The organism is Bacteroidales bacterium (genome assembly GCA_035342335.1).
Classification (GTDB): domain Bacteria; phylum Bacteroidota; class Bacteroidia; order Bacteroidales; family JAGONC01; genus JAGONC01.
Genome location: DAOQWY010000026.1, coordinates 1 through 44,555, shown reverse-complemented (window position 1 = coordinate 44,555; position 44,555 = coordinate 1). Strand labels below are relative to the sequence as shown.

Genomic DNA, 44,555 nt, shown 5'->3' with positions numbered 1-44,555 from the left:
TGTGCCTTTGTGCCTTTGTGCCTTTGTGCCTTTGTGCCTTTGTGCCTCTGTGCCTCTGTGCCTCTGTGCCTTTGTGCCTCTGTGCCTCTGTGCCTCTGTGCCTTTGTGCCTTGTGCCCTTGTGCCTTTGTGCCTTTGTGCCTTTGTGCCTTTGTGCCTTTGTGCCTTTGTGCCTTTGTACAACCTTTTCCCTCCCATATTAAACCCTCCATATGATAAAATAATCCCGTCCGGACATCCCTAAACATCAATCATTTACTTTTTTTAACAAATTTTTAAGATTTTTTTTCAGAAAATTATAGGTTTGTGTTTCATTTCTGTTTAATTTTGCTGCGTAATTATTAAACAATAATTAAACAAATTAAAGCCATGACACAGATCGAATTCAACTATAAGCTCCTTGGGTTGAAGGAAAACCTGAACTATTTTGCCATTTTGTTGACCTCCAATCAGGAAGACGCAAAGGATCTCGTACAGGACACGTTCGTCAAGGCGCTCACCCACCGCGAACAGTTCCAATCCGGCACAAACCTGAAGGCGTGGGCTTACACCATCATGAAGAATACCTTCATCAATAACTACCGCAGGAATGCCAAGGCCAACACCATGGTGGATACCACGGATGATCTTTACTATCTGAACAGTTCCATGTCGTCGGAGGAAGAATCCGCTGAAAGCAGAATGCATGTGAATGATATCCTTCAGCGCATCGCACGGCTGGAGGAAAGTCACCGGCGCCCGTTTGAAATGCATACGAATGGATTCAAATACAAAGAGATCGCTGAAGCACTCGACCTTTCGATCGGAACGGTCAAAAGCCGTATCTTCTTTACACGCAAAAAGCTAATGGAAGACCTCCGGGAATTTGAGCACAGTAACTAAGCAGAGGTGCGATTAAGATTGAAAATGGCGAAGACCATCACCCCTGCACTGATCCATTGAACAGGGGAAAGGATGTTGCCATTAAAAATGTAATCGAAAAGGATCGCTGAAAGCGGAAAGAAAAGTTCACAAATGGAAGCGACGATGGCTCTGATGCGCGTTAGTCCGTAATAGTACAGGAAAATGGCGCCCGATCCGGTTGTAAAAGCGATAACAATGAATATCATCCAGTTGAAAGGAGTAGTGACCCTGATTTGATCCAACTGGCCTGCACCGATGACATAAAAAAGCATAAAGAGGGCGGCTAATCCATACCTGTAAAACGTTGCTGTCCTGAAATCAAACTTTATAAGGATCTTCTTGCTTAAAACGGTCGAACTTCCGAAGGAAGCAGCAGCCAGCAGCGCGAACAGCGCGGCATGCACCGTTTTGGAACCGGTTGAAAAGTCGGGTCTTGCCCACCCGAAGGTCAAAAAATAACCGGCGAAAATGGCCATCAAAGCCCAAACCAGAAAATCTTTACGGATGGCTTCCTTCAGCAAAAGAGCAGAAAGTGTGATGGCAAAAACCGGCTGGAATTTTTGAAGCAGGACGATGATGGTCAGGTCCTGGAAATTGACCAAAAAAAGTGCCTTTACGATGGCCAAAGTTCCGATGACGCCACCGGTCAGGGCCACCAGGCAGATATAGAAAGCATCACCGGCGGTGAACCGCTGAAGGTGGCGGTATTCGCCGAACATGAACAGATTCATGATCCCAAACGGAATCAGGTGAAGCACGAACACCACATAACCGATATTCAGATTATACAAACGTGGCGTCAGGACGATACCATCCAATCCCCAGAGAACGGCGGCCATGCTGACTGCGGCGGCGCCGATAAATGATGTACGGTGAGTTCCCACACTGGAATTTCTGAAGAAAAAAACATCAGAACGCCAAAATTAAACGTTTTTTTGATTCATCATTTCCCTGAATTCTTTCTTGAGATAAGTCAATGCTTTTTCGGCCGGACGATCTTGTGCGTTCAGCAATTCGTCAAACAATGCCGAAGCCAGTTCGTGGGAAGGTGAATCTGGTTCGGTTCGGCTGCTGGCTACATTGATCATCCTGACCATGTCTTCCTTTGCATTCTTGATCCGCCCCCAGGCTTCATCTGACAGATAGAGCTGTTGCGTGAGGTTATGATCAAATTCCTCCCTGATCGTGCGCAACAGCACGGATTGAAGCTGTTCGGCAGTCAAATCCGGTTTCGAGACACGAAGAACCAGGTTGGCAGGGGCCATCCGCTCAAGAAAAAGAAGCATCCGTTCATAGGCCTGCAAGCGCAACGGGATGATGGCCTTGTCCTGTTCTTCCTCTTTCCGGGCTTCCCTCTTCCTTTGATCGTTTTCCAGGAAAGAGCGTACCAGAAGGTAAGCCGTGAGCAGCACGATCAGTGAAGGCAGAATGTATTTACTGATGTCAAGAAAGGTTTCCATACCATCGTTATTATTTGTGCGCCAAAGATAATCATTCTGAAAGATTATTTTCCCTACCTTTGTTCACACGCTAACAATACCATAAGATCATTAATAATGCATTGGGAATGATACGATTATCCGACAGAGTGAACCAGCTGGCTGAATCTGAAACCCTTGCGATGGCAAAGCGCAGCAGGGAACTGGCCGCGCAGGGCAAACAAGTGATCAACCTGAGCATTGGTGAACCTGATTTTTATACACCCGACAGCATCAAGCAAGCAGCCGTTGAAGCCATTGATCTTAATTATACCTTTTATTCCCCCGTACCGGGTTACAAGGATCTGCGGGATGCCATCTGCCTGAAGTTCAAACGGGACAACAACCTTGACTATACGCCTGAACAGATCGTGGTCTCATCAGGTGCAAAGCATGCGATAGCCAATGCCGTGCTTTGCCTTGTCAATCCGGGCGATGAAGTCCTGCTCCCCACCCCCTACTGGGTCAGTTACCGGGAGCTGGTAAAGCTGGCGGAAGGCACTCCCGTCTTTGTTCCAGCACTGATTGAAAATGACTTTAAGGTCACACCACAGCAGATCGAACAGGCCATCACCGACCGAACCCGCCTGATGATCTTCTCCAGCCCCTGCAATCCTTCAGGGTCCGTTTACACGGAAAAAGAGCTGCAGGCCCTGGCTGAAGTCTTCTCCCGCCACGAAGAAATCTACATCATTTCGGATGAAATTTATGAACTCATCAATTTTACGGGTGGTCACGCCAGTATGGCACAGTTTGATTTCATCCGCGACAGGGTTGTCACGGTGAACGGTGTTTCCAAAGGATTTGCCATGACTGGCTGGAGGCTGGGTTACCTGGGAGCGCCCCGCCAAATCGCCGCAGCGTGTGAAAAATTACAGGGCCAGATGACCTCCGGCGCCAGCAGCATTGCTCAAAGAGCCGCCCTAAGAGCCCTGCTGATCGATCCCGGGCAAAGCAATGACCTTCAGAGGATGGTCAACGCCTTTAAAGAACGACGTGACCTGGTGATCGCTGAACTCGGTAAAATTCCCGGATTTCAAACAAATGTTCCGGAGGGAGCCTTTTATGTTTTTCCAAACGTCAAAAAACTTTTCGGTAAAAGATTCGAAAACTACCAGATCAAGACCAGTGATGACCTGTGCAACTACTTTCTCGACAAGGCATTTGTTGCCATGGTGCCGGGAACTGCCTTCGGAGATCCCACCTGCGTAAGGATCTCCTACGCCACATCCACATCAAAGCTTCAGGAAGCCATATCGCGGCTGAATGCGGCAGTATCACAACTTCATTAAGAGACCGGTCATCAGGAATCCGATCATATGCTGAGAGAAAAGGACATAAAAAAATATTTCACGGACATCACCGGGCTGAATGTGCTCATCATCGGCGATGTGATGATTGACTCCTATATCTGGGGTAAAGTGGAAAGGATCTCACCTGAAGCGCCGGTGCCGATCGTCACGGTGAACCGGCGGGCCAGCCTGCTGGGAGGTGCAGCCAATGTAGCCCTGAATGTCAAAGCAATGGGTGGAAAACCCATCCTGTGCTCGGTCATCGGCAGCGACAGCAAAGCCGATGAATTCATACAGCTGCTGGAAAAGGAAAATCTTTTCACAAAAGGGATCGTCAGAAGCAAGGAACGGATCACCACCACCAAGTTCAGAGTCATCGGAAACAATTACCAGATGCTCAGGGTGGATGAAGAAACCGACACCGAACTCAACACCAAAGAAGCGGATGAACTGATCCAATGCTTTAACTCCCTTTTAAAGACATACCCCATCCATGTCGTCATCATCCAGGATTATAACAAGGGAGTGATGAGTGCCAGGGCGATACAAAAAATCACCCATCGGGCCGGAGAGCTTCATATTCCGGTTGCCGTTGATCCCAAGAAAAAAAATTTCAATGAATACAGGAACGTAAACCTTTTCAAGCCCAACCTGAAGGAGCTCATCGAAGGATTGAAAATAGATTTCGACCCTGATGATACGGACCTTTTACGGGAGGCTGTTCAGGCTTTTCAGAAAAACCAGGGAATCGACAACATGCTGGTCACGCTTTCCGAAAAAGGCGTGTTTATCAGTTCAAGACTGGGTGAGCATTCCTATATCACCCATTCGGTCCCTGCATATGTGCGGACGATCGCCGATGTATCCGGAGCCGGTGATACGGTGATCAGCGTGGCAGCCCTCTGCCTGGCACTGAAAATGAATCCCCTGGAGATCGCAACGATCTCCAATCTTGCCGGAGGTCTGGTGTGCGAATCCATCGGGGTCGTACCGGTCGACCGGGTGAAGCTGATGGAAGAAATGATGGGATTGAATTCCTAGATTGCGGAAAATAGATACCTTTGCGGCTTTATTTAAGAAATAAATCTACTCCGGAGTCGTTTTGTAAAGGAATTCAAACTTGAATCATTGAAGGTTGTAGCACCCATATCCCTCCGATTGCTGGTCGTGTTGATGCTGTCCTCGTGGAATGGCACCACCCAGGTCAATAAAGTACCCAACCTGCAGAAATTCGACTACGCTCCATACCATTTCGGCTTCGTTCTGGCCATGAACCAGATGTTCTTTACGGTAAAACCCGTCCCGGGCATTGATACGGTCTGGTTTCCGAAATCCGCCATACCCGACCGGGAGGAGTCAGATGCTGCCCGGGTTGACTCCATTGCACATAAATATTATCCGGGATTTACCATCGGAATTGTTTCCAACCTCCGGCTCGGGGAATATTTTGACCTGAGATTGATCCCCAGCCTGGCCTTCGGCGAAAGAGACCTGATCTATTATGTGGAACGCAATAATACATATAAAGATCCAGGAGTTTTCTTTATGGACACGATCAACAAGAAAATATATTCGACGCTTGTTGAAGTCCCCCTGCATCTGAAATACAAAGCCATGCGGCTGCAGAATTCCAGGATTTATGTCCTGGGAGGTGTCATGTACACCCTTGACCTTGCCAAGGAGTCAAAACGGATGAAAGACAGCAGCACCAATAAACATGTCAAACTGAATAAGAGTGACCTGCTGGGTGAGGCAGGTGTGGGATGCGATTTTTATACGGCATACTTCAAATTTGGAATAGAGCTTAAAATGTCCTATGGACTTTTCAACATCATTGAAAGAGAGGGGAACCTGTACACCGAATCGATCGATCAATTGAGATCCAAAATGTTCCAGCTCTCATTCACTTTTGAATAGAATGACCAGGCCGGTTCTACGGATCCGGAATAATTCAGAACAGTTGAAATCATGACAGCAAAAGGAAAATACGATGAGATGTTCGACGCCCTGATCCAAAAGGGCGCCCTCAAGCAGCAGGTTTACCGAAACACGCACCAGACCTTTCAGGAATTCAAGGTGTTGATCCGCGATATGGCTGAGGATTACACGCAGAAAACCAGACGCGACAAATCCATCATCCCCTTCGAATTCACGGATAAGGGTGAATTTCAAATGGAACTGAAATTCGCCGGGGATGTCCTTCTGTTTGTCATGCATACCAATGTTTTTGAATTTTCCAGGTATCACGAGGTGATGAAGACGCCCTATGTGAAAGAGAATAAGGAACGCTCCTTCTGCGGGGTGATCCATATTTACAATTTTCTTGCAGACTCATTCAAATACAACCGCATCAACGACATTGGTTACCTCATCGGAAGAGTCTTTATCAACAAGGACATGCATTACTTCATAGAAGGGAAACGGGAGATCGGCTTTTTATTCAATAATTTCGGCAATGCGGTCATGAACAAGCAAGCAGCCCGGCAGATCATAGAGTCATCCATCCTCTATACGATCAATTTTGACCTGTTAACCCCTCCTTTCGATGCAGTCAAGGAAGTCACCGTTGATGAGATGCGCACGGCCCTCGACAGCTTGCTCATCAAGACAGGAAAGCGAGTGGGATTCCGTTTCCAGGGAGATCATGCGGAGTATGGTTCAGGTCAGCAGTAGGCAGCCGGCAGCTTGCAGCTTGCAGCTCATAATATTTTTCCATAAACATTTGCTGATTAAAAAAATATTCCTACTTTTGCACTCCCGTTTTTGAAGAATCTAACGGCCCGTTCGTCTAGGGGTTAGGACGTCAGGTTTTCATCCTGGTAACAGGGGTTCGATTCCCCTACGGGCTACAAACCGTAAAGAAAATAAAAATGGCAAATCATAAGTCTTCACTCAAAAGAATCCGGCAGACCGAGGCCAAAAGAGAGCATAATCGTTATTTTGCCAAAACGATGCGTAATGCCATCAGGGATTTCCGTGCACTGACCGATAAAAAACAGGCTGAAGAAAAGCTCTCCGGCCTGGTCAGCCTGATTGACAAAAACGCCAAGCGTTCGCTGGTTCACAAAAATAAGGCCGGCAACCTCAAATCCAGCCTTACAAAACATGTCAATACCTTGCAATAAAATGTACAGCCGGTCATAAGACCGTCGTGCCACTTTCTCCTATCCTCCTTCCTTTCTTCAATCTCCATCTACCTGCACCTCTCCTTCAACTTCGAATGTTCTGCAGCGGAATTTCTCCCCCAGGGGGTCACATTTTGCATGGTTTCCGTATTAACAGGTATAAACAGAAACCAGATGAAGCACATTCCAATCAGCCGTTGGGCGGAGGAAGACCGGCCCCGTGAAAAATTGATGCTCAAGGGCAAGCATTCACTCAGTGATGCTGAATTATTGGCAATCCTCATCGGGACAGGTTCCAGGGAGCATTCGGCCCTGGACCTGGCCAAGGAGATCCTGACCGAGATACAGAACAATCTGATCGAACTGTCGAAACTACAGGTCAATGAACTGGTAAAGTTCCAGGGCATCGGCCATGCCAAAGCCATAACGATCATTGCGGCACTGGAACTTGGGCGCCGGCGACGAGGATCCGAAGTGATACAGCGAAAAAAGATCCAGTCAAGCAGGGATGTCTTTGAACTCTTTCAGGTTGAACTGGCTGAAAAAAAATACGAGGGATTCTGGCTTCTGCTGCTCGACCGGGCAAACAAAATTGTTGGCCAGGAAAAGATCAGCGAGGGAGGAACGGCAGGAACCGTGGCTGATCCCAAGCGGATCTTCAAGGTGGCGATCGACCGTCACGCATCCTCACTCATTCTCTGCCATAACCATCCTTCGGGCAATGTTGAACCCAGCCAGGCCGACATCTCCCTGACAAAAAAGATGATCCACGCGGGAACCCTGCTGGACATTCAAATTTTGGATCATATCATTATCGGTGAGGAGAATTATTTTAGCTTTGCAGACGAGAACATGATGACATGATGCACCTCACTACCGTAATCGGGGCCAGGCCTCAGTTCATAAAAGCTGCCGCCATAAGCCGTGCGATCCGGGAAACCTTTCACGGACAGATCACCGAACGCATCATTCACACCGGCCAGCATTACGACCGGCAGATGTCACAGGTTTTTTTCGAGGAGCTGGAGATACCGGTGCCTGATGTCAACCTGGAAGTGGGATCGCACCATCACGGGAAACAAACCGCACGGATGATCAGCCTCCTGGAAGAGGAACTGCAGCGTTCGGTGACCGATGCCGTGCTGGTCTTTGGTGATACAAATTCCACGCTTGCCGGTGCGCTGGCGGCAGCCAAAATGCATATTCCCGTAATCCACGTTGAAGCCGGGATGCGATCCTTCCATAAAACGATGCCGGAAGAAATCAACAGGATCCTGTGCGATCATGCCTCAACCCTGCTGTTCACCCCCACGATGACGGGAATGAAGAATCTGGAAAAGGAAGGACTCATTCATCACCCGCAAGCCTTTCGGGATATCGACCATCCCGGAATCTATCACTGCGGGGATGTGATGTATGATAATTGTCTTTATTATCAATCCCTTGCCGAAAAACAATCCACCCTGTTGAGGAAACACGGGCTGAACGAAGGGGAATATGCTCTGGTCACAGTGCACCGGGCTCAAAATACGGAGGATCTCCGGCGCCTGGCCGACATTTTCAAGGCCATGGCATCCATTGCCCTGGAAGAAAAAATAAAGATCCTTGTTCCTCTTCATCCACGGACCGCACTCTCCCTCCAACAATCCCTGCCGGCCAACTTCACCGAAGAACTTCGGCACGACGATCGTCTCATCCTGACAGGCCCTGTTTCCTATTTTGACATGCTGATGCTGGAAAAAAACGCCAGGCTTATCCTCACCGATTCAGGGGGAGTGCAAAAGGAAGCCTATTTCTTCCGGAAACCCTGCATCATCCTGCGGGCAGAAACCGAATGGCAGGAGATCGCCGACAACCACTGCGCAATCCTGACCGATGCGAATCCTGAAAGGATAATGAAGGCTTTCCGACACTTTCAGTCCTCCCCCCCACGGTCATTTCCGCCCATCTTCGGAGATGGACACGCAGCAACCTTCATCTGCCAACAAACGCTGGAGGATCTTGGATAAAATTTCATGCCCGTTTGTAATTTAACAAATTATTTCTACCTTTGCACTCCATTTTTAAACAGCTTATCACTTAATCTAAATTATTGAAAATGATTAACCATTATGAAACCGTTTTCATTATGACTCCCGTTTTATCTGAAGAACAGATGAAGGAAACGGTACTTAAATTCAGTAGCTTCCTGAAAGAAAGGGGGGCGGAAATCGTCCACGAAAACTACTGGGGATTGCGTAAACTGGCATATCCCATTCAGAAAAAATCTTCCGGATTTTACCATCTGATCGAGTTCAAATCCGACGGTAATTTCCTCAAAGAACTTGAAACTACCTTCAAACGCGATGAACGCGTGATTCGTTATCTTCTCGTGAAACTTGACAAGCATGCGATCGTTTATAACGAAAAAAGACGCAGTAAGAAAGAAGCCAGTTTGGCCAAAACGGAAGAAAAAATTGATGCCTAACCATTAAAATTCAAAATGATGACGAATCAGGGTAATTCAGAGATCAAATACTTGACCCCCATTGCGGTTGATATCAAGAAGAAAAAATACTGCCGCTTCAAGAAAAACAGAATCCGGTACATTGACTATAAGGATGCCGACTTCCTGCTGAAGTTCGTCAACGAACAGGGTAAGATCCTGCCAAGAAGGATTACCGGCACTTCTACCAAATATCAGAAAAAAGTTGCTCAGGCTGTCAAAAGAGCCCGGCACCTTGCCTTGTTGCCCTATGTTGCTGATCTTTTAAAATAAGGAGGTTGCGATGGAAGTTATCTTAAAAAAAGACATAACCGAACTGGGTTATGAGAATGAAATCGTCCATGTTAAAGATGGTTATGGTCGTAACTATTTAATCCCAAAGGGTTTTGCAGTTCTGGCGACCGGGCCTAACAAGAAGATGGTTGCGGAGACCCAGAAACAAAAATCCTTTAAGGAGGATAAAGTCAGAAAAGAAGCCGAAGCCCTTGCTAAATCGCTCGAAAATCTTACGGTGAAAATAGGTGCCAAGGCTGCCACAACCGGAAAAATATACGGATCCGTCAATGCCATTCAAATCGCTGAAGCCATCAAGGAACAGTTCAACTTTGATGTGGACCGGAAAAAAATCAACATTGATGGTGATAGTGTGAAAGAACTTGGGACGTACGAGGCAATGATCAATCTTTATAAGGATATCAAGGTAAAAATGAACTTTGAGGTCATTGCTGAGTGATCTTTTCTTAAACCGATATGCATCCCGGCAGCATACATTGATTCAGTGCACCCTGCCGGGATTTTTTTAGTTTATCGCCGTGCTCTCCAAATCTGCCATCCAATTTGTACGGTCACTGAAAATCAGAAAATTCAGGGAGACTTACCAGGCATTCATCATCGAAGGCACCAGAAGTGTCGCCGACATCCTGCACAGTTCCCTGAAGGTCCGTTCCATTTATGCTACCAGTGCGTGGCTGAACATGCACTCCGGGCAACTGCAACCCATAGCTGACCGCTGTGTGGCGATCACCGAAAAAGAGATGGAGGCGATCAGTTCACTGACCACACCCCAGGAAGTTCTGGCTGTGGCAGAGATCCCTGAAAACACGCTGGTGCAGGCTGAACTTGCTGATGAACTCGTGATCATGCTGGATGAAATCCGTGATCCGGGTAACCTGGGCACCATAATTCGTACGGCTGACTGGTTCGGCATACGGTTTATCATTTGTTCAAAGGGTTGCGTGGATGTTTATAATCCAAAAGTTGTTCAGGCTACCATGGGTTCCATTGCAAGGGTCCGGGTGCATTATGCCGACCTGCTTGATTTCCTGCATAGTCAAAATCCTTCCCTGACCGTTTATGGCTGCATGCTCGACGGGACGGATATCCGGTCTGCGCGGTTGGAAAATAAAGGGATCATCCTGCTGGGAAACGAGTCAACCGGGATCTCCCCCCTGCTCCTGCCTTCTATCAACGTCAAACTTACCATCCCTTCCTTTCGCTCTTCCACGGGGAGCTCCTCCAGCGCCGCCGACTCGCTCAATGCCGCACAGGCTTGTGCCGTCGTCTGTTTTGCTTTCAGGAACCAGAAATGATGATTGAAAAATCTTAAAAAAAATTTAAATTTTTTAATAAAAAAAACATCTTGCTTTTAACCTTACCATTTATTATATTTGTATCCCTATTTAAGAATCCGGTTTCATCAATAACCTCCTCAATCAGTAAAAAATCATGATCATGAACCTGACCAACTTTCACATCGAAGAATTGCAGGAGTTCTCCGGTCTGTCAGAACGGACTAAGAATGTATGCATCAAAGGCTCTCTTGAAACGCTTTATAAGATTCTTCTGTATTATATGAAAAACGGTGACTTTAAAAAGATCCGCAATTGTGGTGAGAAAACCAACATCGAACTGATCACCCTGGCTAAAAAGTACATCGATGAATATCAGGTGAACGTCGAGGATCTTGAAATCACAGATGAAGATAATGTATTTGAAAAATTCAAATTTTTCTGTTATGAGAATTTTGGAATACCCTCATCCAAAACAGAAATCTACAGAACTGAGTTTCTTGAAAAACGGTTTCCCTATTTTAAATACTTTCTATTGATATTCAGGGAAATACTTAATGAAAGGGAATACTTCATCTTTGAACACAATTTTGGTTATTTTTCCGATAAATCAAAGATGACACTCCAGTCCATCGGCGATCTTTATCAGATTACCCGTGAAAGGATCAGGCAAATCTCACAACTGATCCCCTATAAAATAGAAGATGCACTCCTCAGGTTTACAAAAGAGCAGGATTACCTGAAGAACTACTTTCCCTACAAGCTCAACAACAAAAATGATTATATCCTGATTGATCAGGCATTTGCAGAGAAGATCAACGCAAAAGAAGAACTGACCCTCACACCTAAGTTCTACACCCTTGTTTTTTCAATTTTCCTCTCTAAAAGCTTCAGTACCTTCCAGGATAAAGACACAACATACGGGAACTATTACCTTGTTAAAAACGAACTTGCGCGGACATTTGATTTCAGATCTTTTTATGATGATCTGTATCAGCGCAAAAATAAACGAATTGATCAGACCTACCGGATTGAACTTGAAGGATTCATCCGGACATTCCTGAAAGAAAATGACCCCTCGCTGATCGAACGGATCCGATCCCTATGTGTTCAAATTGCGCAGGAAGAACTTCAAATCGGGATCGACGGTGAGAATCAGCTGGTACTTGTCCGGAATACCCTTGTCAAGCTTTCCGAGTATATCATCGACATACTGGAGAAAAACGGAAAACCGATGAAGTTGAAGGACATTCATCAGAAATTATCGGCCATCACTCCCAAAACGCCCAGCAACATTGAATCGCTGAGATCATCCATACTGAGTATTGACGAGATCGTTGCGATTGGCAAAACCAGTACCTACTCCCTGAAAAAATGGTCCGCAATCAAAACAGGCACCATCAAGGAACTTGTTGCCGAATATTTGGCCCAGTTCAATGAACCGCGCCATATTTCGGATATCACCAACTTTGTGGTTCAATACCGGGATACAAGCGACAAAAATATCCTGTCGAACCTCAAGCTCGACAGAACCAACACGTTCATATTCTTCAGGAAAGGGTACATCGGTCTTCGCAGCAAAAAATACAAACGCTTATCCGGTAAGTACGGTCAGCTTTCTCTCCTGTGAGGTTGCAGGCTGAGTCCCGAAAAAAAATCCCCTGATGAAATTATTGTTGATTACGATCCTTCTCGTTGCCCTTGCATTCATGGGTATTGGCATCAAGATGCTGGTGAAAAAGGGAGGACAGTTTGAGAAGCGTTGTGGCAGCGTTGATCCCAAAACCGGGAGACATCTTCCCTGCACGTGTGGCCAAAGCGAAGAAGGAGCTGAATGTCTGAACAAGAAGCAAGCAACTGAGCAATGACCCCTTCACCGGGTACCTCTTATTCGTTCTCTTCCACAAGAATCCGTTTGATCCCTTTGGTCATTTCCGTTTTTAACTCGCCGGATGATCCGGAGTAAATCAAATAGGCATCCAGTTCAGGGTGTGACGAAAGAAAAGCGAGCGATTTTTCAAGGCCCATGACCAGCAATGCGGTTGCGTATGCATCAGCCTCCCAACAGCTTTTTGCCCTGACCGAAACGCTGAGCAGCGAATTACGGGTTGGATAACCCGTTGAGGGATCGATCGCGTGGGAGTACCTGATACCGTTTTCTTCGATGAACTTCCTGTAGTTCCCTGAGGTTGCGATAGCTTCGTCCTTCAGTTCCAGGACCGCCTTCAGCTGCCGGTCATTCGATGGCCCCGCAGCCGGCTTTTCAATGCCAACCCTCCACTTCGACCCGTCTGGTTTCAATCCGCGGGCGAATACCTCACCTCCGATGTCGATCAGGAAAATATCAAGTCGCTGTGATTCCAGAAAGGAAGCAAGCAGGTCGACAGCATATCCCTGGGCGATCGCGTTAAAATCGATCCTGATGCGCGGGTCCTTTTTAATGAACCGGCCCTGGTCGATTTCCACCAGCTGATATCCTGTAAATTGAAGCAGGCTGTCCACTTTTGCCGAATCCAGCGCAATGCGGTCCTCAAAACCAAAGCCCCAGGCGCTGGCAAGGGGACCAACGGTCATATCAAACGAACCAGAGGTAATGCCGGAGATCTGTTGACTTTTATTAAAAAGATCAATGAACCACTCGTCGGGAATGACAGAGGTGTCGTTATTATTTAGCCGTGAGAGAACGGAGTTTGGATTCCACAACGATGCGCAGGCATCAAATGCCTGCAGGATTGAATCAATATCCTGCCGGAAATTCCTTCCATCGTAATCGTAATACGTTATGGCATAATAGGTTCCCTGTGTCTGGCCATTGATGGTCATCTTCTGGTAAATCCTGGAACATCCCGACAGCAGCGTGATCAGGATGAAAGCAAAAGCAATGCGATGGGTCATGGGTTAAAGGTGTTTTGCCTATCCCCCGAAATCGTCGAAAGCGATCATTTCTTTCGGTACGCCATAGTCGTCAAGCATTTTCATAACGGCACTGTTCATCAGGGGGGGGCCGCAAAGGTAGTATTCGATCTCCTCCGGTTCGGGGTGATGCGACAGGTAGTTGTCCATCAGCACCTGATGAATGAATCCGGTATATCCCTTCCAGTTATCTTCGGGTTTTGGTTCAGAGAGTGCCACATGGAAGGTGAAGTTGGGATGCTTCCTTGCAATCTGCTCAAATTCCTCCATGTAAAACAGTTCCCTTTTGGACCGGCCTCCGTACCAGAAGGTCGCTTTCCGTGATGTTTTCTGTGTTTTAAACTGATCGAAAATATGCGATCTCATGGGCGCCATGCCAGCACCTCCTCCGATGAACATCATTTCCCGCTGGGTATCCTTGATAAAGAATTCTCCGTAAGGTCCGCTGATGATCACTTTGTCGCCTGGCTTTCTGGAAAAGACATACGAAGAACAGATACCGGGATTCACTTTCATGAAGCCACCGGTCTTACGGTCGAACGGAGGTGTGGCAATGCGGATATTTAAGATGATGATATTGCCCTCGGCCGGTTCATTTGCCATGGAATACGCCCTGCACACCGGTTCGCTGTTCTTCATTTTCAGGTCCCACATCCGGAACTTATCCCAGTCTTCCCGGTATTCCTCGTCCACGTGAATATCGTTCCTGAAATCCACCTCGCAGGGAGGCACATCAATCTGGATGTAGCCACCCGACCTGAATTTAAGATGTTCACCTTCGGGAAGTTTCACTTTGAATTCCTTGATGAAGGTGGCCACATTCCGGTTGGAGATCACTTCGCATTCCCACTTTTTGATGCCAAAAATCTCGGGATTGATGCGGATCTTCATATCCTGCCTGACTTTCACCTGGCATCCCAGGCGCCAGTTGTCGTGTTGCTCCCTGCGTGTGAAAAAGCCCGTTTCTGTTGGCAAAATGGTTCCTCCACCCTCCAGAACCTGACATTTACAGGTCCCGCAGGTGCCACCTCCACCGCAGGCTGAGGGCAGGAATATTTTTTGGGCACTGAGGGTAGAAAGCAGATTGGAGCCCGGCATGGTCTGGATAGTTTTCTCCTCATTGATTGTAAGGGTGACGACTCCCTGCGGCGTCAGCTTCTTGCGGGCGTAAAGAAGAATGATCACCAGCAGAAGGATCACAACTAAAAATACAGCAATGCTGGTAAGTACAGTCTGTCCGATTCCAATTTCCAAGATCATTTTCTGTTCGTAGTTTAGTTAATCCCATTAAAGCTTGATCCCCATGAACATCATAAAGGCGATACCCATCAACCCGGTTATGATAAAAGTTATCCCAAGACCCTTCAGGGGGGGGGGTACGTTGGAATAGGCTATTTTCTCGCGGATCGCAGCAATGCCAACAATAGCCAGGAACCAGCCCACTCCCGAACCCAGCCCAAAGGCGGTGGCCTGCCCCAGGGTTTCATACTCCCTTTCCTGCATGAAAAGCGATGCGCCAAGGATGGCGCAATTCACCGCAATGAGCGGAAGAAAAATTCCCAGGGAGTTGTAAAGAGATGAAGAGAATTTTTCAATGACCATCTCAACAAGCTGAACCATCGAAGCAATCACTGCAATGAAGATGATGAAACTCAGAAAGCTAAGATCCATTCCTGCCAGGGATGGACTTATCCAGGCAAGGGCACCCGGTAATAGGACATACCTGTTCAGAAGATAGTCTACTGGTACGGTGATGCCCATGACAAAGATGACGGCGATTCCCAGACCGGCAGATGTTTTCACCGTTTTGGACACAGCCAGGTAAGAGCACATGCCCAGAAAATAGGCAAAGATCATATTGTCAATGAAGATCGACTTGATGAATATATTAACAATGTCCTGCATTTGACCGGAGATTATGGTTAACAATTATTTTTCCTCAATCAATTCCTTATTTCCGGACCGTTGAATCCAGATAAGGATGCCCACCACGATCAGAGCCATGGGTGGCAGGATCATCAAACCATTGTTCATGTATCCAAACCTGTAAAGTCCCTCAGGAAGGACTGGATAGCCCCAGATCGTACCTGATCCGAGCAGCTCCCTGAAAAAAGCAACAATGATGAGTATGATGCCATAGCCGGCGCCATTTCCAATGCCATCCAAAAACGATTGCCAGGGTTTGTTGGCCATGGCAAACGCCTCAAGACGTCCCATGATGATGCAATTGGTAATGATCAACCCGACAAATACCGATAGTTGCTTGCTGACATCATAACTGAATGCCTTAAGGATCTGGTCGACGATGATCACCAGGGAGGCGATGACCACCAGCTGTACAATGATCCGTATCCGCGGGGGAATCGTATTTCTCAGCAGGGAAATGACCAGATTCGAGATAGCAGTGACCGCGATCACCGATACTGACATGACAAATGCCGGTTCCAGTTTGACAGTAACAGCCAGGGCCGAACAAATACCCAGAACCTGTACGGTGATGGGATTGTTTTTATTCAGGGGCGTTGTTAACAGCCTTCGGTTCTTCAGCGAGAACAGAGGTTCAGCCTTTACTTTTTCGTTGCTCATCAATCTTGAATATTTTTAAAATATGAAACATAGTTTTCAAGGTTGGTCAGAAGCATGTCGGAAACTCCGTTGCTGGTGATGGTTCCTCCCGAGATGGCATCCACTCCGTGCCGGGGATCGATGTTGCTGTTGGCGACTCCTCCCTTAACCACCTTGATGCTGCTAAAATTCCCCCCCGAATCAAAAATCGATTTCCCGACAAATTGTTCCTGAAACGGAGCCAGCGCTATTTCAGCTCCCAATCCAGGGGTTTCCTTATCGTGGCCAAAATTGGCTCCTGCGATCGTATTCATGTCGGACTTCAGGGCAATGTTTCCGTAAATAGGTCCCCAGAGCCCCTTCCCCTGTACCGGGATAATGTATTCCTTTAGGGTATCCTTGCTAAAAATGAACAAGGGAAATACCGGGGGAGGATTGGAAGGATCGGCTAAGAAAGCTTCCAGTTTCTTCAACTCAATCTTAAGGTTTACCTCGAAAGCCCGCAGATTTCCAGTTTCAAAACGGTTGTCCCTGTAAACGCTTAAAACATTTCCCTCTCGGTCGATCACGATCTCCTCCCGTATATATTTTTGGTAAAGACTGTCCGCCTCAGCCCTGGAAGCCGTTATTCCGGCCGAGGCAAGGATATTCTGGATCTTTTCCGCACGGATGTTCCTGTCCTGGTAAGGTTTAAGCAAATTAGCCGCCAGGGCCAGCACAGCGGCCACGATGATCACCATCACAGAGGAATAAATGTAGATATACCTGTTACTGAACATATCCTAAAATTTAGCTAGCACAGTTAAACATTCAGTGTATTTTGCACCACTGCCCTTCCTGACCGTTTCAATCTTCGCCTGATATTGGCCGCCACCACATAATGATCAATCAGTGGAGCGAAAACATTCATAAACAATATGGCAAGCATCATCCCTTCAGGATAGGCAGGATTGAGCACACGGACCAGGATGGCCAGGAAGCCGATCAGGAAGCCATAGATGTACTTTCCATTGGTCGTTTGGGCGGCAGTGACGGGATCTGTAGCCATATACACCGCGCCGAAAGCAAATCCTCCCAAAAACAGATGCTCGTAAGCCGGGATCACACGCATATAGTCATTGGCACCCCAAAGATTGAAGATCAGCCCCATCAGATAGCCCCCCAGAAAGACAGGGATCATGATCCTCCAGCTCCCGACACCGGTGAAAAGCAGTATCAGGGCGCCAATGAGAATGGCCAGTGTGGAAGTTTCGCCGATGGAACCCGGAATGAATCCAAAAAATAAATCAGCAGCGTCAGGAATTTTTTCGAAATTACCAACAAGTGCTTCTCCAAGCGGCGTGGCACCGGAATACGCATCGGCCTTTTCTGCGATCCAGACCTTATCTCCGGATATCTCGGATGGATAGGCAAAAAACAGGAAAGCCCTGGCCAGAAGCGCCGGATTAAGAATGTTCATCCCTGTCCCGCCAAATACCTCCTTGCCGATGATTACGGCAAAAGCAGTGGATACAGCCACCATCCACAGGGGCACATCAGGCGGCATGATCAGCGGTATAAGAATTCCGGATACCAGGAAGCCCTCATTGACTTCGTGACCCCGGATCTGGGCTACAATGAATTCGATGCCCAGCCCGGTCACATACGACACGATCAGGATGGGAAGAACCTTTCCCAATCCATACCAGAAATTTGCTCCGATGGATAAGCTTTCTCCCAGCGACTGAAAATGCTGGTATCCTACGTTCCAGATACCAAATAACAGGGGAGGGATCAATGCGATCACCACTGTGGCCATCGTCCGTTTCAGATCAATGGCATCCCTGATGTGGCACCCATTTGTTGTCACTTTATCAGGAACAAATAAGAAAGTCTCAAAGGCATCGAACGTTGAACTCAACTTTTCGAACCTTCCGCCTTTCTGGAACTGTGGTTTTACCTTATCAAGAAATCTTCGGAGTGATTTCATTAGCCTTGATTTATCAATTCAACCTGATCGTTAACTCATTTCCTGCCGGATGTAATCCAGGCCTTTTCTGACAATGGCCTGAATCTCCATCTTCGATGTATCGACGAATTCACAAAGTGCAAAATCTTCCTCGTCAACCTCATAGATGCCCAGTGCCTCCATTTGGTCAATGTCGTCAGCCAGAATGGCCTTGATCAGATGATTCGGGTAAATGTCCATCGGGAAAACCCGCTCAAACTGACCGGCCATCACCATTGCCCTTTCTGCCCCGTGCATGTTTGTGTCCAATCGAAACTTCTTACCCGGAGTCAACCAGGAGAAAAATGTCCGGCTTGTGCTGTATTTATGAAAGCCGGGCAATCCCCAACCTAGGAATTCGTGATACTTTCCTTCAGGGATCATGGTGATCTGGTGATCATAAAAACCAAGAAAACCATGCCTGTCAACGCTTTTACCGGTGAGTACATTGCCGGAAATGATGCGGGCATTGTCGGTCTGATCATCATCAGCAATGATCTCCTGAACGGAACTTCCCCTGACAATCCTGCAGTAGCAAGGATGAGTCACCATGGATCCGGTCAGGGCAATGATCCTTGTAGCGTCATATCGTCCGGTCTGAAATAATTGGCCTATGGTGACAAGATCCTGTGGATTCAGATACCATACGATTTCTCCCTTGTTGATCGGATCAACGTGGCAGATCTGAACCCCCACGTTACCGGATGGATGAGGCCCCGTAAAATAGTTGACCTCTATTCGGGAATTCCCTGACTGGTCGAACGCAAGCTTTGAATCAGGCCTCAAACCCAGGTAAATCTTGCCATCGGTTAACTTGGCCAGTGCAGCCAGTCCGGTTTGACATTCTCCCAGCCTGTCCTTCAGAATGAACCCATAATCTGGTGCCAGGGGCGCTGAGTCAAAACAGGAAATAAATATCGATTTTGGTGTCTGAAGAGGATTGGCAACGATGGAGAATGGCCTCTGGCGAATGACAGGCCAGATCCCGCTTCTGACCATTTTATCCTTTACTTCGTCCCTCGACAGGGTATTGGGATCAGCACTTCCGAAATTCTCATATTCCATCTCCCGGCTCCTCCGGATGCAGATCTCCTGGATCACCCGCCTTGCGCCACGTTTGATCTGTGTGACCTCGCCACTCACCGGGGAAGTAAATACGATTCGTTCATTGTTCTTATCGTGAAAAAGAACTGAACCTGCCTTTACCTGGTCTCCCTCCTGGACAGACAATTTTGGAATCACTCCATGAAAATCAGCTGGCTTCAGGGCAAAAAAATTGGATGTTTTCTCCGTGATCGTCTGGGAAGCCTCTCCCATCAATTTGATATCCAAACCCTTTCGGATCTTTATCGTTTTTGGCATACGAAAATGATTAAAAAAAACAAGCCGGTTTATCGTAAATCAAACGACGAAATTAAAGAATGTGCCAATAAATAAAGCAGATTGTTCATATATTTTTAAAAACTTCTGATCCCATTTTTTATTCAATCCGATCCACCCATTTTTCTAAATTTGCACGGTTATTGGTGACCGGATGCTCCATTATGACCCATTGCCTGCACTTCTGCCTGTGTTTCTCCTGGCTGATCCTTTCATTCATTTTCGGACAGCCTGTCCGTGCCCAGTTCCTCTCGGGCCCTGATTACTACAGCGAGTCTTATTTCCGTTTTGAAGACTATGTCTATCAGCCCTTCATCAGAACCGTACAGTTGTACAGGGCCGGATTTGAACTTTCCCCTGCCCTGATTCGGCTGAATTCCGGCGAAAAGCTTACCTGCACCTTCGATGACCTGGAGGGGGATGTTAAAGATTACCGCTACACCGTCATTCACTGCGGGGCAAACTGGCAGGCCAGCAATCTGGTCTATACCCAGTATATCTCCGGATATGAAGAAAATCCTGTAACTGACTTTCATTCATCTTATAATACGGTACAACCCTATACGAATTATCGTTTTATACTTCCCTCTGGCGATATGGAATTCCTGATCTCCGGCAATTATCTGTTAAAAGTGTTCCTCGCCGGGAGCAGCGAACCGGTTTTTACGCGCAGGTTCATGGTGATGGATCCGAAAGTCGGCATCGAGGCCAGGATCAGGCGCCCTGTGATCGTGGAAGACAGGGACACCCGGCAGAAAATCGATTTTTCCATTCTGGCAGAAAGGATTTCCATTGAGGATCCCTACCGCAGCCTTCACGTCATTTTGATGCAAAACAACCGCTGGGACAATGCTATTCGGGATCTGAAGCCACGGATGGTCATTGATGGCAAGCTCGATTATAACTACGAAGGAGAAAATGTATTTGATGGCGGAAATGAGTACCGCGACTTCGACATTAAAAGCCTCACCTACCGTTCGCCGAGAATACGATCAATAACGTTCGCAAACGACACGCATCGCATCGTCCTGTGGGAAGATGAGCCGAGGGTGCACCGTGTGTATCATACGGAGACGGATATTAACGGGCGGGTATACATCGGTTGTGAGGATGCCCGCGATGTGGATACGGAATGCGACTATGTCAAGGTCAGCTTCTTTCTGCACTATCCCTCGCCCTTAGAGAATGGAAGCCTGTATGTTTTTGGATCCCTGACGAGCAACCAATTTACCAAAGATGGCCTGTTGGTCTATGATCCTGTTAAAAAAGGCTATCGGACCGAAATGTACCTGAAACAGGGATTTTACAACTATCAGTACCTGTTCCTTGAAAACAAAAGTTTCCTTGGAGACGCTACATTTGTAGAGGGGAATCATTTTGAAACGATGAATGAGTACGTCATCCTGGTCTATTACCGTCAACCCGGATCCCTTTACGATGAGCTGATCGGCGTAACTATTCTCAATTCACCTTTCTGACCATTTACTCATACCTGAGCGATTGAATCGGATCCAGCCGGGCGGCTTTATTGGCGGGTACAAAACCGGAGAGCAGGGCAACGGCAAAACACAACAAAACACCCATCAGTATCCACGCCCAGGGGATAAAGAAATTGGAGCCAATCTGAGAGGCGATCACGTTACCGATGATGACTCCCAGAAGGATTCCCAAAATACCTCCAAGCTGGGCTATTACGATCGATTCAAGGAGGAACTGGGATCTGATCATATGCTTTTTTGCTCCGATAGCCTTCCGGATGCCGATTTCCTGGGTACGGTCCGTCACCGAGACGAGCATGATGTTCATCAGGCCTATGGCGGCGCCGAAAAGGGTGATGATCCCGATGATGGTGGCTGCCAGGCGCAGGTATTTGATATTATCGAAGAGCATTTCCGCAAGGCTGTCACTTTTGGTGATTTCAAAATTTGCTTCTTCCTGTACATTCAATCCTCTGATGATCCGGAATAAACCGGTTGCCTCGCCTTCGATCGTTTCCAGTGTGAGATTGCTGGCAGCCATCACATTGATGTTGAATGACCGGTTGGGCCTGGGGAAGCGCTGCCGAACGTTGTTAAGGGGAATCACGCAAATATTTTCACTGCTGAATCCAATGCTGGATCCTTTGGATTTGATAACACCAATCACCTTGTATTTCCCCGGGCCGATCGAAATTTCCTTTCCAATCGGATCTTCCTTGTTCTTAAATAGCTTGCTGACGATCCCCTGGCCTATGATCGCCACACTCGCACCATAAAACACATCATGTGCCGAAAGGTTTCGTCCTATTTCCACTTCATTTCCCGTCGTGATCAGGTAATTCTCATCTCCACCCACCACGTCAATGTTCGGATTTGTTTTGTTCGATTTGTACTTCACCGTGGCAACTCCTGTTGCCCATGCATACACCGAAACATGGGAGGGAATTTCAAACCTGTCCTGGAAAGCGATGGCTTCATCGTACGTAATCCGGGGATAAAACTTTTGTTTACCCCCGCCATGGAAAAACATCGACCGGTTTCGGATGGAGATTGTGTTGGCGCCCATGGCCGTAAAATTATCTTCAAGCCAGAATTTGATTGCGTCAATGGAAGTGAGAATGCCGACCAGTGCCATAATTCCAAAGGCGATGATCAGGATGGTCAATACCGAACGGACCATGTTGCTCTGAATGGATTTCAGTGAAATCCGCACATTTTCAACGATATTTGTTTTCATGGCCTGACTGTTAATCTCCTTTTTTTCCGAAGGCAAGGTCGCCTGCATCTCCAAGCCCGGGAACAAGATAAGCCTGTGCCGTCATCTCTTCATCAATGGCTCCGGTCCATAAGGTTATCTGCCCGGTAGCCAGGTTCTTTTTTAAGTGATTGATCCCCTCTGTGCTGGAGAGAACCGTGACAAGATGTGTATGATCCGGTTGTCCATAGGTTAGCAATTCCCTGTAACACAGTTCCATGGAATATCCGGTGGCCAACAGTGCATCCGACAGGATCAGTATTTCTCCGTCGAGGTTCGGGCTGGATGTATAATCAATGTGGATCTTAAAGTGTCCGTCTTTGTAAACTTTTCGGTAAACAGATATGAAAGCGCTGCCTGCCATGTCAAAAAAGTTCAGCAATCCTCCGTGCAGGGGTAAGCCTGCCCTGAGGATCGTTGCCAGGACAGGAGGATTTTTAAGGACCGGGATCTCTGCTGTTCCAAGCGGAGTCTCAACTTCCTTGGTGGCATAGTCGAGTGTTTTGCTGATTTCATAGGCAAAAACCTGCCCCATTCGCTCCAGGTTACGCCTGAACCGAAGTGAGTCGCGCTGGATTTCGGCATCCCTGATTTCGGCGATGAACTGGTTCATGATCGAACCTGAACTTCCGAGATTGTTTATTTTCATGGCATTAAAAATTGCAGGATCGGGATCCTGTGGATGAAATTCAACCGGACAATGATCTTCCGCTGTTACTGATGATCCTTGATCACATCAATGAGTTCCGGCAGGTCCATGCCAATTTTTCTCAGATGCTCAAGGGTTGGAACTCCGTTTTTGTTCCATCCTCTTCGCACATAAACAGCATCGAGTAACTTCTCATAGCGGTCTTCCCTGTACGATCTTAGAATGGCCAGCTTTTCCTCAGTCGACTTTCCATCCGGCTCGGTACCGATCAGTGTCTTGAGGTGCTTGTCGTAGCGCTCCGCACGTGATTCATATTCTTCCACCGTCACTGGTCCGGCAGCCCTGTAAGGCTGGGCATCATATTTCCTGGTGCCAAATCCTCTCCTGAGATTGAAGATCCGCTGAAAGTTATAGACCCGTTCCGACTGCCGGATAAGTTCTTGCTTATCAAAGGGTTTACCCGTAACAGCTTTATAAATGGTAACGTAATTGTCGACATGCTCGGGAACCTTGGCAGGTTCATCCGTTTCTGCGTTAGTGACCGGTTCTACATCATTCCAGGGCAACTTGCAAAGGCCGACCAGCCCGAACCAGGTCCGGAACATCGGGAAATAATGGAGTGCTTCGGCTTTATCTTCAAACGTGGGGATCTGATTGTTCACCATATCCATAAAGATCAGCCATGCCTCATCGTGCTGAGGTCCCTTGTTGGTCATGGCAAAACCTCCCTGTTGTGCGAGGGATTCCTTGGAAACATACTCCGAATACTCCAATCCTTTGTTCTCCATGCCAATATCCTGAAGAAATCCGGGATCACCCCACCCTTTTTCGATGAAAAGCTGCTTCATTTTTCTCACACCCATTCCCACGATCAGTCCGAAACCCTCACCGCGTGCCAGCTGGTGCATGGCTTCCAGCGACGCTTCTGCATTCCCGAAATTCAGTTCCAGCCCCCCTGTCCGCTCCTTGTTCAGGACACCGTTTTCGTAACATTCCATGGTAAAAGCCATCACGGTGCCCCAGGTGATGGTACAGATCCCGTAGGTATCGCAATAGAAATTGGCTTCAATGATATAATCCGGATCAAAGATGCCGCAATTTGATCCCAGCCCTCCTGCATTCTCATATTCAGGTCCATCCACCAGAACTTTCTGCCCCTTGTACGGTCCCGTTTTCAGGGTAAATTCATCCACCCCCTTGGAACAAGCCATATTGCATCCTATCCAGCAACCATCCGGGATACCCTGGGTGAATTTGGCCTTCCAAATATCGCCATGAATCCGGAACGCTTCAGAATGGCTTCCGAATTTGTAATTATGGACCGGCAACAGGTCGTAATCATTCATTATGTTCACCAGGTGAGCCGTTCCCTTTGTCCTCATTTCAGCCTGGCTGTCATCCAAATCCCGCATTTCTTTGTTGAAACGCAATCCCCGTTCGATGATCGCATTCAGATCCACCACATTGTTCAGATTGCCTTTCACACCGGGTATCTTTACGACCAGTGCCTTGATCCTCTTGTTACGGAAGACAGTTCCTATGCCTCCCCGGCCTGCCTGCTTAAGCCTTACCTTACCCCTTCGGGGATCATAAAAGCTGAAATTGAGCATCCCGATCAGGGAATGCCCCGCGGCAGCCCCGGTGGAAACCACACCGATGTTCCGCTTGTCCTTTTCATCATCAGCATACATCTCTGTAAGCTGCTCCGCAAGCAGATGACTGTCGATGGCTTCCAGCGGCGCTTCATTGATCTCAACATGATGATGAATGCCGTCGATAAAGATGATGACATCATTCTTTGCTTTCCCCTGAATTTCCAGTGCATCGAATCCTGAAAATTTTAAAAAGGGACCGAAAAATCCGCCCACATTGCTATCCATCACCGAATCGGTCTGGGGAGAAATGGAAACCACCAGTGATTTTCCGGTTCCGGAGTACTGGGTGATGCCACCAAGTGGTCCCGATGAGATAACGATCTCGTTTTCGGGATCATCCCATTTCGTATCCGGGCTCGTCGCATCCCAGAGCAACCGCAGTCCATACCCCTTGCCACCAATGAATTTTTCCTTCATCGGCGGAGGAACGTCCTTGGACAGGATCTCATTCCGGGATAGATTGACATACAGGATCTTGTCTGTATACCCCCTGTCGAGTGGTTTCCACTGATAATTCCAATCTTTCAACACTTTATGAGCTGATTTGATCGCAGAAAGTTCCATATAAGTTGATTTTTTTCGAATATGCGTTGTAAGACCTTGGATCGCAAAGGTAATAAATTAAAGCTGACTGGAAGGGAGATCGGGGGAATTATTGTTTGCTGATTCGGATTTGAAGTGTTGGTCATTCATGGCTATTCGTGGTTATTGTTGGTTATTGTTGGTTTATTGCGAAGGGATGGATGCATCTGCGATGGCAGAATAGTGTTATTTTTGCAGGAAACTCAATGAAGCGATGCCTTTGGATATGGCTGACCGATTGAAATCATCCACCGTAGGGATAGCAGGTTGCGGAGGACTGGGATCCAACTGTGCGGTTGCCCTGGCACGGGTTGGTGTCGGCCATCTGATCCTTGCGGATTTTGATGTGGTCGAACAAAGTAATCTCAACCGGCAGTATTACTTTTTGGATCAGGTCGGACAGTTAAAGGTGCTTGCTTTGAAAAATAACATCCTCCGTATCAATCCGCGCATCAGGACAGATACCTTTCCCGAGCGGCTCACTCCGGACCGGATTGTCGTCATTTTCGGGCAGTGCAATGTCCTGGTTGAGGCCTTTGACCTGAAAGAAATGAAGCTAATGATCGCTGAGACAGTGATGGAGCGGATACCAGGTATCCCTTTGGTGCTGGGCTCCGGTGTGGCAGGATGGGGTAAAAACGAGCTGCTGGCAACGCATCGTTCGGATAACCTGTACATTTGCGGGGATGAAACGACCGAAACCTCGGAAGAGGTTCCGCCCCTGGCCCCACGCGTAGGGATCGTGGCCAACATGCAGGCGAACGTCGTACTGGAGCTATTGCTTGGTACTGAATGGTAAATGGTAAATGGTCAATGGTCAATGGTCAACAGTCAACAGTCAACAGTCAATAAATGAGGATCACTTTAAACACTATCCCTGAAGAAATTGATGCGGAAGCATTAACGATTCGTGAATTGCTGGCCTATAAAAATTTCACGTTCCGGTTGCTTGTCATCAAGGTCAACGGAAAACTTGTGCGAAGGGAGGATTATGATACCGTAACGGTAAGAGACAGGGATCAGGTCACCGTGATGCACCTGGTCAGCGGGGGCTGAGAACCTCCGCCACAATAAAGGTGCTGCCCCCGACAAAGATGATATCGTGCTGATGTGCCCTCAGGCGTGCACTGGCAAGGGCTTTTCTTACCGACGAATATGCTTTCCCCTGAAGCCCCGCCCGGCGAGCCTCTTCAGCAAGCTGATGCGCATCCAGGGCGCGGGGAATGTCTGCTCTGCAGAAATAATACATTGCATCCCGTGGCAACAAGGATAGAACCTGCTGAATTTCCTTATCTGCAACCACCCCGAATACAAAATGCAACCGGTGGTGATCCAATGAAGCCAATTGATTGATCGTGTATTGAATCCCTTCGGGATTATGTCCCACATCGCAGATGATCAGGGGATTGCGGCCGATGATCTGCCATCTTCCCCTAAGGCCCGTATTCTGCAGGACGTTCCGGATCCCACGCTCCATGCAGCGCTTCGGAATAGTGAAGCCTGCTTCCTGCAGGATCTCGACCGACTGGATCACCGTAACCAGGTTCCTGACCTGATAGTATCCCTTGAGCGGGCTTTCAAGTGTCAGACCGTAGGGCAGGCCGTCCCGTAAAACATCAAAGCCATCCAGAATGGTTCCGGAGACATTGTCACGAGAGTTTACCAGTGAAAAATGCTGATCGGCAAACGTAATGGGTGCATTCCGTTCACTGGATACACGCAGAAATACACCGGTTGTTTCATTCTGGGTTTCTCCGATGACGACCGGAACATTCGCTTTAATGATCCCGGCTTTCTCTGCTGCAATTTTTTTCAGGGAATCCCCCAGAAAAGCCTGATGATCGTGGCCGATGTTGGTAATCACACTTAAAACCGGTGTCACCACATTGGTTGAATCAAGCCGTCCGCCCAGACCCGTTTCCAGTACAGCCAGATCGACCTTTTCCTCCCTGAAATAATCAAAGGCGAGTCCGACAGTCATTTCAAAGAAAGAAAGCCCGATGGAACCAAAAGCCTCTTTATAATTTGCAATGAAGGAAGTAACCTTATTTTTGGGGATCATTTCCCCGTTGATCCTGATTCGTTCCCTGAAATCCATAAGGTGCGGAGATGTATACAGGCCCACTTTTAAACCTGATTCCTGTAAAATGCTTGCGATCAGATGTGAAACGGATCCTTTTCCATTGGTGCCTGCAACGTGGACGGAAGGGAAGTCCTGATGGGGATTCAGGAGTAACCGGCAGAGGGCAAGGGTATTGTCAAGATCTGCCTTGTAGGCTGCAGCCCCGATCCGGTGAAACATAGGTAGCTGGCTGTAGAGGTACTGAAGGGTTTGATGATATCCTGGCAAGGTGGGAATGATTCAAACGTTAATTCATTTTTATGAAAATGTAGGTGACCGTGCCTGTCTGCAATTCGGGTGCGTCGGGCGAGGGAGAAAAAGTTGCCCTGAGGGCGGCGTTTTTTGCGTGGTTTCTCAGCGTTAGGTCAGCAATGGTGGTTCCCCTGGCCCCGGGCTCTGCTTTTGTGACCCTTCCGGTCCTGTCCACCCAGATGGTCACCACGATGCGGCCCTGTTCGTCTGACTGATAATCGGGTTTGGGCAGGTTTTTCGCCGTCCGTCCTGAAAGACTATAGGAAACCCCCCCTCCGGAGCCACCCATCCCATCATAATTGCCGGCACCCTTCACCCCATCGGGACGGCCCTGGTCACCCTCTGCTCCGGTAATCCCCTGATTTCCTGATGTAGAAGAAATTTTGGATGGTCCTTTATAAAGTGCATCAGGGTTCACAGCCTGCTCGGGCTCTGCAGGTTGCTGATCTGTTTTCTCCTGCTGGCGGTCATCAGGTAGCGGCTTAACCTGTTCTCTGGGCGTCTCGGTCTTCGGCTTGCTGACCGGGGTTTCTTCCACATCCTGGGTAAGCACCTCTTCTTCCGGTTGTGCCTCCGGAGGCGGTGGCTGCTCCAGGACCTGAGCCGGGGCTGTGATCTCCTCCGGTTGTATGAAGCCCATTCCCTGATCCGAATACCCCAGGTCGACCTCCACTCCCTCTTCACCGGGTAGAGGCAAAGGGGTTTTCAGTGCCATCAATAAAATGATGACGAGGAACAACGCGTGGTAAACGAGGGTTCCGGCAAGTCCCTTGATCTTTTCCGAATTCTCACTCATGCTGGCTTTTTGGCTGTGTGGCAAGAATAACCTTGTGTTTTGTATTGGTTAACCGGTTGACACTGTTCACTGCATCAATGACATTGACAATATATTGCACGGCTACGCTTTTATTGGCACGTAAAACAACGGAGGCATCCTGCTGTCCCTTCAGAGCGCCGGCGAGTTCCTGGCCCAGTGCCAGCTCCTCCACAGGCCGGCCATCAACGGAATAAGCCATCTGCTCATCAATGTAAACCGTCACGGTGGCCGGTTTGGCCATGGTTTTGCTATCGCTGCTGGGAAGGAGTAGCTTGATCGCATTGGGAGCGATCAATGTCGATGTGAGCATAAAAAAGATCAACAGCAGGAAAACCAGATCCGACATGGAAGCCATGCTGAATTCGACCCTGCGCTTATTTCTGATCTGTATCGCCATCCGCCTGAAAATTATCTTCCAATGATGTTTCTGTTGACTTTACTGCTTCGCCGGTTCATGCAAAAGATCCATGAACTCGGTGGCTCTTGCCTCCAGTATGAAGACCAGTTTTTCGATCCGGGCAACAAGCACATTATAGCCAATCAGGGCTATGATGCCGACAATCAATCCTGCAACGGTGGTAATCATTGCCTGGTAAATGCCTGTCGACAGTAATTGAATGTCAATGTTGTTTCCCGCCATCGACATGTCATAGAATGCCCTGACCATGCCAAGAACGGTGCCCAAAAAGCCAATCATGGGTGCAACGGCGGCAATGGTGGCAAGCCCGGCAATGTTCTTTTCAAGCCTGGCCACTTCCAGCTTGCCAACATTTTCGATGGCTGCATTGATGTCATTCAGGGGTTTTCCCAGACGGGCAAGACCTTTTTCGATCATCCTGGCAATGGGGGTTGTGTAACTTTTGCACAAGGCATTAGCAGAATCCAGACGTCCGTTATGAACAAAATCACGGATGTTGTTCATAAAATTCCGGTCATCCTTTGATGCGCGGTCAATGACGATGAATCGTTCAATAAAAATATAGATGGCAATAAAGGATAACAGGATGATCGGTAACATCAGCCAACCGCCCTTAAGCGTCAGCTCCCAGAGTGAAAGCCGTATCACATTCTGCTGGGATGAGAGTACAACTTCCTCCATGCCCCGGGTTCCCTGAACAATTTGCAACAAGATGCCTGTCATATGGTTAAGGTTTTATGAAGTCAAAGGTACTGTGAATCATGACCTTTCAAATCAGCCGAATGTTCATTTTTTAACAGTCGGATGTTAATACTAACTCCGTTTTGCCTGAAAAAGTATGATCATCCCTTTATTGGATTTGGAATTTATGGTAAATAAACGGCTCCTCCGCAGGAATCTTCCCCGGCACCCGTGACCGAACTCAGGCAGTTTTTTTCTTCACGCAGCCGCAGAATCCCCAGAAAGGCAAAAATAAGCGCCTCCTTGTACTGAACGGTCCGGTCATCGGGAATGACAATGGGGTTGACTGTCCGGGACCGGATAAGATCAAGGAGGAAGGTATTGTAGACTCCGCCGCCGGTGGCGATGATCCTGTGACTGACATCCTGATCCAGGATCCCGGAGATTTGAACGGAGGCATGTTCGGTATAGGTGCGCATCAGATCCGCGATTGGAAGATCACAGTGATCGACCAGAGGGCTGATATTCATCGAAACCCACTCTCTTCCAAGCGATTTAGGAAATGCCAGGTCATAAAATCCCAGCCTGTTCAGCGCATCAAGCAGTTGTTCATTCAGGTTGCCCGACCGTGCCAGGGTACCACCCGGATCGTAGGGGTATCCCAGCTTTGAAGCAAGTGCGTTCAACACAAAGTTCACTGCAACGATATCCCCTGCCATCCTTCTGCCATCTTTCCGAAAACTGATGTTGGCAAATCCGCCAAGATTCAGGCAATAGAAATATGAGCCAAACAAAAGCTGATCACCGGCAGGGACCAGGGGGGCACCCTGGCCTCCTTTTGCAACATCGGTGGTTCGGAAATCACACACCACCGGTATTCCGGTTTCAGCTGCAAGTGCTGCACCACTTCCAATCTGCAGGGTCATCTTCTTTTCAGGCTGATGAAAAATCGTATGCCCGTGGGATGCGATCAGTACGGGTTCGGCTTGCGTCCTGTTGATGAAATCCTTCACGAGCGAACCCAGGTAATGACCGTACGAAGTATGCAACAGGCTCAGGGATAAAGCATCGAACTCGTGAGCTCCTTTCAGGGGGTTCACCCATTCCTCCGGATAAGAATACGTCAGAGCATCCAGTATCTCAAACGACCATTGGCCGTCATTTTCAATAAACCGGCACAATGCGACATCCACCCCATCCAGTGAGGTGCCCGACATCATTCCTATGGCTGTGTAGTGATTCATCGCTAAAAAAGACCGATCAGTGTTTCCAGACCCATGGCCCGTGATCCCTTGAGCAGAACCAACCTGTTTCTTACGGGATGTTTTTCAAGATAGGAGCGTGCTTCCGAATGGCTATTGAAAACGCGGAAGCCGGGCGGAACGGATACCGATGCGAAGTGCTCCCCGATAAGAATTCCTTTTTGCAGGTTCAGCCTGAGGATGAGATCAATGATATGGTGGTGTTCCGACAGACTCTCAGGTCCCAGTTCAAGCATATCTCCGAGGACTACCCATTTTTCCGGACCGGGCAGGCTGGCAAAATTGGTCAGGGCAGCCTCCATGCTGGAAGGATTGGCGTTATAGGCGTCAAGGATGACACGGTTATGCGGTGTATCGATCAGCTGTGAACGCATGTTGCCCGGGTGATACTGTTCGATGGCCTGGATGATCCTGGCGGTATCGACATTGAAAAGCCTTCCGGCTGTAAAGGCAGCCAGGATGTTTTCCAGGTTATACCTGCCGGTCAGATGCGTCCGGATCTGGCAGGTCTCTTCCAGGGCTGAATCAGATAGTTCGACCGTCAGAAAAGGATCGGCCGATATGCAGCGACCTGTGATGGCTGCCGGATGGCTTATACCGTAAGTAACCCGCCGGATGGATCCGGAAAGGGACATCAACAGTTCATTGTCCGCATTGACAAACAAAGTGCCGCCATTCTCTCCTATAAAATCGTATAATTCACGCTTGGCTCTGACAACGCCCTCAAAGCCGCCAAAGCCTTCCAGGTGTGCACGGCCGATATTGGTAATGATGCCCAGCTCAGGCCGTGCAATCCGGCAAAGGGTGCTGATCTCTCCGGGATGATTGGCTCCCATCTCAACAACCGCCATCTCGGTGTGTTCTGCAATGGAGAGAACGGTAAGGGGTACACCGATATGGTTATTCAAATTACCAGGTGTGGCTACCAGATTGAACTTTTTCGACAGGACTGCATGGCACAGTTCCTTGGTGGTTGTTTTGCCATTTGTGCCTGTAATGGCCAGTACAGGGATCTGAAAATGAGAACGGTGAAAACCGGCAAGTTCCTGCAGGGCTGCCAGGGAGTCCTTTACCAGAATGAAACGGTCATTTTGGACTACAGTCGGATCGTCAACCACCGCAAAGGCACAGCCTCGATCCAAAGCCTCACGGGCAAAAGCATTGCCGTCAAAAGAAGGTCCTCTTAGCGCAAAAAATACGGCACCTTTCACACTCTTTCGGCTGTCGGTACAAATGAAAGGATGCTTAATAAAAACCGTATAGATATCCTGAACACGCATAGCAGAAAAACAACACCCCATCCGGAATGATCAGGATGGGGTGCAATCATTCCTATTCCATTGCTTCCTTAATTTTCCCTGAACGATGATCCCATCTTGGTCATGGCACATCGGAATCCGATGTTGTTGGCTGACTGATCCTGATCAAGGTAACGCCTTACGGAGGGGCTGAGGTAATAGGCGGGATCCCTCCACGAACCTCCTTTGTAAACCCTTGACTTATCACTGATCAGGGATGTATTGCCGTAATCGTACATAAGCTGGGTTGTATTGGTTTCAGCTGGCTCGGATGTCCAGTCCGAGGCTATGGTGGAAGAAAAATCGCCATCTTTGTAATTGATATTGTCTGCTTTCCGGTAGTTTTTCCTTCCGGCGGCTTCTTCGGGTGTGATCTCCCTGTATTTAAGCCTGCCAAGACTATCCTTGGGTGCCAGGAAGCCATCCTCATCGGTTTGCTTCACGGTGAAAACGTTGCCCCTGAAAGGCTGCAGGTCGGCAACATCCTGGAAGGTAAGGGGCCGGTAGACGTCGAGAACCCATTCGGCCACATTCCCTGACATATTGTAGAGTCCATAATCGTTTGGCCAGTAAGAAATGACATCAGTCGGGATAAGCGCACCATCGTTCAGGCTGCCTGCCACACCCATGTAATCACCTCTTCCCCTTTTGAAGTTGGCAATGAAATTACCATAATATTTCTTTTCGTCGGTTCTGACATAATTGCCGTTCCAGGGATAGGCTTTCCGTTCAACAATGCGTTCATTCATCGTATTGCCAATCAGTCCGTAAGCTGCATACTCCCATTCTGCCTCTGTGGGAAGCCTGTATTCAGGAAGCAGGATTCCGTCTTCAAAGCGTACCGACCGGCCATCGGGATTCCCATTGGGGCTGAGGTCAGGCAGGTTTTTATTGACAAGCCCCTGGTATTGCCCTGCCAGATAAGCCTCCGTATTGAAGTTATTCTCATTCCTCTGATCAGGATCCGGTTGCAGGATGCCTTTTTTGATGAGCAACATTTCATTGACACGATCGGTTCTCCAGACACAATAGTCATTCGCCTGGACCCAGCTGACACCGACAACAGGATAATTGGCATACGATGGGTGGCGCAGATAGGTGGTGACAAATGGTTCGTTGAAAGCCATGCGGTCACGCCAGACAAGAGTATCCGGCAGCGCTTTTCTCAGCACCTCAGGATAATCGGCGCCAAAAACCCTTCCCAGCCAGTAAAGGTATTCCAGATAATCCACATTGGCCACTTCCGTTTCGTCCATGTAAAATGAATTGATGGTAACCCTTCTGGGAACATTGTCCCAGTCAAACAACACATCCTGCTGTGTGGACCCCATAACGAAACTACCTCCCTCGATGTAGACCAAGCCTGGTCCGGTAATCTGTTGGATCTCCTCAGTTACCTCAAATCCACCCCACTTGGGATCATTGTATGTCCAACCTGTGGTGTTGGATACTTCCTTTTTCGAGCCACACCCGGAAAAAGTAATCAGAAGAGCGGCTGCGCATATAGTACTTAAAAAATAATGTTGCCTGATCATTTTATTGAACTTTATTTGAACTTCTTTATAACTAAAAATTAGGTGATTCTATTGCCTTGATCCTTCTTTTTTTGTAATCCTCCTTGTAAATGCAGAATTCCCAACGGAAAGAAACTTCATGGGATCCACCCGAACTGATACCGATCTTGGATAGTGTATAGTCGAAGCTATACCCGATCTGGTACGAAGGTTGTCTGAAACCCAGCAGAATGATCACCGCATCAGGATTCTCAAAATTATGCCTGAACCATAAACCCGCTACGAATGGGCTGATGCTGGCATACAATCCAGCGTTTAACTGATGAAATTCTCCCTGCTGCATGTAAAGAACGTTGGGAGAAAGCGCTATGTCATCCTCTTCAACCTCCCCAAACCTTCCGTTGGAGAGATTGAACTCGGTACCGGCGTGGGCTGTGAACTTCCTGTAAAGCTTGCTGTCAGAGGGCTGATTGAATCCGTTTTCAGGTTCTGCCAGGTGATGTACAGCAAGGCCTCCATAAACGATATCCCTGTACCCCGCATAGACTCCGGCTGAAAAATCCACGAAACCCACTGATTTTGATTCATAAAAACTGGGATCACTATAACCGGGATTGACCGATCCATCATTTGGATTGATGGCACCTCCGAAGACCAGCTTGTCAATGTCCACCTTCATCTGCTGATACGTAACCTGGGCGCCGAAATCAATCCGAAGATCCTCAGATGCCTGCAGCTTGAAGGAATATAAGCCACTGGCCATCAAGGCAGATATCGCTCCGTCCCCCTGGCGGTCAGCGGTGAACATGACGCCATATCCGCTCTGGATCTTTTCAAGAAACTGATCATAGGCAACGTGATAGGTCACATACCCCTTTGGAATGGCCGGCCACTGATTGCGGTAATTCAACGTCAACCGCCCACAATACGTCGATCCGGCCATGGCCGGATTTAAATACATTGGACTTGCATAAAACTGGGAAAATGCTGGATCCTGTCCGGAAACAGAAAGGGACAGCATGCAGGTAGTCAAGAGGATAAACACGAACAATTTCCCTGGCATTCCTACTTTTTCTAAAACGGGTACAATATTACAAATATTTTTTGATTGATTCCTCAGGATATTGACTATAATTAAACTTACACCAGGGCATTTTATTGTACACGTCCCACCTTTCAAAACATTTCCGTACGTGATGCAAACTTTTTGTTCATAAAAATGTTATTTCAACAGGCAATATCCTTTTAAAATCTGCGCTTTGAAGATTAAGAGGCAACGTTTATCCTCTCTCAGGCATCTATTATGGATTCATGTTCAGATTTAATCCGATATTTGCATATTAAGACTACAGGGATGAAAACTAAACTTTTCATCATTTTTTTCTCACTCGGCTTGCTCTGCAGCACGGGAACGGCTCAGACCCTTTCCCGTAGGCTGGAGGGATTCAGAATTGGCAGAATTGACTACACTGCAACTGATTCCATTTACTTCATCGGATTTGAAGGAGCCATCTATCAGGCCGAAAATGGACAATTGCCTGTATATTCTGAACGGTTAGACTGGGATCCCTTATGGCAAAATCCGGAAGTCAGGCTCACCAAAATGATCTTCGACCGTTTCGACGAACTCAGTCAGGAACGGATACCCGACCTGGAAAACATTGGCGATGCGATCACCGTTACATCCCGGATAGCCTATGAGAAGAAAAAGCCCTGCCTTTCCTTTTCATTTGTACCCATCAGGAAGGATCCTTTGCTGGGTGGCTTCGAAAAGCTGGTATCCTTCGAGATTGAAATCACTACAAATCCTTTGTCAGCTCCTGTCCGGCAAGCAAACCGCCGGGTCTACAGTCCTTCATCCCTGATGGCCGATGGTGCCTGGTACAAGATTGCCATTAAAGAAACAGGGATGTACAGGATCACCTCCCAGCAGTTGTCGGAAATGGGGATTCCGGTGTCTTCGATCGATCCCCGAAATGTACGCTTATTCGGATATGGTGGACGAATGCTGCCCGAAAACAGCGGGGACTCAAGGTACGATGATATGCTTGAAAACAGCATCTATGTTTCCGGCGAAGAAGATGGCCGGTTCGATCCTCAGGACTACATACTCTTTTACGGTGAAGGGCCGGTGACCTGGAAATACAATTATTACAGTGAAAATTTCGAGCATACCAATCACCTGTACGCCGATGAAAGCTATTATTTCATTACCTGTGATTTAGGCCCGGGAAAAAGGATCTCACCTGTCGAAAGCACTACGGAGCCGGCGACCGACCAGGTCAATTCCTTCAATGACTATGCGTCCCACGAGGTTGATAACGTTAACCTGATCAAATCAGGACGGGAATGGCTTGGAGAGGTCTTCGATGTGGTCACGGAGTATCCGTTTTTGTTTGAGTTTGCCAACATCGATAAAAGCACACCTGTAAAAATCAAGACAAGCCTTGTAGCCAGATCAACGGTCAGCAGCTCTTTTCGCGTTCAGGCCGCCGATGAGGTCCGGGTCGTTTCGATATCCCCTGTCCTGTCTTCCTACAATAGCCTCTATGCAAGGGGAGCGGTAACGACCATGGAATTCCTGCCCTCGATGCCTCAGGTCAACATCACATTGAAATACACCAAAACGACGGCTGCATCGGTTGGCTGGTTGAATTACCTGGAAGTGAATGCAAGAAGGATGCTCCAGTTCACCGGTGATCAGCTGTTGTTCAGGGATGCGCGTTCCTCCGGACCGGGTAAAATAGCTGAATTTACGCTCTCCAATGCTTCTGCTGCGGTTACGGTCTGGGATGTCACCAACCGGGCTGATGTAAGAGCGGTCCAGCCCAAGATGAGCGGCAGCGATCTTGTCTTCAGGCTCCGCACGGATTCAATCAGGGAATTCGTCGCTTTTTCAGGTAACGTTTTTCCCGCGGTTTCCTTTATACAAAAAGTTGACAATCAAGACCTTCATTCCACCGGAACGTATGATTACATCATCATTGCCCCGGAAGTATTCCTGGAACCTGCCGGGCGCCTGGCACAGTTCCACAGGGACCATAACGGCCTCAGTGCAGTCGTTGTGCCCCTCGCCAGGGTCTATAACGAGTTTTCATCCGGGATGCAGGACATCACGGCAATCCGTGACTTCGTCAAGATGATCTACGACCGGGCAGGAGAAGGGAACGGGCCAAAGTATCTTCTCCTGTTCGGCGACGGTTCCTATGACAACAAAGACCGTTTAAGCGGTAACACCAACCTGATCCCCACCTATCAGTCGGTTGAATCCTTCAGTCCGGTCATTTCGTATGTTACCGATGATTACTTCGGATGCCTCGACGATGGAGAAGGCACGGGTGAGAACGACATGCTCGACATCGGAGTCGGGAGGTTACCCGTTGCCACCCTCAATGAAGCGAATGTGGCCGTTGACAAAATCATCCATTATGCAGCTTCTTCATCAAAAGTCATGGGCGATTGGAGAAATGTCGTCTGTTTTGTCGCCGATGATGAGGACAGCAATATCCACATTGACGATGCAGACAACCTGGCTGATTATCTGGACACAACCTATCCTGTGCTTAACGTGACCAAGATCTATCTTGACTCCTATGTCCAGGCTTCGACTCCGGGCGGACAGCGCTATCCCGATGTAAATCAAGCCATCAATGACCAGGTGGGAAAGGGAGCCCTCATCGTCAATTATACAGGTCACGGCGGTGAAGTGGGATGGGCTCACGAAAGGGTGCTGGAGTTGGCAGACATCAACAGCTGGACAAACTATGACCGCATGCCGGTATTTGTGACAGCTACCTGTGAATTCAGCCGGTTTGATGACCCTGGCCGGACATCGGCCGGGGAATGGGTATTCCTGAATCCTGGCGGAGGGGGACTGGCCTTATTTACAACGACAAGGGCCACCTTTGGAAGTCCTAATTATACACTGAACAAAAGTTTCTATGTTTACGCTTTCCAGAAAATACAAGGCCGGTTCCCAACCATGGGAGATATCATTCTTTATTCCAAGCGTCAGAGTGGTTCCGACAACAATGGCAGAAAATTCGTACTGCTGGGCGATCCAGCTCAGCGCCTCGCCTACCCTGAATACACGATCGTTGCAACAGCCATAAACTCGGTTCCCACAGGCAGCCAGCCTGATACCATCCACGCGTTATCCTCCGTTACGGTTACTGGAGAAGTCAGGGAAACTTCCGGAAAAATCGCAACCGGATTCAATGGGACACTCAACACAACGGTGTTTGACAAATCCCAAACCGTCCAGACACTTGCCAATGACGGTGGCAACCCCTATGGCTATGCGATCCAAAAAAGCATCCTTTACAAAGGAAAGTCTGAAGTGATGAACGGTGAGTTCAGCCTGACATTCATTGTGCCAAAGGATATTGCCTACAGGTACGATTTTGGAAAGATCAGCTTTTATGCCGAAGATGGGACCGTTGATGCCAACGGCCATTACAACAACCTGATCATCGGTGGATTTGATGACCAGGCAACGGATGATCTGACCGGACCCACGATCAACCTGTTCATGAATAATGTCTACTTCAGGGACGGTGGCATCACCGACGAAAATCCCGTCCTGCTTGCCCTGGTAACGGATGAAAGTGGCATCAACACCGTCGGAAATGGCATCGGACACGATATTATTGCTGTAATGGACGAAAACAACGATGAACTGAAAGTGCTCAATGATTATTACCGGGCTGACCTGAACACGTATCAAAGCGGGGTGATCACCTATCCTTATTTCAACCTGCCGGAAGGCAAACATCAGATCAGACTGAAGGTTTGGGATGCTTTCAATAATTCATCAGAAGCGATCATTCATTTCGTCGTAAAAAACGGAGAAAATATGACCCTGGAAGATCCGCTGAACTATCCCAATCCATTCAGTGACAAAACCTGGTTCACCTATGAGTTGAACCATCACAGTGAAAAAATGGAGGTCGATATTTTGATTTTCAACACCATCGGACAAATGGTACGTTCAATTTCCAGGGTGGTTGATGCGAATGGCTACCGGCCCGAACCCATTGAGTGGGATGGCCGTGACCAGAATGGCGCTTTATTGTGCGGAGGCTTGTATGTCTACCGGATCAGGGTCAGGGCTGAGAACGGAGCCGCTTCGGAAAACTCAAATAAGCTCGTCATCATCCGGTGATTGTATGAAAATGAATCATGGACAGTATGGCTAAGAGATACCTCGGTCGGATTGCTTTTGTGTTCCTGATCCTGATTACGTCAGGTTTTGTGGTCAGGGAATCAGGAACACGATGGCAGATTGTATGGACAGGATTTCACGAATATCCGGTCGGCAATAATTTATCCTATAAAACGGTTGACTTTGAAGGAGCAGTGATGGAGCCTTCCCTTCATGGTCATCTTCCGCTTTTTTCCGGAATCATTCCCCTGAGTCACTGGTATGATACAGTTTATGTTCAGATAAAGGATGTTTTAACTGAACCGGCGGATCCCTCCGAGATAAAGCAGATTGAAGGTTTTGAAACCATTTCCGGGGAATGGCAGATCAAAAGCAGGATCATAACCCTTGACCATCAACCCCATGCAGCACTGACGATCCTGCCTTTCGTGAAACTTCCGGGTACGGAAGTCTATCATCGTTTGAAGTCCTTTTCCATTGACCTTAAATACGGTGAAATCCGAACTGCAGCGCCAGCTCAAAGGTCTGTTCCGGCATTTCGGCAAAACTCCATTTTAAGCAGCGGTACCTGGTTCAAACTGGGCGTCACTTCCTCAGGGATCCATCAGGTTTCGTATGACGACCTTGTGGCTTACGGTTTGGATCCTGCTTTGATCGATCCCAGGAACATCAGGATTTACGGCAACGGACCGGGAATGTTGCCTGAGCCAAATGCAATGCCCAGATACGATGACCTGCTGGAGAATGCTGTTCTGGTTACCGGGGGAGAAGACGGATCACTCGATCCCGGGGATAATCTGCTATTTTATGGAGAGTCACAGGTCACCTGGAAATACAATCCTTTCAGGATGACCTTTGAACATTCCACGAACCTGTATACGGATACCACTTATTATTTTCTGAACCCTGATCTGGGTCCAGGCAAACGGATCAGTCATATTCTGCCGACCGATTCGATACCAACAGACACGGTCACGACTTTCCATAATTATGCTGTATTTGAGGAGGATCTGACCAACCTGATCAAATCAGGGAAAGACTGGTATGGCAAAAAATTCGACATGCAGGACTCCGTACAGGCATTTACCTTCGCTTTTCCGGATTTCAATCCCAAAATGCCGGTCGGCATTAAAATGCTGGTCGCAGCCAAGTCAACTGTCAATTCTGACTTTCTGGTCTACAATGGCGATGAAATTGTCTCAAAAGCGACAGTGACCGGCATTCAGGCGACCTCCACTACGGTTTATGCGCGGAAAAGCGTGGATAATGGCTCGTTCAATGCCGGCAGTGGCCTTTTTGATCTCAGAGTGGTGTACAGGGCTCCCACCACAACATCCTTTGGCTGGCTCAACTTTATTGAGATCAATGTTGTTCAGGATTTGACCTACAGGGGTAAGCAGCTCCCCTTCCGAAATGCCACTGCTGTCGGAAGAAACCGCGTGGCAGAATTCACACTGGCCGGGGCCGGTCCGGATATCAGGGTCTGGGATGTAACCGATCCCAGGAACATTGGCCAGGTACAGACAACATCCGCAGAAAACCAGCTCCGGTTCCGGTTGCCAGTCGATTCCCTCAGGCAATTCATTGCCTTTAACGGTTCTGACTATTTAAAACCGTCTTCTGTACAAAAAATCGAAAACCAGAATCTTCACGGTTTACAAGCCGCTGACATCATCATGATCTGCCCTCCTCTTTTGCTGGATCATGCTCATCAGCTGGCTGCCATCCATCAAGGCCGGGATCAGTTCTCTTCCCTGATCGTCACTCCCGGACTGATCTACAATGAATACGCTTCAGGCGCCAAAGACATCACCGCCCTGCGCGATTTTGTACGCATGCTTTACCTGAATGCTCCGGAAAACAGCAGGCCGCGTTATCTTTTGCTTTTCGGGGACGGCTCTTTTGATCCCAAGGAGCGCATAGCAAAAGGATCGGACCTCATCCCGACGTTTCAATCTGCCGAATCGCTCATCATGACTTCATCCTTCGTAACGGATGACTACTACGGGCTCCTGGATGAGGAAGAAGGCAGTGATGCCCACGGAATACTTGACATCGGCATCGGAAGGTTCCCCATCAGTACCAGGGAAGAAGCGGATCATATTCTGCACAAGATCGAATTTTACCTCAACCATAAAGAGCAGGTTCTTGGCGACTGGCGTAATTTCATCTGTTTTCTGGCGGATGATGAAGACATCAACATGCACATCAACCAGGCCGAGGAACTGGCCTCATTTGTGGATAGTGCCTATAATCAGTACAATATCGACAAAATCTATTTTGATGCCTTTCCTCAGATCGCTTCACCCAGCGGTCCGCGCTACCCGGGTGCGACCGAGGCGTTGAACAAGCGGATTGAAGAAGGTGCACTTATCATCAATTACACCGGTCACGGAGGGGAAACCGGCTGGGCAGCCGAACGGGTATTGGAAACTTCAGATATTAACAGCTGGACCAACATTGACCGGCTGCCCTTGTTCTTAACTGCCACCTGTGAGTTCAGCCGGTTCGATGATTTTGAACGAACAGCAGCCGGAGAGCTGGTATTCCTTAACAATAACGGAGGGGCCATCGCCCTGATCACCACCACGCGCCTGGCATTTGCCCAGTCGAATTTTATCCTGAACACCCGTTTCTACCAGTATGTCTTTGAAAAGATTGATGGAAAATACCCAAGGATTGGTGATCTGATCAGGTTATCAAAAAGCTTTCCCGAAAATAATAACGTCCGCAATATCGTGCTGCTGGGTGATCCCGCACTTCAGCTTGCTTATCCCCGGTATCACGTCAGGACAAACCAGATCAATACATCCCTGATCGGTGCTCCCCTTAAGGCAGATACCATCCGGGCATTGTCCACAGTTACGGTCAGCGGTGATATCCGTGACGAGGCAGGCAACCTTGTTTCGGATTTCAAGGGCGATCTTTTTCCCGTGGTCTACGACAAGCCATCGGAGATCCATACCCTGGTGAACGATCCGCGAAGCAGGCCCACAGGATTTTCAATTCAGCTGGATGAGCTCTTCAGGGGAAATGTCACAGTCAATGAAGGAGCTTTTACCTTCACTTTTATGGTACCCAAGGACATCACGATGAACTTTGGCACGGGCAGGATCAGTTATTACGCCATGGACAGCATTGTGGATGCCAGCGGTTATTATGAAGATTTTATCATCGGCGGATCAGACAACACAAGCACTGTGGATACCCAGGGTCCCGACATCCGGCTTTTCCTGAATGATCCCGTGTTCGCCCCGGGAGATTATGTTGGTTCCCAGCCGGTCCTGATCGCTGATCTTTACGACCAGAGTGGGATCAACGTACTGGGTAACGGAATAGGCCACGACTTGACCGCTGTTCTGGACAATGCGTCTGAAGAGATTATCCTGCTGAATGAACATTTTAAGTTTGAGAAGGACTCCTATCAGCAGGGGAACATTACCTATGTACTACCGGGCCTGGGAAAAGGTTATCACGTGCTTTCACTTAAAGCGTGGGACCTGCAGAATAATTCGTCAACGGTCAGCATTGATTTTTATGTATCGGACAGCATTGACCTGCAGGTACAACAGGTGATCAACTATCCCAACCCCTTCAGGGACGTCACTTATTTTTCCTTTGTTCACAACCAGTTCAACGAAATCCTGAATGCAGAGGTCTGGATCTATGCCGTCGATGGCAGCCTGATCAGCAAGATCGGCCCCATGCAGATCACGACCGACGAATACAAGGCATCCACACTCCTCTGGGATGGTAGAACCGGCAGCGGGTCAAGAGTGAAACCCGGTGTGTACATCTATTACCTGGTCATTGACAACAATAAAAGCTCCTTGAACCGGTTATCCGGAAAACTTATTGTTCTCGACTGAGCAATAACCGCGATAATTATAACGTTTGAAACGAATTAATTTATATCTTTGCCGTCGCAAAATTCTAATCACTTTATGCAGCACACTAGACTGAAAATCAGTTTGATCGGTATGGCAGGATTCCTTATTCTCCCTTTTTGGGCGGGAGCTCAGGAGTATATATATACCGGTCAGGAATTAAATACCATAACCACTGCTGTTCCCTTTTTATTGATAGCACCTGACGCACGTTCGGGTGGCATGGGTGATGCGGGCGTGACCAGTACCCCGGATGCGTCGTCCATGCATTTTAATCCGGCCAAATATGCTTTCATTGAAAAAGACATGGGATTCGCCATTTCTTACAGTCCCTGGCTGAGAGCGCTGGTGAGTGATATCAACCTGGCATACCTGGCCGGCTACAAACGCATCGACGACAAACAGACCATTGGAGCCACCCTGCTGTATTTTTCACTGGGTGATATCACCTTTACGGATATCGTCGGGGAAGTGATCGGCAACTACAAACCCAACGAATTCAGCATTGATGCCACCTATGCCCGTAAGCTGGGTCCAACCTGGTCGGGTGCCGTATCAGCCCGGTACATCTATTCCAACCTGACCCAGGGGATACCGGTTGCAGGGGCCTCCACCCACGCCGGTCATTCTGTTGCCACCGATGTAGCATTCTATTACAAAAAAGAAATCAACCTGAAAAACCTGGATAAATCCTGGATCAACCTTGGATTCAACATTTCCAACATCGGTGCAAAGATCTCCTACAGTGAAAGCAATACGGAAAAGGATTTCATTCCGACCAACCTCCGGTTCGGCCCGTCATTGACGATGGATTTCAATGAATATAACCGGTTTACCTTCATGGTTGACGTAAATAAGCTTCTGGTACCTACGCCTCCTATCTATGATTCGGTGGATGGTACGACCATCATTGCAGGAATGGACCCGGAAGTTGGTGTGGTTACAGGCATCGTTCACTCGTTCTATGATGCACCAGGCGGATTTGAGGAAGAAATCAGGGAATTCAGCTTCTGTCTGGGCACCGAATACTGGTACGATCAACAATTTGCCATCCGTGCAGGGTTCTTTTATGAAGATAAAACCAAAGGCAACAGGAAATTCTTTACCCTGGGTGCCGGTTTACGGTACAACGTCTTTGGCCTGGATTTCTCCTATCTGATTCCCACTGACCAGAAAAATCCACTGGAAAACACACTTCGCTTCACGCTTTCGTTCGACTTTGATGCTTTTTCCAGAAAAACGGATGAAGAATTCATCACCGAGTGATTACCGCACAGGTTTTGGCTATGACATACACCGGCTTACCGGGGGTCGTGCACTGATCCTGGGCGGCACGTTGATTCCCCATCCGAAAGGCAGTGAAGGTCATTCCGACGCTGATGTGCTGATCCATGCCATCTGCGATGCTCTCCTGGGAGCTGCCGGCCTGCGCGACATTGGTTACCATTTTCCTGACACAGCCCCTGAATTCAAAGGGATCGACAGTAAAATCCTTCTCAGGCGTACCCTGGAACTTGTCCGTGAACAAGGCTATCAGCTGGTCAACCTTGATGCGACCATTGTCCTGGAAAAGCCAAAACTGCAACCGCACATCCCTGCAATGAAAACGGTTCTGGCTGAAATCCTGGGAACTGAAGAGAAAAACATAGCGATCAAAGCCAAAACGAACGAAGGCCTGGGCCCCATCGGCCACGAAGAAGCCGTCGCCGCCTTCGCTATCGCCTCGCTCTTCCACCGCCACACTTCCTGATCCCCCTCCTCCCACTTCCACCCCCCCAAAAACTCTCCCCCTCCCCAATTATACCTTATGCCTTTATGCCTTTGTG

General features: G+C 48.2%; 40 protein-coding genes, 1 tRNA gene and 1 pseudogene. 22 read left to right on the top strand and 20 right to left on the bottom strand.

Going from position 1 to position 44,555, the window contains the following annotated elements; all coding sequences use genetic code 11:
* The first annotated feature begins 368 nt into the window (after positions 1 to 368).
* Positions 369 to 881, top strand: a complete 513-nt coding sequence (locus tag PKI34_11530; GenBank protein HNS18439.1) for an RNA polymerase sigma factor — start codon at positions 369 to 371, stop codon at positions 879 to 881.
* Here PKI34_11530 and PKI34_11525 read toward each other — a convergent pair.
* Positions 878 to 1,786, bottom strand: a complete 909-nt coding sequence (locus tag PKI34_11525) for a DMT family transporter (GenBank protein ID HNS18438.1) — start codon at positions 1,784 to 1,786, stop codon at positions 878 to 880. The genes PKI34_11530 and PKI34_11525 overlap by 4 nt on opposite strands.
* Positions 1,787 to 1,825: 39 nt before the next feature.
* On the bottom strand, positions 1,826 to 2,362 hold the full coding sequence (locus tag PKI34_11520) for a hypothetical protein (GenBank protein HNS18437.1): 537 nt from the start codon (positions 2,360 to 2,362) through the stop codon (positions 1,826 to 1,828).
* Between the two features lie 107 nt (positions 2,363 to 2,469).
* Between PKI34_11520 and PKI34_11515 the strand changes: the two genes are divergently transcribed.
* From PKI34_11515 to PKI34_11450, 14 genes are all read left to right on the top strand, one after another.
* Entirely contained in the window at positions 2,470 to 3,672 is a 1,203-nt protein-coding gene (locus PKI34_11515; GenBank protein HNS18436.1) for a pyridoxal phosphate-dependent aminotransferase, read from the top strand.
* Positions 3,673 to 3,699: 27 nt separating this feature from the next.
* The gene (locus tag PKI34_11510) at positions 3,700 to 4,713 is read left to right on the top strand and encodes a bifunctional ADP-heptose synthase (protein HNS18435.1); all 1,014 of its coding nucleotides are present in this window, start codon (positions 3,700 to 3,702) and stop codon (positions 4,711 to 4,713) included.
* 87 nt (positions 4,714 to 4,800) lie between these two features.
* Complete coding sequence (locus tag PKI34_11505; protein HNS18434.1) at positions 4,801 to 5,589, top strand: outer membrane beta-barrel protein; 789 nt, start codon at positions 4,801 to 4,803, stop codon at positions 5,587 to 5,589.
* A gap of 51 nt (positions 5,590 to 5,640) precedes the next feature.
* A complete protein-coding gene (locus tag PKI34_11500) occupies positions 5,641 to 6,345 on the top strand; it encodes a hypothetical protein (GenBank protein HNS18433.1) in 705 nt (234 codons plus the stop codon).
* Positions 6,346 to 6,449: 104 nt separating this feature from the next.
* Positions 6,450 to 6,521 (top strand) — tRNA-Glu (locus PKI34_11495).
* A 21-nt stretch (positions 6,522 to 6,542) separates the two neighbouring features.
* Positions 6,543 to 6,797: a 30S ribosomal protein S20 gene (rpsT, locus tag PKI34_11490; GenBank protein ID HNS18432.1), complete on the top strand. Its 255-nt coding sequence runs from the start codon at positions 6,543 to 6,545 to the stop codon at positions 6,795 to 6,797.
* Between the two features lie 174 nt (positions 6,798 to 6,971).
* Positions 6,972 to 7,661 carry a DNA repair protein RadC gene (radC, locus tag PKI34_11485; GenBank protein ID HNS18431.1) on the top strand — a complete coding sequence of 230 codons (690 nt, stop codon included), beginning with the start codon at positions 6,972 to 6,974 and terminating at the stop codon, positions 7,659 to 7,661.
* On the top strand, positions 7,658 to 8,806 hold the full coding sequence (wecB, locus tag PKI34_11480) for a UDP-N-acetylglucosamine 2-epimerase (non-hydrolyzing) (protein ID HNS18430.1): 1,149 nt from the start codon (positions 7,658 to 7,660) through the stop codon (positions 8,804 to 8,806). Before radC ends, wecB begins: the two co-directional genes overlap by 4 nt.
* Positions 8,807 to 8,898: 92 nt before the next feature.
* A complete protein-coding gene (gene rpsF, locus PKI34_11475; GenBank protein HNS18429.1) occupies positions 8,899 to 9,264 on the top strand; it encodes a 30S ribosomal protein S6 in 366 nt (121 codons plus the stop codon).
* 18 nt (positions 9,265 to 9,282) lie between these two features.
* Positions 9,283 to 9,555 carry a 30S ribosomal protein S18 gene (rpsR, locus tag PKI34_11470; protein ID HNS18428.1) on the top strand — a complete coding sequence of 91 codons (273 nt, stop codon included), beginning with the start codon at positions 9,283 to 9,285 and terminating at the stop codon, positions 9,553 to 9,555.
* A gap of 10 nt (positions 9,556 to 9,565) precedes the next feature.
* Entirely contained in the window at positions 9,566 to 10,015 is a 450-nt protein-coding gene (gene rplI, locus PKI34_11465) for a 50S ribosomal protein L9 (GenBank protein HNS18427.1), read from the top strand.
* A 79-nt stretch (positions 10,016 to 10,094) separates the two neighbouring features.
* Entirely contained in the window at positions 10,095 to 10,871 is a 777-nt protein-coding gene (locus PKI34_11460; GenBank protein HNS18426.1) for an RNA methyltransferase, read from the top strand.
* A gap of 136 nt (positions 10,872 to 11,007) precedes the next feature.
* Positions 11,008 to 12,480, top strand: coding sequence for a hypothetical protein (locus PKI34_11455; protein ID HNS18425.1), 1,473 nt, complete (start codon positions 11,008 to 11,010; stop codon positions 12,478 to 12,480).
* 34 nt (positions 12,481 to 12,514) lie between these two features.
* Complete coding sequence (locus PKI34_11450; protein ID HNS18424.1) at positions 12,515 to 12,718, top strand: hypothetical protein; 204 nt, start codon at positions 12,515 to 12,517, stop codon at positions 12,716 to 12,718.
* Positions 12,719 to 12,737: 19 nt separating this feature from the next.
* Here PKI34_11450 and PKI34_11445 read toward each other — a convergent pair whose 3' ends face one another.
* The 7 genes from PKI34_11445 to PKI34_11415 are packed head-to-tail and all read right to left on the bottom strand — an operon-like array spanning position 12,738 to position 19,677.
* Positions 12,738 to 13,745: an FAD:protein FMN transferase gene (locus PKI34_11445; protein ID HNS18423.1), complete on the bottom strand. Its 1,008-nt coding sequence runs from the start codon at positions 13,743 to 13,745 to the stop codon at positions 12,738 to 12,740.
* An 18-nt stretch (positions 13,746 to 13,763) separates the two neighbouring features.
* Positions 13,764 to 15,023 carry an NADH:ubiquinone reductase (Na(+)-transporting) subunit F gene (gene nqrF, locus PKI34_11440; GenBank protein ID HNS18422.1) on the bottom strand — a complete coding sequence of 420 codons (1,260 nt, stop codon included), beginning with the start codon at positions 15,021 to 15,023 and terminating at the stop codon, positions 13,764 to 13,766.
* Between the two features lie 27 nt (positions 15,024 to 15,050).
* On the bottom strand, positions 15,051 to 15,668 hold the full coding sequence (gene nqrE, locus PKI34_11435) for an NADH:ubiquinone reductase (Na(+)-transporting) subunit E (protein HNS18421.1): 618 nt from the start codon (positions 15,666 to 15,668) through the stop codon (positions 15,051 to 15,053).
* A 24-nt stretch (positions 15,669 to 15,692) separates the two neighbouring features.
* Positions 15,693 to 16,349 carry an NADH:ubiquinone reductase (Na(+)-transporting) subunit D gene (locus PKI34_11430; GenBank protein ID HNS18420.1) on the bottom strand — a complete coding sequence of 219 codons (657 nt, stop codon included), beginning with the start codon at positions 16,347 to 16,349 and terminating at the stop codon, positions 15,693 to 15,695.
* Positions 16,349 to 17,107, bottom strand: a complete 759-nt coding sequence (nqrC, locus tag PKI34_11425) for an NADH:ubiquinone reductase (Na(+)-transporting) subunit C (protein ID HNS18419.1) — start codon at positions 17,105 to 17,107, stop codon at positions 16,349 to 16,351. Before nqrC ends, PKI34_11430 begins: the two co-directional genes overlap by 1 nt.
* Before the next feature lie 23 nt (positions 17,108 to 17,130).
* Positions 17,131 to 18,297 (bottom strand): NADH:ubiquinone reductase (Na(+)-transporting) subunit B, encoded by a 1,167-nt coding sequence (locus PKI34_11420; protein HNS18418.1) that lies wholly within the window; start codon positions 18,295 to 18,297, stop codon positions 17,131 to 17,133.
* 30 nt (positions 18,298 to 18,327) lie between these two features.
* The gene (locus PKI34_11415; protein ID HNS18417.1) at positions 18,328 to 19,677 is read right to left on the bottom strand and encodes a Na(+)-translocating NADH-quinone reductase subunit A; all 1,350 of its coding nucleotides are present in this window, start codon (positions 19,675 to 19,677) and stop codon (positions 18,328 to 18,330) included.
* A gap of 182 nt (positions 19,678 to 19,859) precedes the next feature.
* Here PKI34_11415 and PKI34_11410 point away from each other — a divergent pair, with 182 nt between their 5' ends.
* On the top strand, positions 19,860 to 21,173 hold the full coding sequence (locus PKI34_11410; protein ID HNS18416.1) for a DUF5103 domain-containing protein: 1,314 nt from the start codon (positions 19,860 to 19,862) through the stop codon (positions 21,171 to 21,173).
* Positions 21,174 to 21,177: 4 nt separating this feature from the next.
* Here the strand turns inward: PKI34_11410 and PKI34_11405 are convergent, their stop codons facing one another.
* The 3 genes from PKI34_11405 to PKI34_11395 form a co-directional block, all read right to left on the bottom strand.
* Positions 21,178 to 22,410 (bottom strand): ABC transporter permease, encoded by a 1,233-nt coding sequence (locus PKI34_11405; GenBank protein ID HNS18415.1) that lies wholly within the window; start codon positions 22,408 to 22,410, stop codon positions 21,178 to 21,180.
* Between the two features lie 10 nt (positions 22,411 to 22,420).
* Positions 22,421 to 23,077: a uracil phosphoribosyltransferase gene (upp, locus tag PKI34_11400; protein ID HNS18414.1), complete on the bottom strand. Its 657-nt coding sequence runs from the start codon at positions 23,075 to 23,077 to the stop codon at positions 22,421 to 22,423.
* A 65-nt stretch (positions 23,078 to 23,142) separates the two neighbouring features.
* Positions 23,143 to 25,296, bottom strand: coding sequence for an aldehyde ferredoxin oxidoreductase C-terminal domain-containing protein (locus PKI34_11395; protein HNS18413.1), 2,154 nt, complete (start codon positions 25,294 to 25,296; stop codon positions 23,143 to 23,145).
* A 226-nt stretch (positions 25,297 to 25,522) separates the two neighbouring features.
* On the opposite strand from PKI34_11395, the pseudogene thiF reads away from it, so the two are divergent.
* Together thiF and thiS are read left to right on the top strand one after the other, a co-directional pair.
* Positions 25,523 to 26,113: pseudogene (gene thiF, locus PKI34_11390) on the top strand (sulfur carrier protein ThiS adenylyltransferase ThiF).
* A 53-nt stretch (positions 26,114 to 26,166) separates the two neighbouring features.
* Positions 26,167 to 26,370 (top strand): sulfur carrier protein ThiS, encoded by a 204-nt coding sequence (gene thiS / locus PKI34_11385; GenBank protein ID HNS18412.1) that lies wholly within the window; start codon positions 26,167 to 26,169, stop codon positions 26,368 to 26,370.
* On the opposite strand, the gene PKI34_11380 is transcribed toward thiS, so the two are convergent.
* The 8 genes from PKI34_11380 to PKI34_11345 form a co-directional block, all read right to left on the bottom strand.
* A complete protein-coding gene (locus PKI34_11380; protein ID HNS18411.1) occupies positions 26,357 to 27,664 on the bottom strand; it encodes a folylpolyglutamate synthase/dihydrofolate synthase family protein in 1,308 nt (435 codons plus the stop codon). The two genes, thiS and PKI34_11380, sit on opposite strands and share 14 nt — an antisense overlap.
* A 19-nt stretch (positions 27,665 to 27,683) precedes the next feature.
* Positions 27,684 to 28,484 carry a hypothetical protein gene (locus PKI34_11375; GenBank protein ID HNS18410.1) on the bottom strand — a complete coding sequence of 267 codons (801 nt, stop codon included), beginning with the start codon at positions 28,482 to 28,484 and terminating at the stop codon, positions 27,684 to 27,686.
* Positions 28,477 to 28,902 carry a biopolymer transporter ExbD gene (locus PKI34_11370; GenBank protein HNS18409.1) on the bottom strand — a complete coding sequence of 142 codons (426 nt, stop codon included), beginning with the start codon at positions 28,900 to 28,902 and terminating at the stop codon, positions 28,477 to 28,479. Before PKI34_11370 ends, PKI34_11375 begins: the two co-directional genes overlap by 8 nt.
* Positions 28,903 to 28,941: 39 nt before the next feature.
* Positions 28,942 to 29,646 (bottom strand): MotA/TolQ/ExbB proton channel family protein, encoded by a 705-nt coding sequence (locus PKI34_11365; GenBank protein ID HNS18408.1) that lies wholly within the window; start codon positions 29,644 to 29,646, stop codon positions 28,942 to 28,944.
* A gap of 143 nt (positions 29,647 to 29,789) precedes the next feature.
* Positions 29,790 to 30,848 carry an anhydro-N-acetylmuramic acid kinase gene (locus PKI34_11360; GenBank protein HNS18407.1) on the bottom strand — a complete coding sequence of 353 codons (1,059 nt, stop codon included), beginning with the start codon at positions 30,846 to 30,848 and terminating at the stop codon, positions 29,790 to 29,792.
* A gap of 2 nt (positions 30,849 to 30,850) precedes the next feature.
* Entirely contained in the window at positions 30,851 to 32,146 is a 1,296-nt protein-coding gene (gene murF, locus PKI34_11355) for a UDP-N-acetylmuramoyl-tripeptide--D-alanyl-D-alanine ligase (protein ID HNS18406.1), read from the bottom strand.
* 68 nt (positions 32,147 to 32,214) lie between these two features.
* Entirely contained in the window at positions 32,215 to 33,699 is a 1,485-nt protein-coding gene (locus PKI34_11350; GenBank protein HNS18405.1) for an SUMF1/EgtB/PvdO family nonheme iron enzyme, read from the bottom strand.
* A 31-nt stretch (positions 33,700 to 33,730) separates the two neighbouring features.
* Positions 33,731 to 34,741: a PorP/SprF family type IX secretion system membrane protein gene (locus tag PKI34_11345; protein HNS18404.1), complete on the bottom strand. Its 1,011-nt coding sequence runs from the start codon at positions 34,739 to 34,741 to the stop codon at positions 33,731 to 33,733.
* Positions 34,742 to 35,032: 291 nt separating this feature from the next.
* On the opposite strand from PKI34_11345, the gene porU (PKI34_11340) reads away from it, so the two are divergent.
* From porU (PKI34_11340) to ispF, 4 genes are all read left to right on the top strand, one after another.
* Complete coding sequence (gene porU / locus PKI34_11340; protein HNS18403.1) at positions 35,033 to 38,842, top strand: type IX secretion system sortase PorU; 3,810 nt, start codon at positions 35,033 to 35,035, stop codon at positions 38,840 to 38,842.
* A 26-nt stretch (positions 38,843 to 38,868) separates the two neighbouring features.
* Positions 38,869 to 42,711 (top strand): type IX secretion system sortase PorU, encoded by a 3,843-nt coding sequence (porU, locus tag PKI34_11335; GenBank protein HNS18402.1) that lies wholly within the window; start codon positions 38,869 to 38,871, stop codon positions 42,709 to 42,711.
* 111 nt (positions 42,712 to 42,822) lie between these two features.
* The gene (gene porV / locus PKI34_11330) at positions 42,823 to 43,995 is read left to right on the top strand and encodes a type IX secretion system outer membrane channel protein PorV (GenBank protein ID HNS18401.1); all 1,173 of its coding nucleotides are present in this window, start codon (positions 42,823 to 42,825) and stop codon (positions 43,993 to 43,995) included.
* On the top strand, positions 43,973 to 44,479 hold the full coding sequence (gene ispF, locus PKI34_11325; GenBank protein HNS18400.1) for a 2-C-methyl-D-erythritol 2,4-cyclodiphosphate synthase: 507 nt from the start codon (positions 43,973 to 43,975) through the stop codon (positions 44,477 to 44,479). The genes porV and ispF overlap by 23 nt, the downstream gene beginning before the upstream one ends.
* The last annotated feature ends 76 nt before the right edge of the window (positions 44,480 to 44,555 follow it).

What these genes read in the sequence shown, in the direction of transcription:
- ispF (HNS18400.1), top strand. Translation starts at nt 43,973, where the DNA reads ATGAAGAATTCATCACCGAGTGATTACCGCACAGGTTTTGGCTATGAC.
- thiS (HNS18412.1), top strand. Translation starts at nt 26,167, where the DNA reads ATGAGGATCACTTTAAACACTATCCCTGAAGAAATTGATGCGGAAGCA.
- PKI34_11455 (HNS18425.1), top strand. Translation starts at nt 11,008, where the DNA reads ATGATCATGAACCTGACCAACTTTCACATCGAAGAATTGCAGGAGTTC.
- PKI34_11500 (HNS18433.1), top strand. Translation starts at nt 5,641, where the DNA reads ATGACAGCAAAAGGAAAATACGATGAGATGTTCGACGCCCTGATCCAA.
- PKI34_11360 (HNS18407.1), bottom strand. Translation starts at nt 30,848, where the DNA reads ATGAATCACTACACAGCCATAGGAATGATGTCGGGCACCTCACTGGAT.
- radC (HNS18431.1), top strand. Translation starts at nt 6,972, where the DNA reads ATGAAGCACATTCCAATCAGCCGTTGGGCGGAGGAAGACCGGCCCCGT.
- rpsR (HNS18428.1), top strand. Translation starts at nt 9,283, where the DNA reads ATGACGAATCAGGGTAATTCAGAGATCAAATACTTGACCCCCATTGCG.
- PKI34_11375 (HNS18410.1), bottom strand. Translation starts at nt 28,484, where the DNA reads ATGAGTGAGAATTCGGAAAAGATCAAGGGACTTGCCGGAACCCTCGTT.
- PKI34_11415 (HNS18417.1), bottom strand. Translation starts at nt 19,677, where the DNA reads ATGCCAAAAACGATAAAGATCCGAAAGGGTTTGGATATCAAATTGATG.
- porU (HNS18402.1), top strand. Translation starts at nt 38,869, where the DNA reads ATGGCTAAGAGATACCTCGGTCGGATTGCTTTTGTGTTCCTGATCCTG.
- rpsT (HNS18432.1), top strand. Translation starts at nt 6,543, where the DNA reads ATGGCAAATCATAAGTCTTCACTCAAAAGAATCCGGCAGACCGAGGCC.
- PKI34_11450 (HNS18424.1), top strand. Translation starts at nt 12,515, where the DNA reads ATGAAATTATTGTTGATTACGATCCTTCTCGTTGCCCTTGCATTCATG.
- PKI34_11515 (HNS18436.1), top strand. Translation starts at nt 2,470, where the DNA reads ATGATACGATTATCCGACAGAGTGAACCAGCTGGCTGAATCTGAAACC.
- PKI34_11395 (HNS18413.1), bottom strand. Translation starts at nt 25,296, where the DNA reads ATGGAACTTTCTGCGATCAAATCAGCTCATAAAGTGTTGAAAGATTGG.
- murF (HNS18406.1), bottom strand. Translation starts at nt 32,146, where the DNA reads ATGCGTGTTCAGGATATCTATACGGTTTTTATTAAGCATCCTTTCATT.
- rplI (HNS18427.1), top strand. Translation starts at nt 9,566, where the DNA reads ATGGAAGTTATCTTAAAAAAAGACATAACCGAACTGGGTTATGAGAAT.
- nqrE (HNS18421.1), bottom strand. Translation starts at nt 15,668, where the DNA reads ATGCAGGACATTGTTAATATATTCATCAAGTCGATCTTCATTGACAAT.
- PKI34_11445 (HNS18423.1), bottom strand. Translation starts at nt 13,745, where the DNA reads ATGACCCATCGCATTGCTTTTGCTTTCATCCTGATCACGCTGCTGTCG.
- nqrC (HNS18419.1), bottom strand. Translation starts at nt 17,107, where the DNA reads ATGTTCAGTAACAGGTATATCTACATTTATTCCTCTGTGATGGTGATC.
- PKI34_11350 (HNS18405.1), bottom strand. Translation starts at nt 33,699, where the DNA reads ATGATCAGGCAACATTATTTTTTAAGTACTATATGCGCAGCCGCTCTT.
- upp (HNS18414.1), bottom strand. Translation starts at nt 23,077, where the DNA reads ATGAAAATAAACAATCTCGGAAGTTCAGGTTCGATCATGAACCAGTTC.
- porV (HNS18401.1), top strand. Translation starts at nt 42,823, where the DNA reads ATGGCAGGATTCCTTATTCTCCCTTTTTGGGCGGGAGCTCAGGAGTAT.
- PKI34_11530 (HNS18439.1), top strand. Translation starts at nt 369, where the DNA reads ATGACACAGATCGAATTCAACTATAAGCTCCTTGGGTTGAAGGAAAAC.
- PKI34_11365 (HNS18408.1), bottom strand. Translation starts at nt 29,646, where the DNA reads ATGACAGGCATCTTGTTGCAAATTGTTCAGGGAACCCGGGGCATGGAG.
- PKI34_11510 (HNS18435.1), top strand. Translation starts at nt 3,700, where the DNA reads ATGCTGAGAGAAAAGGACATAAAAAAATATTTCACGGACATCACCGGG.
- PKI34_11410 (HNS18416.1), top strand. Translation starts at nt 19,860, where the DNA reads ATGACCCATTGCCTGCACTTCTGCCTGTGTTTCTCCTGGCTGATCCTT.
- PKI34_11370 (HNS18409.1), bottom strand. Translation starts at nt 28,902, where the DNA reads ATGGCGATACAGATCAGAAATAAGCGCAGGGTCGAATTCAGCATGGCT.
- nqrF (HNS18422.1), bottom strand. Translation starts at nt 15,023, where the DNA reads ATGATCTTGGAAATTGGAATCGGACAGACTGTACTTACCAGCATTGCT.
- PKI34_11420 (HNS18418.1), bottom strand. Translation starts at nt 18,297, where the DNA reads ATGAAATCACTCCGAAGATTTCTTGATAAGGTAAAACCACAGTTCCAG.
- PKI34_11345 (HNS18404.1), bottom strand. Translation starts at nt 34,741, where the DNA reads ATGCCAGGGAAATTGTTCGTGTTTATCCTCTTGACTACCTGCATGCTG.
- PKI34_11405 (HNS18415.1), bottom strand. Translation starts at nt 22,410, where the DNA reads ATGAAAACAAATATCGTTGAAAATGTGCGGATTTCACTGAAATCCATT.
- PKI34_11520 (HNS18437.1), bottom strand. Translation starts at nt 2,362, where the DNA reads ATGGAAACCTTTCTTGACATCAGTAAATACATTCTGCCTTCACTGATC.
- PKI34_11430 (HNS18420.1), bottom strand. Translation starts at nt 16,349, where the DNA reads ATGAGCAACGAAAAAGTAAAGGCTGAACCTCTGTTCTCGCTGAAGAAC.
- wecB (HNS18430.1), top strand. Translation starts at nt 7,658, where the DNA reads ATGATGCACCTCACTACCGTAATCGGGGCCAGGCCTCAGTTCATAAAA.
- porU (HNS18403.1), top strand. Translation starts at nt 35,033, where the DNA reads ATGAAAACTAAACTTTTCATCATTTTTTTCTCACTCGGCTTGCTCTGC.